The 57,671-nt window shown below is 36.2% G+C and carries 48 protein-coding genes, 3 tRNA genes and 2 pseudogenes (2 of these 53 running past the window's edge); 34 read left to right on the forward strand and 19 right to left on the reverse strand.

Annotated elements, in window-relative coordinates; translation table 11 throughout:
* The 10 genes and pseudogenes from nusA to pckA all read left to right on the forward strand — a co-directional run.
* Positions 1-1,146: the 3' portion of a transcription termination factor NusA gene (gene nusA, locus PFY09_RS14770; protein WP_076391760.1), read on the forward strand. Its footprint begins 90 nt before the window's first position; the window shows 1,146 of its 1,236 coding nt (coding positions 91-1,236); the start codon falls outside the window, past its left edge; it ends in the stop codon at positions 1,144-1,146.
* An 80-nt stretch (positions 1,147-1,226) separates the two neighbouring features.
* The gene (gene infB / locus PFY09_RS14775) at positions 1,227-4,253 is read left to right on the forward strand and encodes a translation initiation factor IF-2 (RefSeq protein WP_271160210.1); all 3,027 of its coding nucleotides are present in this window, start codon (positions 1,227-1,229) and stop codon (positions 4,251-4,253) included.
* A 297-nt stretch (positions 4,254-4,550) separates the two neighbouring features.
* A complete protein-coding gene (locus tag PFY09_RS14780) occupies positions 4,551-7,493 on the forward strand; it encodes a SusC/RagA family TonB-linked outer membrane protein (RefSeq protein WP_271160211.1) in 2,943 nt (980 codons plus the stop codon).
* 77 nt (positions 7,494-7,570) lie between these two features.
* Entirely contained in the window at positions 7,571-9,112 is a 1,542-nt protein-coding gene (locus PFY09_RS14785; RefSeq protein ID WP_271160212.1) for a RagB/SusD family nutrient uptake outer membrane protein, read from the forward strand.
* 82 nt (positions 9,113-9,194) lie between these two features.
* Positions 9,195-11,129, forward strand: a complete 1,935-nt coding sequence (locus PFY09_RS14790; RefSeq protein ID WP_271160213.1) for a putative porin — start codon at positions 9,195-9,197, stop codon at positions 11,127-11,129.
* Between the two features lie 12 nt (positions 11,130-11,141).
* A complete protein-coding gene (bshC, locus tag PFY09_RS14795; protein WP_271160214.1) occupies positions 11,142-12,728 on the forward strand; it encodes a bacillithiol biosynthesis cysteine-adding enzyme BshC in 1,587 nt (528 codons plus the stop codon).
* 272 nt (positions 12,729-13,000) lie between these two features.
* Positions 13,001-14,944 (forward strand): LysM peptidoglycan-binding domain-containing protein, encoded by a 1,944-nt coding sequence (locus tag PFY09_RS14800; RefSeq protein ID WP_271160215.1) that lies wholly within the window; start codon positions 13,001-13,003, stop codon positions 14,942-14,944.
* 70 nt (positions 14,945-15,014) lie between these two features.
* A pseudogene (gene fabD, locus PFY09_RS14805) lies at positions 15,015-15,890 on the forward strand (ACP S-malonyltransferase).
* Between the two features lie 13 nt (positions 15,891-15,903).
* Positions 15,904-16,806: a GYDIA family GHMP kinase gene (locus PFY09_RS14810; protein ID WP_271160216.1), complete on the forward strand. Its 903-nt coding sequence runs from the start codon at positions 15,904-15,906 to the stop codon at positions 16,804-16,806.
* A 130-nt stretch (positions 16,807-16,936) separates the two neighbouring features.
* On the forward strand, positions 16,937-18,556 hold the full coding sequence (pckA, locus tag PFY09_RS14815; RefSeq protein WP_271160217.1) for a phosphoenolpyruvate carboxykinase (ATP): 1,620 nt from the start codon (positions 16,937-16,939) through the stop codon (positions 18,554-18,556).
* Between the two features lie 64 nt (positions 18,557-18,620).
* Here the strand turns inward: pckA and PFY09_RS14820 are convergent, their stop codons facing one another.
* Both PFY09_RS14820 and PFY09_RS14825 read right to left on the reverse strand, forming a co-directional pair.
* Positions 18,621-19,028, reverse strand: coding sequence for a type II 3-dehydroquinate dehydratase (locus PFY09_RS14820; RefSeq protein WP_256039551.1), 408 nt, complete (start codon positions 19,026-19,028; stop codon positions 18,621-18,623).
* Between the two features lie 42 nt (positions 19,029-19,070).
* Positions 19,071-20,054, reverse strand: coding sequence for a helix-turn-helix domain-containing protein (locus PFY09_RS14825; protein ID WP_268052542.1), 984 nt, complete (start codon positions 20,052-20,054; stop codon positions 19,071-19,073).
* Positions 20,055-20,523: 469 nt separating this feature from the next.
* On the opposite strand from PFY09_RS14825, the gene PFY09_RS14830 reads away from it, so the two are divergent.
* The 12 genes and pseudogenes from PFY09_RS14830 (at position 20,524) to PFY09_RS14885 (ending at position 32,892) form a co-directional block, all read left to right on the forward strand.
* Entirely contained in the window at positions 20,524-21,816 is a 1,293-nt protein-coding gene (locus tag PFY09_RS14830; RefSeq protein WP_271160218.1) for a hypothetical protein, read from the forward strand.
* Positions 21,817-21,972: 156 nt separating this feature from the next.
* Entirely contained in the window at positions 21,973-22,392 is a 420-nt protein-coding gene (locus tag PFY09_RS14835; protein ID WP_087706550.1) for a Fur family transcriptional regulator, read from the forward strand.
* 44 nt (positions 22,393-22,436) lie between these two features.
* On the forward strand, positions 22,437-24,389 hold the full coding sequence (locus PFY09_RS14840; RefSeq protein ID WP_271160219.1) for a heavy metal translocating P-type ATPase: 1,953 nt from the start codon (positions 22,437-22,439) through the stop codon (positions 24,387-24,389).
* Between the two features lie 678 nt (positions 24,390-25,067).
* Complete coding sequence (locus PFY09_RS14845; RefSeq protein ID WP_271160220.1) at positions 25,068-25,430, forward strand: hypothetical protein; 363 nt, start codon at positions 25,068-25,070, stop codon at positions 25,428-25,430.
* A gap of 383 nt (positions 25,431-25,813) precedes the next feature.
* Complete coding sequence (locus PFY09_RS14850) at positions 25,814-26,089, forward strand: YHS domain-containing protein (protein ID WP_271160221.1); 276 nt, start codon at positions 25,814-25,816, stop codon at positions 26,087-26,089.
* The gene (locus PFY09_RS14855) at positions 26,076-26,756 is read left to right on the forward strand and encodes an SCO family protein (protein WP_271160222.1); all 681 of its coding nucleotides are present in this window, start codon (positions 26,076-26,078) and stop codon (positions 26,754-26,756) included. Before PFY09_RS14850 ends, PFY09_RS14855 begins: the two co-directional genes overlap by 14 nt.
* A 111-nt stretch (positions 26,757-26,867) precedes the next feature.
* A pseudogene (locus PFY09_RS14860) lies at positions 26,868-27,530 on the forward strand (superoxide dismutase); the annotation flags it as partial.
* Between the two features lie 441 nt (positions 27,531-27,971).
* Entirely contained in the window at positions 27,972-28,337 is a 366-nt protein-coding gene (locus PFY09_RS14865) for a hypothetical protein (protein WP_076391792.1), read from the forward strand.
* 429 nt (positions 28,338-28,766) lie between these two features.
* The gene (locus tag PFY09_RS14870; protein ID WP_271160223.1) at positions 28,767-30,005 is read left to right on the forward strand and encodes a T9SS type A sorting domain-containing protein; all 1,239 of its coding nucleotides are present in this window, start codon (positions 28,767-28,769) and stop codon (positions 30,003-30,005) included.
* Between the two features lie 41 nt (positions 30,006-30,046).
* Positions 30,047-30,874 carry an MbnP family protein gene (locus PFY09_RS14875; RefSeq protein ID WP_271160224.1) on the forward strand — a complete coding sequence of 276 codons (828 nt, stop codon included), beginning with the start codon at positions 30,047-30,049 and terminating at the stop codon, positions 30,872-30,874.
* Positions 30,867-31,943, forward strand: coding sequence for a cytochrome-c peroxidase (locus PFY09_RS14880; protein ID WP_271160225.1), 1,077 nt, complete (start codon positions 30,867-30,869; stop codon positions 31,941-31,943). Before PFY09_RS14875 ends, PFY09_RS14880 begins: the two co-directional genes overlap by 8 nt.
* Before the next feature lie 7 nt (positions 31,944-31,950).
* The gene (locus PFY09_RS14885; protein ID WP_271160226.1) at positions 31,951-32,892 is read left to right on the forward strand and encodes a transporter; all 942 of its coding nucleotides are present in this window, start codon (positions 31,951-31,953) and stop codon (positions 32,890-32,892) included.
* A 145-nt stretch (positions 32,893-33,037) separates the two neighbouring features.
* Here PFY09_RS14885 and PFY09_RS14890 read toward each other — a convergent pair.
* From PFY09_RS14890 to PFY09_RS14915, 6 genes are all read right to left on the reverse strand, one after another.
* Positions 33,038-33,109 (reverse strand) — tRNA-Glu (locus PFY09_RS14890).
* 95 nt (positions 33,110-33,204) lie between these two features.
* Positions 33,205-33,276 (reverse strand) — tRNA-Glu (locus tag PFY09_RS14895).
* Positions 33,277-33,287: 11 nt separating this feature from the next.
* Entirely contained in the window at positions 33,288-33,542 is a 255-nt protein-coding gene (rpsT, locus tag PFY09_RS14900) for a 30S ribosomal protein S20 (protein ID WP_076391798.1), read from the reverse strand.
* 67 nt (positions 33,543-33,609) lie between these two features.
* On the reverse strand, positions 33,610-33,930 hold the full coding sequence (locus PFY09_RS14905) for a hypothetical protein (protein ID WP_076391800.1): 321 nt from the start codon (positions 33,928-33,930) through the stop codon (positions 33,610-33,612).
* A gap of 10 nt (positions 33,931-33,940) precedes the next feature.
* Positions 33,941-34,015 (reverse strand) — tRNA-Glu (locus PFY09_RS14910).
* Between the two features lie 57 nt (positions 34,016-34,072).
* Entirely contained in the window at positions 34,073-35,359 is a 1,287-nt protein-coding gene (locus PFY09_RS14915) for an N-acetylmuramoyl-L-alanine amidase family protein (protein ID WP_165796587.1), read from the reverse strand.
* Positions 35,360-35,424: 65 nt separating this feature from the next.
* Between PFY09_RS14915 and PFY09_RS14920 the strand changes: the two genes are divergently transcribed.
* Genes PFY09_RS14920 through PFY09_RS14930 form a run of 3 tightly spaced genes read left to right on the forward strand, consistent with a single transcriptional unit; the run spans position 35,425 to position 38,902 of the window.
* Positions 35,425-38,013, forward strand: coding sequence for a putative LPS assembly protein LptD (locus PFY09_RS14920; protein WP_271160227.1), 2,589 nt, complete (start codon positions 35,425-35,427; stop codon positions 38,011-38,013).
* 56 nt (positions 38,014-38,069) lie between these two features.
* A complete protein-coding gene (locus PFY09_RS14925) occupies positions 38,070-38,450 on the forward strand; it encodes a RidA family protein (protein WP_076391804.1) in 381 nt (126 codons plus the stop codon).
* A complete protein-coding gene (locus tag PFY09_RS14930) occupies positions 38,450-38,902 on the forward strand; it encodes a hypothetical protein (RefSeq protein ID WP_108409502.1) in 453 nt (150 codons plus the stop codon). The genes PFY09_RS14925 and PFY09_RS14930 overlap by 1 nt, the downstream gene beginning before the upstream one ends.
* A 307-nt stretch (positions 38,903-39,209) precedes the next feature.
* On the opposite strand, the gene PFY09_RS14935 is transcribed toward PFY09_RS14930, so the two are convergent.
* Complete coding sequence (locus PFY09_RS14935; protein WP_108409510.1) at positions 39,210-40,733, reverse strand: trypsin-like peptidase domain-containing protein; 1,524 nt, start codon at positions 40,731-40,733, stop codon at positions 39,210-39,212.
* 358 nt (positions 40,734-41,091) lie between these two features.
* On the opposite strand from PFY09_RS14935, the gene trhO reads away from it, so the two are divergent.
* Positions 41,092-42,459: an oxygen-dependent tRNA uridine(34) hydroxylase TrhO gene (trhO, locus tag PFY09_RS14940; RefSeq protein ID WP_271160228.1), complete on the forward strand. Its 1,368-nt coding sequence runs from the start codon at positions 41,092-41,094 to the stop codon at positions 42,457-42,459.
* Positions 42,460-42,464: 5 nt separating this feature from the next.
* Positions 42,465-43,040: a 5-formyltetrahydrofolate cyclo-ligase gene (locus PFY09_RS14945; protein ID WP_271160229.1), complete on the forward strand. Its 576-nt coding sequence runs from the start codon at positions 42,465-42,467 to the stop codon at positions 43,038-43,040.
* Here PFY09_RS14945 and PFY09_RS14950 read toward each other — a convergent pair.
* Both PFY09_RS14950 and PFY09_RS14955 read right to left on the reverse strand, forming a co-directional pair.
* On the reverse strand, positions 42,989-43,570 hold the full coding sequence (locus PFY09_RS14950; RefSeq protein WP_271160230.1) for a hypothetical protein: 582 nt from the start codon (positions 43,568-43,570) through the stop codon (positions 42,989-42,991). The two genes, PFY09_RS14945 and PFY09_RS14950, sit on opposite strands and share 52 nt — an antisense overlap.
* Entirely contained in the window at positions 43,554-44,732 is a 1,179-nt protein-coding gene (locus PFY09_RS14955) for a hypothetical protein (protein WP_256038249.1), read from the reverse strand. The genes PFY09_RS14950 and PFY09_RS14955 overlap by 17 nt, the downstream gene beginning before the upstream one ends.
* A 183-nt stretch (positions 44,733-44,915) precedes the next feature.
* On the opposite strand from PFY09_RS14955, the gene PFY09_RS14960 reads away from it, so the two are divergent.
* Positions 44,916-45,188, forward strand: a complete 273-nt coding sequence (locus PFY09_RS14960; protein ID WP_271160231.1) for a hypothetical protein — start codon at positions 44,916-44,918, stop codon at positions 45,186-45,188.
* A gap of 127 nt (positions 45,189-45,315) precedes the next feature.
* Here PFY09_RS14960 and PFY09_RS14965 read toward each other — a convergent pair whose 3' ends face one another.
* From PFY09_RS14965 to PFY09_RS14975, 3 genes are all read right to left on the reverse strand, one after another.
* The gene (locus tag PFY09_RS14965; RefSeq protein WP_271160232.1) at positions 45,316-46,083 is read right to left on the reverse strand and encodes a TrmH family RNA methyltransferase; all 768 of its coding nucleotides are present in this window, start codon (positions 46,081-46,083) and stop codon (positions 45,316-45,318) included.
* A 66-nt stretch (positions 46,084-46,149) separates the two neighbouring features.
* Positions 46,150-47,658 (reverse strand): DNA recombination protein RmuC, encoded by a 1,509-nt coding sequence (gene rmuC / locus PFY09_RS14970; protein ID WP_394665599.1) that lies wholly within the window; start codon positions 47,656-47,658, stop codon positions 46,150-46,152.
* A 3-nt stretch (positions 47,659-47,661) separates the two neighbouring features.
* A complete protein-coding gene (locus PFY09_RS14975) occupies positions 47,662-48,552 on the reverse strand; it encodes a DUF4062 domain-containing protein (RefSeq protein ID WP_256038246.1) in 891 nt (296 codons plus the stop codon).
* A 276-nt stretch (positions 48,553-48,828) separates the two neighbouring features.
* Here PFY09_RS14975 and PFY09_RS14980 point away from each other — a divergent pair, with 276 nt between their 5' ends.
* Complete coding sequence (locus PFY09_RS14980) at positions 48,829-49,488, forward strand: SGNH/GDSL hydrolase family protein (RefSeq protein ID WP_271160233.1); 660 nt, start codon at positions 48,829-48,831, stop codon at positions 49,486-49,488.
* A 49-nt stretch (positions 49,489-49,537) separates the two neighbouring features.
* Here PFY09_RS14980 and PFY09_RS14985 read toward each other — a convergent pair whose 3' ends face one another.
* Positions 49,538-50,293 (reverse strand): DUF5995 family protein, encoded by a 756-nt coding sequence (locus PFY09_RS14985; RefSeq protein ID WP_271160234.1) that lies wholly within the window; start codon positions 50,291-50,293, stop codon positions 49,538-49,540.
* A gap of 142 nt (positions 50,294-50,435) precedes the next feature.
* Here PFY09_RS14985 and PFY09_RS14990 point away from each other — a divergent pair, with 142 nt between their 5' ends.
* Positions 50,436-50,609: a bacteriocin-like protein gene (locus PFY09_RS14990; RefSeq protein WP_157967225.1), complete on the forward strand. Its 174-nt coding sequence runs from the start codon at positions 50,436-50,438 to the stop codon at positions 50,607-50,609.
* A gap of 35 nt (positions 50,610-50,644) precedes the next feature.
* On the opposite strand, the gene PFY09_RS14995 is transcribed toward PFY09_RS14990, so the two are convergent.
* The 4 genes from PFY09_RS14995 to PFY09_RS15010 form a co-directional block, all read right to left on the reverse strand.
* Positions 50,645-51,379, reverse strand: a complete 735-nt coding sequence (locus PFY09_RS14995; protein WP_271160235.1) for a hypothetical protein — start codon at positions 51,377-51,379, stop codon at positions 50,645-50,647.
* Between the two features lie 12 nt (positions 51,380-51,391).
* On the reverse strand, positions 51,392-51,856 hold the full coding sequence (locus PFY09_RS15000; protein WP_271160236.1) for a YciI family protein: 465 nt from the start codon (positions 51,854-51,856) through the stop codon (positions 51,392-51,394).
* 10 nt (positions 51,857-51,866) lie between these two features.
* Positions 51,867-53,045 (reverse strand): nicotinate phosphoribosyltransferase, encoded by a 1,179-nt coding sequence (gene pncB / locus PFY09_RS15005; RefSeq protein ID WP_268052563.1) that lies wholly within the window; start codon positions 53,043-53,045, stop codon positions 51,867-51,869.
* A 95-nt stretch (positions 53,046-53,140) separates the two neighbouring features.
* Positions 53,141-53,617, reverse strand: coding sequence for a Dps family protein (locus PFY09_RS15010; RefSeq protein ID WP_076391832.1), 477 nt, complete (start codon positions 53,615-53,617; stop codon positions 53,141-53,143).
* Positions 53,618-53,848: 231 nt separating this feature from the next.
* Between PFY09_RS15010 and PFY09_RS15015 the strand changes: the two genes are divergently transcribed.
* From PFY09_RS15015 to fusA, 4 genes are all read left to right on the forward strand, one after another.
* A complete protein-coding gene (locus tag PFY09_RS15015) occupies positions 53,849-55,318 on the forward strand; it encodes a hypothetical protein (protein WP_271160237.1) in 1,470 nt (489 codons plus the stop codon).
* A 110-nt stretch (positions 55,319-55,428) separates the two neighbouring features.
* A complete protein-coding gene (gene rpsL, locus PFY09_RS15020) occupies positions 55,429-55,842 on the forward strand; it encodes a 30S ribosomal protein S12 (RefSeq protein ID WP_027381287.1) in 414 nt (137 codons plus the stop codon).
* A gap of 23 nt (positions 55,843-55,865) precedes the next feature.
* Positions 55,866-56,342, forward strand: a complete 477-nt coding sequence (gene rpsG, locus PFY09_RS15025; protein WP_050020592.1) for a 30S ribosomal protein S7 — start codon at positions 55,866-55,868, stop codon at positions 56,340-56,342.
* 6 nt (positions 56,343-56,348) lie between these two features.
* Positions 56,349-57,671, forward strand: partial view of an elongation factor G gene (gene fusA / locus PFY09_RS15030; RefSeq protein WP_076391836.1) — the 5' portion only. Its footprint extends 795 nt past the window's final position; only the first 1,323 of its 2,118 coding nucleotides appear in the window; it begins with the start codon at positions 56,349-56,351; the stop codon falls past the right edge of the window.

Consider the following 57,671-nt stretch of genomic DNA (forward strand, 5'->3'; position numbering starts at 1 on the left):
TCTCTGAAGACACTTTTGAGAAAAAGATATGATTCGGATGATCATTTTGATGTGATTGTAAACCCTGATAAAGGAGATTTTCAGATATTTTTAAATAAAACGATCGTGGAGGACGAAATGTCTGAAGATGATGATTTGGAAATCGAGATCTCTGAAGCTAAGAAAATTGACCCTACTTTTGAAGTGGGAGAAGATTTTACGATGGAAATTCCTGTTGCACAGTTGGGAAGAAGAAATATTCTTACCTTAAAGCAGATCTTGGCTACAAAATTGCAGGAGCACAACAATGCGATGTTGTACGAGCAGTTTAAAGACAGAATCGGGGAGATTGTAGTAGGAGAGATCCACCATATCCGTCATAAGCACGTGATTTTGCTGGATGATGAGGGGAACGAATTCATTTTGCCTAAAGAAAATCAGATTCCATCCGATTTCTTTAAAAAGGGTGAGAATATCAGAGCTATTGTTGAAACAGTAGATTTCAAAGGTTCAAAACCGCAGATTATTATTTCCAGAACTGCACCTAAATTCTTAGAAAAACTATTAGAGCTGGAAATCCCTGAAATTCAGGACGGAACTATTATGCTTAAGAAAGTAGTAAGAATTCCTGGAGAAAAGGCGAAGATTGCAGTAGATGCTTACGACGACAGAATAGATCCGGTAGGAGCTTGTGTAGGGGTAAAAGGATCCAGAATTCATGGAGTGGTAAGAGAGTTGAGAAATGAGAACATCGATGTTATTCAGTGGTCCAAAAACCCTGAGATTTTGGTGAAGAGAGCTTTAGGAAATGTTACCATCAATAAAATTGACATCAACGAGGAGCAAGAATATGCTTTAGTATACACTCCGGTTGAAGAGATTTCTAAGGTAATTGGAAAACAGGGTCAGAATATCAGACTTGCTTCTTGGTTGACAGGTTATGAGATTGATGTGCATAGAGAATCCAGCGAAGATGATGATGTTGAGCTTACAGAGTTCAATGATGATATCGAGCAGTGGATTTTGGATGAATTTAAGAAAGTAGGTCTTACTACTGCAAAATCAGTTTTAGACAAGGAAACTGTAAGCTTACTGAATATGGTTGACCTTGAAGAGGAAACGATTGAAGAAGTAAAACGTATTCTGAGAGAAGAATTCGAAGATTAAGATTTGTAAATAAATTTTAATAAACAGTAAAAAAGAAATACTTTAATTTTAAGAATTAAAAAAAATAGTAAATAATATAGATGCCAAAAATTAGATTAAATAAAGCGGTTAAGGAATTCAATATTTCGATGTCCAGATTAGTAGAATTTTTACAGTCAAAGGGCATTGAGGTTGAAAGCAATCCTAACGCTCAATTAGAAGAAGCGGCATATTCTGCATTGGAGGCTGAGTTTGCCAAGGACGGCGAGCAACGTAAAGCTTCCCATGAGGTGGTGATCACGAAAGTTCCGGAAGAAAAACTGGAAATTGAAGAAAAGAAAACCCCTGAAGTAATAAGAGCTAAAGCTAACAAACCGGAAACTAAAATTTTAGGTAAAATAGATCTAGAGTCTAAAAAGCCTGAAGCTGAAGAAGTTCCGGCTCAGAAACCGCAACCTGTGGTGGAAGAGAAAAAAGAAGAAGTTGCGCCTGCTCCTGAAGTAAAAGCAACTCCTGAAAAACAGGAATTTAAAGTTTTGGATAAAATAGATCTTTCCCAGATCGAATCCAGAAACAGACCTGTGAAAAAAGATAAACTAAAAGCGGAAGAGAAAAAAGAAGAAGAAAAACCTGTGGCTAAACCTGCAGAACCTGTAAAAGAAACTCCGCAACCTGTTGTTGCTGAAAAACCTGTTGCAAAACCCGTTGAAGAAAAAACGGCTGAACCTGCAAAAGCAGAAGAGGAATCTCAGGAACCACAAAAAATTGAAACGGTTTATCAAAAACTTGATGGTCCTAAAATTGTTGGAGAAAAAATCGATTTAACTCAGTTTGCGCCTAAACAGGGAGCGGGAGCTAAAAAGAAAAGAAAAAGAATTGAGAAGCCGGGCGGAGGAAATCAGCAGGGTGGAAACAATAACCAACAGGGAGGAAATAATCAAGGACAAGGAAACCGTCCACAAGGACAGGGAGGTCAAGGTGGAAACCGTTTTGGAAATAACCAGGGCGCACAAGGAAATCGTCCTCAAGGTCAGGGTGGACAAGGAAACCGTCCTCAAGGACAAGGAGGTCAAGGTGGAAACCGTTTTGGAAATAACCAGGGCGGACAAGGAAACCGTCCTCAAGGTCAGGGTGGACAAGGTGGAAACAGAGGTGGATTCAACAGAGGCGGACAAGGAGGTAACAGACCGGGTCAAAGAACAATGCCTGTTGAATTAACGGATGAACAAGTTAAAAACCAGATCAAGGAAACCCTTGAAAAATTAACCAATAAAGGAGGTAAATCTAAATCTGCTAAGCACAGAAAAGATAAGAGAAACTTCCGTAGAGAACAGGACGAGCGTCAGCAGGAAATTGATGCAGCAGACAGAACATTAAAAGTAACCGAATTCATCACGGTTGGTGAATTGGCGAGTTTAATGAACGTGTCTCCTACAGAAGTAATTTCTGCTTGTTTCTCATTGGGAGTAATGGTTACCATGAACCAAAGGCTGGAAGCGGATACCTTATTATTGGTAGCAGATGAATTTGGATATAAAATAGAATTCTCTGATGCAGATCTTGGAGAATCTGAAGCAGAAGAGGAAATCGATTCTGAAGAAGATTTATTGCCAAGAGCTCCGATTGTAACAGTAATGGGACACGTAGACCACGGTAAGACATCATTGCTTGACTACGTTAGAAAAACAAACGTAATCGCCGGTGAATCCGGAGGAATTACGCAGCATATTGGAGCATATAATGTAAAATTGGAAAACGGACAAAGAATTACATTCTTAGATACCCCGGGTCACGAAGCCTTTACGGCGATGAGAGCAAGAGGTGCGCAGGTTACCGATATTGCCATTATCGTAATTGCTGCCGATGATGATGTGATGCCACAGACGAAGGAAGCAATTTCTCACGCGCAGGCAGCGGGAGTTCCAATGATTATTGCCATCAATAAAGTAGATAAACCAAATGCGAATCCTGATAATATCCGTCAGCAGCTTTCCGGTCTTAATCCATCAGTTTTGGTAGAAGAATGGGGAGGAAATGTACAGGCTCAGGAAATTTCAGCGAAATTTGGTAATAATGTAGATGCGTTACTTGAAAAGGTATTGCTTCAGGCAGAAATGCTTGAGTTAAAAGCAAACCCAGAACGTTCCGCTAACGGAGTTGTTATCGAAGCATCTTTGGATAAAGGTAGAGGGTATGTTGCAACAATGCTTGTACAGACCGGAACTTTAAAAGTTGGTGATTATGTAGTGGCTGGTAAAAACCATGGTAAAGTAAAGGCTTTGCTTGATGAGAGAGGGAAAAACCTTACAGAAGCAGGTCCTTCAATTCCGGCTACCATTTTAGGTCTTGATGGAGCGCCTACAGCGGGAGATAAATTCCGTGTTTACGCTGATGAAAGTGAAGGTAAAGCAATTGCCAACAAGAGAGAACAGCTTCAGAGAGAACTTTCCATCAGAACTAAAAAGCATACGACACTTGAAGAATTGGGTAGACGTATTGCTTTAGGAGAATTCAAAGAGTTGAATATTATCCTTAAAGGTGACGTGGATGGTTCGGTAGAAGCGCTTTCTGATCAGTTACAAAGATTATCAACAGAAGAGATCAGCGTGAAAATCCTTCACTCTGGTGTCGGACAGATCACTGAATCTGATATCAACTTAGCGGCAGCATCTGATGCTATTATTATTGGATTTAATGTAAGAGCCGGAGCAAATGCTAAAGATCTTGCAGACCGTGAAGAAATTGAAATCAGAACTTATTCTGTAATCTATAAAGCGATTGATGAGGTAAAAGAAGCGATGGAAGGAATGCTTTCTCCTGAAATTCAGGAGCAGGTTATCGGTAATGTTGAGATTCGTGAAGTATTCAAAATTTCTAAAGTGGGAACCATTGCAGGTTGTATGGTTCTTACCGGAAAAGTTACAAGACAGTCTAAAGTGCGCTTGCTTAGAGATGGCATCGTGAAATTCGATGGTGAACTTGAAAGTTTAAAACGTTTCAAAGATGACGTAAAAGAGGTAACCAAAGGTTACGAATGCGGATTGAACCTGAAAGGATACAACGATATCGAACAGGGCGACATTCTTGAAGTTTATGAAGAGGTTGCGGTGAAGAAGAAGTTGAAGTAATCATATAATTATTTAAAAAGAAAATAATCCAGTTCAAATTGAGCTGGATTATTTTTATTTATAATTAGTCTAAATTATCTAAAGGACAACCTGTTTTTAAATGTTAAAACATTATTTAATAAAAAAATAATTATAATAATAAACAAAATATAAATTAAATATTCAAAACAGTTATGCTAAGCATTTTTTTTTAATAAGATTTGTTTAGATTACATAAAATATAAAAAGTTAAAAATTTGTTAATGTTAAAATTTATTAACATATTTGCTTTTGTTAAAATATTAAAAAACTGTTAATATGAATGTGAAATTAAAAGTACTAACTATTGGAGCTTTTTTCTTTTTAGGAGAAATAGCATCGGCTCAGCAAAAGAGAAAGGATACTATATCTACAAAAGAGATAGAAGAAGTTGTAGTTGTTGCTTATGGAAAGCAAAAAAAAGAAACTGTTATTGGCTCAAATGTACAAATTGGAAGTGATAGTTTCAAAGATAGACCAGTAACGAATGTTGCGAATGCAATAGATGGTGCTGCTCCAGGAATTCAGGTTTCCGCAGGCTCTGGGCAACCAGGATCATTACCGGCAATTAGAATCAGAGGATTTTCCTCAATAAGCGCAGGTAACAATCCACTATATGTAGTTGATGGAGTAATTTATAACGGCTCGGTTTCCGCAATAAATTCATTAGACGTTGAATCTATTAATGTATTAAAAGATGCGGCGTCTACATCTTTATATGGATCTTCTGCTGCAAATGGAGTTATATTAATCACTACAAAGAAGGGAAGAAAGGGAAGAGATGTAGTTAACTTTTCTTTACAGACTGGTATTTCTCAAAGAGGAGTTCCTGAGTATGATAGAGTTGGGATTGCAGATTATTATCTACTAAATTGGGAAGCTCTTAGAAATGGACGTTTAACTACTGGAGCTAGTGCTACAACTGCTTTAGCGAATACTTGGGCGAGTGACAATTTAATTGCAAATCTTGGTGTAAATGTTTATAAAAATGTTGCAAACAATGCAGTAGTTGTAAATGGTGTTGTAACTGGTGATCAAACTCTTAAATATAATGATTTTGACTGGTCTAAACCGTTATTCAAAACAGGACTTAGACAAAGTTATGATTTAAGTTACGCAGGGGGAGGTGAAAAAACTACATATTTTGCTTCTTTAGGATACTTAAATGATCAAGGATATTTAGTTAAATCTGGACTTGAAAGATTTACAGCAAGATTAAATGTTGAATCACAACTTAAACCTTGGGTAAAAGTTGGAATTAATTTAGCTGCTACTAATACAAAAACTGAAAATAGTTACAATGGAGCTGATAATAATTCAGCAATTATTAATCCATATCGTTTTTCTAGGTCAATTGGACCTATCTATAGCCCTTATTCTCATAATGCAGATGGGAGTAATATTTTTGATTCCAATGGTGACAAAGTATATGAATGGCTAGGAGCAAGAGGAGCTAATGCAAGTCCAGGAAGAAATGCTATATATGAAAGAATTTTAAATAGTGATATTACAAGGGCTAACAATATCACGTCCAGAGTTTTTGCCGATTTTAAATTGTTAAAAGATCTTAAATTATCTATCATTGGAGGTTATGATCTTAGAAATGCTTACAATAGAGAATACCAAAATAATATTTTAGGAGATGCAGCTCCCGCTGGTGCAGCTTCAAGAACAAGCGAGAATACATACTCTGTGAATTTCATTCAATTGTTGAATTATACTAAAAAGTTTGGTTCTCACAATATTGATGTATTATTAGGCCATGAGAATAATAAATATACTTTTGAGTCTTTCTATGGCTATAAACAAGGACAAGTTGGAGCTAATAATGATGATTTAGTAAATTTCATTACTCCTACTTCATTAACTTCATATACGGATACTTACAATAAAGAAGCTTTTTTTGCTAGAGCTAATTATGACTTTAATGAAAAATATCTTTTATCAGGATCTATTAGAAGAGATGCTTCTTCAAGGTTTGCACCAGATAAAAGATGGAATACTTTTTGGTCAGCAGGAGCTGGTTGGAGAGTAAACAAAGAGTCTTTTATGGATAATCTTAAATTTATTGATGAATTTAAATTAAGATCTTCATATGGAGAAGTTGGAAATGATCAAGGAATTGGGTTCTATGCATACCAGACTTTATTTGAATATAATAATAACGCAGGTTTACCAGGAGTCGTCTTTGGAACACAAGCGGATCCAAATATCACTTGGGAAAGTAATAACCAATTTGATGTAGGTTTAGATTTTGCCTTTTTAAATAGAAGAATAAAAGGATCTGTAGAATGGTATAAGCGAGAAACTGATGGATTGTTATTTAATGTTCCTGTTCCAATGAGTGCGGGTGTTCCAAGTAATAATGTTTTTAGAAACGTTGGAGCGATGTATAATAAAGGGATTGAAGCTTCCCTTACTGTAGGGATTATAAATGGTGAAAAAGGAGGATGGGATATTACAATTAATGCTTCGACTCTGAAAAATCAGATTTCAAAAATGCCAAATGGTCAACCAGAAATTATATCAGGTTCAAAAAAATTAACAGAAGGAAGATCCATCTATGATTATTGGTTAAGACAGTGGTATGGAGTAGATCCATCTAATGGTGATGGATTATTCTTATTAGACCCAACTTTGGCTTCTGCTCCAATTGCAGGTCAGGATAAACAAATAAACGGGGTATGGGTTACCAACAGGGCAGCTAGAGCAAAATATGATTTTGCTGATTCTGCTATTCCTGACGTTTTTGGAAGTATAAATAATGAATTTAGATATAAAAACTTTACTTTAACTGCATTAGTTACTTATCAGATAGGAGGCAAGATCAACGATTCTAATTATGCCTTACTTATGACTGGATATCCACAAGGTAGAGCTTTACATGCTGATGCTCTTAATCGTTGGCAAAATCCAGGTGATGTTACTGATGTTCCAAGATTTGATAGTTCTTTATCTGCACAATATGATGTAGCTTCTACTAGATGGTTAGTTGATGCTTCATTTATTAATCTTAGAAATGTTACATTAGGATATAAGTTTGGTGAAGATGTTACTAAAACACTAGGTTTTAGTAGATTAGATATGTTTATAAGTGGTGAAAACTTGTATATTAAAACTAAGAGAAAGGGATTAGAGCCGCAAGAAAACTTCTCAGGAGAGACTACAAACAGATTTACTCCTGCTAGGATATTCAGTTTTGGTGTAAACGCATCTTTCTAAAATAAAATATAAATGATCACTTTATTATCCAAATTTGTGATTCATTTTAAATTGAAACTTAAATAAAATTAAAAAAGATGAAACAGATATTTAAAAAAATTAAATTCAAATATGCAGCATTGCTTTTGTTATTTGTTGCCGTTAGTTGTCAGTCTGATTATTTAGAAACAACGCCTACTGATCGATTGGGTTATTCAGATGTTGTTGAAAAACCACAAGGACTTATGAATATTATCAATGGTATTCACCGAGATATGTACGTTAGAACTCCATATGGGCAGGGCTATAATGGTCAAACAGGAGCTATTGTTATGTTTGATTCTATGGCAGATGATTTAGTGCATACTGGAACTGGTGCAAACTGGCATATTGCAGATCTTAGATGGCTTTCGGCAGATATAGACACAAGTACTGGGACAAACTATCCTTGGAGATTTTACTATAAAATAATAGGAAATGCAAACATAGTAATAGATAATGCTCCTAAGGTTTTCATTGAGCCTTCTAATCAGGTTGTTGAAACTGCTCTTAGAGATAAAGCATTGGGTGAGGCTTATGCATACAGAGCTTGGGCATTTTTTCAGTTAGTTCAAATTTACTCTAAAAGATATGATAAGACTTTAGCTAATAATGATGCTGATGGAGGTGTAATTCTTCGACTTACAAACTCTCTTGATCCGATGAAACGAAGCACTGTAAAAGAAACGTATGATCAAATTCACTTGGATTTGGATAAGGCAATTGCTTTATTAGCAGGTAAGACAAGAGATCATAAATCTCAATTCAATGTAAGCATAGCTAAAGGGATAAAAGCAAGAGTTTATTTAACTCAGCAAGAATGGGCTTTAGCAGCACAATTGGCGAATGAAGCTAGAGGTACTCTTCCTTTGATGACAAATGCAGAGTATGTTTTAGGATTTAATAAGATTTCTAATAATGAGTGGATGTGGGCAAGCGAAATACTACCAGATAATACAGATTATTTTGGGAATTTTGGAGCTTATATGTCTAGAAACTACAATTCAACTACAATCAGAACTGCACCAAAAGCGATTTATAGACCATTGTATGATGCATTTCCGTCTACAGATATCAGAAAGGCAAATTTTGATCCTACTGGAAATCATACAAGTTTAGGATTGCCTTCCAACTATACAAAAAGACCATACACTTCTCAAAAGTTTTTATCAGTTTCAGTATCTGATAGTAGATGTGATGTTCCTTATATGAGAGTGGCTGAAATGATACTTATTGAGGCTGAAGCATTAGCAAGAAACGGACAGGAAGCAGCATCCAAAACAGTATTTGAAATTTTGGCAAAAAATAGAAATCCTAGTTACACTTCTACAAATACAGGAGCAGCATATATTACTGAAATTATGAATAGTAGAAGATTAGAATTATGGGGAGAAGGATTCAGATGGTTTGACTTAAAAAGATTAAACCTTCCTGTAGAAAGAAATAGAATGAATGGCGTAACGGTTCCTACAGCTAATGTTAATCATGTCGCTTCTGTAATTAATAGTACTTATATTATTGCAAATACAGATCCTAGATGGCAGTTTAAGATACCAAGACAAGAGATAGACTCAAACCCATTGTGTAAACAGAATCAATAATTAAATACATTATCAACCCCGCAATTCAAGCGGGGTTTTTTATTCCCTATTATTTCTTATTTTTGCTTTACAATAAAAATAAATGAAATACCTATTTTCCATCATATTTTTCCTGAGTGTAGCAGCTCAAGCCCAGGTCGTCAACAAAACAGACTTCAATAAGCTTCCCAAAGATAAAGACACGCTCGTTATCGATTCCGGGAAAAAAGACTCTTTAAAAATATTTAAACCGACTATTAATGATTATCTCTATCAGAAGCAGTTTTCTGAAAAGAAAGTCTTTGATACGGTAATGACTTTCGATAAAACGTATATTTTTTCTCAGTATAACAATAAAGATAACTTTGGAAGAGCGCAGGTCGCAAACATAGGTGCAGGATTTAATCCGCTTACGTACGAAGTGAATGCTGAACAAAATTTATCACTATTACCAACCAACAAATCATATTGGATTTTAGGCGTTAATGATATCAATTACTATGACGTAAAAACACCGACCGCAACCTTCATTTATCATAATGCAATGAAAAACGGAGCGGCTTTAAGATCTTCTTACACACAGAACATTGGGAAAAGATTTAATTTTTCTTTGGAATACAGCGGATTACGTTCTCAGGGAATGTACAGAAATTCATTGGCATCCAATAACAATACTTTGTTTACAGGACATTACGTCTCAAAAAGCGGAAATTATGAATTGTTTGCGCATTATCTCCATCAGAATGTAAATAATCAGGAAAATGGTGGAATTGCAGTAGACAGTTTATTTCAAAACGGCGACAGCAATTCAAGAAACAGACAGAATATGCAGGTGAATCTTACATCTTCAAGCTCACAGTATTCCTACAGAAGATATTATTTAACCCATCAGTTTGCCCCGTTTAAATCAGAAAAAATTCCTTTTAAAATAAGACATACCATTTCTCATCAGGGAAACAAATATTACTATGCCCAAAGTTCCGCTGAAACTTACTGGTACGATGCTCCGGATGAACTGGTGACAGGAGCTCCGCTTACTTCAAAAAAATATTCAGACAACTTCAGCAATACAGTAAGTCTGGTTTGGGATAATGAAAAATTTAAACTTGATGCCGGTCTCCGTTACCAGATGCTGAAATTTGGCTCCAATGAAATTACCCTTCCGATTTTAGTGATTCCTACAGAAATTAAAGAAAGCCGAATCGGGGCAGTAGGAAATTTACAGATTAAACTTTTTGATAAAATCCAGTTAAATTCATTTTTGGAATTTTCTAACGGAAGCCAGTTTGGAACTTATTTAAAAACAACAAACAATCTGAAATTTGAGCCGGTAAAAGATTACTTTGTGAATGCAAAAGTAAACTTTCAAAGCGCTTATCCGTCCTTCAATTATTTGTTGAATACTTCAGTGTATAATAATTACAACTATTATTTTCAGAACGCCCAGAACCAAACCATCTCAGAAATCGGAGGAAGCGTCGGACTGAAGTGGTTCAAAACAGAATTGTTCGCGAACTATTTCAGAATAGATAATTATACATACTTTGATGCAATTGCAATGCCTCAGCAAAGCGGAAGTCCCGTTAATATTTCGCAGATCGGAGGTGATGCTACTTTTAGCTATGGTAAATTTCATTTAAATACAAGACTGCACTTCCAGAATGTTTTAACCAACAAAGATTTGCTTCCGTTACCAAGTTTTATAGGTCGTGCCAATTTCTTCTTCCAGTCCAAAGCCTTTAAAAATGCGGCGGAAATTCAGACCGGAATTAAAGTATATTATTTTTCGAAATTTGCATCACGGGAATTTTTTCCAATTCTTAACGAATACATCTTACCGGGTTCCAATTCATTTTCTATCGGAGGACAGCCGATTGCCGATGTTTATTTCAATCTGAAAGTTAAAAAAATGTTCTTTTTTATTGAAGGACAACAGGTCGGAACTTTCCTTTCTAACAACAAAGCGTATGCATTTCCAAGTTATCCGGTCTACGATTTCAGACTGAATCTGGGAATTGTATGGTATTTGTTCAACTAAAATATAGACAAGTTGAAAACTATCAATAAAATATCTTTTCAGGATATCCAAAGCATTCCTCAGTTAATCAAAGATTTTTTAAATCATGATATCGAGGGATTTGAAGAAAAAACATTTTCTTTAGATCATTTTAAGAAACAGATCGCGCAGAAACAAAATTCTTTCACGGCGGATCGGAGAAATATTTTAGCAAGCAATTTAGAAAGACAGCTTGCCCATCTTGAACTTTCTTCAAGGCAGAATGAAAATATAGATCATTTAAGACTTCCCAATACCTTTACCATCACCACCGGTCATCAGTTAAATCTCTTTTCAGGACCTGTATTTTTTGTATACAAGATTTTACAGACTATTAAAACCTGTACTTATTTAAAAGAAAATTTTCCTGAATTTAATTTTGTTCCTGTATATTGGATGGCTTCCGAAGATCACGACTTTGCGGAAATCAACCATTTTAAAACCGAGAACAATTTCTACGAAATCAACGAAAAATCAGGCGGTCCGGTTGGAAGAATAGAAATTAACGATACATTTTTCATATCTGAATTTGAAAGAGAATTCAAAGACTATGTTTTTGGGACGGAACTGATTTTAATGCTGAAAGAAGCTTATAAAACCGGACATACATTAACTCAGGCAATCCGGATTTTAGTCAACAGACTGTTTTCAGATTTTGGCTTACTGATTTTGGATGGTGATTCCAAAGCTCTTAAAAATCAGATCAAAGAAACGTTCAAAGATGAACTACTGAATTTCAGCTTATATAAAAATTCAAAAGAAAAAGTAGATTTCTTAACTTGTAAATACGGAAAAGTTCAGGTAAATCCGCGCGAAATTAATTTATTCTACCTTTCGGACACGAGAGACAGAATAGATTTTGACGGTCAGAAATACTTTGTGGTAGATAAAAATATTCAGTTTACCAAAGAAGAAATTTTAAATGAACTTGAAAATTCTCCGGAAAAATTTAGTCCGAATGCACTGATGCGTCCAGTTTATCAGGAAACTATTCTTCCCAACCTTGCTTACATTGGAGGAAATGCAGAAATCATGTACTGGCTGGAACTCAAAGATTACTTTTCAAACATAAATGTTCCTTTTCCGATCCTGATTCCCCGAAATTCAATGCTGTTTTTAAAAGAAAAAACATTGGGGAAAATAAAAAAACTGAATCTGAAAGTAGAAGACTTCTTCCAGAACTTTACGACGGTCATCAACAATAAAATGCTGGAAGATAATTCCATTCTGGAAATGTTGGAGCAAAAGGAAAATACACTCATCAGTCAGTTTGCCGAACTTAAAAAGATTGCCGAAACCACCGAAAAATCTTTCGGAAATATGGTGAAAGCAGAAGAAGTAAGACAGTTAAAATCTTTTAAAAGAATGAAAAAACGTCTTCTTCATGCAGAAAAGATTAAAAAAAGCGAATTGATGGAAAGACTGGAAAATCTGTTTTTAGATGTAAATCCTTCTAAGAATTGGCAGGAAAGGGTTTATAATTTTAGCGCATTTTTTGCAGATCATGGATATCAGTGGTTAGATTTTTGTTTAGAAAAAATAGAAATAAGAGAGTCGGAATTTATAGTTATTGCTTATTAAGGATAAAGAATCTATTATTGCGTTTTAAAAATGAACGTAATGATGTAAAATTCTTATATCTCTCCTACAAAAGAGATGTACTGAAATTCTCAGGATAATAATTTTTAGCTCGAAAGCATGGTATATAATACTGCATATTATTTAGAGCATAACTAAAAAAGTCAAATTCTGATCCGGAGCACACTCCGAATTTTAGTTGAAATTTTTTTCAAAACTAATAATTATTGCCATTTAATTTTAAAGAAGTATTTTTGCATTTATAATCACCGAATATGATAAAGAGGTTTTTTATTCTGTCCAGTTTATGTATGGTTTTGGGTATGTCTGCCCAGAAATCGCATACCGTTGTAAAAGGAGATACTCCTTACAACATTGCTAAAAAATACGGACTTACTGTAGAAGAATTGCTAAAACTAAATCCGAAAGTGAAAGACGGTAAATTGGCGCTTGGAGATGTTCTTACAGTAAAAAATGATAAGGCAGCTTCTGCTTCATCAAAAACACCTGTTGCTTCAAAACCTGTAAATAATTCTCAGCTTGGAAAAATTATTCTTCAGCCGAAACAAACCATCTACGGAATCACAAAACAATACAGAATATCCGAAACAGATCTCAGAAAACTGAATCCTGAACTGGATGCTCACATGAAAATAGGTGATGAAATTACCCTGCCTCTTGAAAGCATTAAGAAATATGGAGGAGAGCAAAATGTTGCGGTACATACTTCTCCGGTAGAAAAACCTGTTGAAACTGTTGCCGAAACTCACACTACAAAAGCTTCAGAAGACGAATATATTGTACAGCAGAAAGATAATTACTACAGAATTTCAAGACAGTTCAATATTACAAAAGAAGAATTGTTTGCCCTGAATCCCGGATTGGAAGAAAAAGGATTAAAGCCGGGGGAAACGATTAAAATAAAAAAAGCAGGAACGAAAAACTCAGGAGCTGATGTTTTTGAAGAAAATTCAAATCCGAAAACCAAAGTAGATTCAGGAAACGAAAGATCTACAAACGGAACAAATACCGTTGCTGATGATGATTATGTAACGTATACCGTTCAGCAGGGAGATACCGTTTTCTCGATTGTGAATAAATTCGGAATCACGATTGATGAATTAACCGCTTTGAATCCTGAACTTTCCAAAGGGCTTAAAACAGGAATGGTTCTGAAAATTAAAAAACTGGATCCTGCCTACGTAAAGAAAAACGGAGATGCATTAAGCGTTGTAATGATGCTTCCTTTTGGCTACAGCACAGGAGAAACACAATATCGTACAATGGCTTTGGATTTTCTTACGGGGGCAAAACTTGCCATTGAAAGAAATGCCAGAAACGGACAAAAATTAGATATAAAAATTGTGGATTCCGGAAACGAAGCTTCGTTCCGAAATTCATTAACCCAGATAAATCCGGATAATACAGACTTGATTATCGGTCCGTTCTTCAAGTCGAATGTTGTAGATGTTCTGGATTTCACAAAAAACCAGAAAATCCCGATTGTTGCGCCATTTGCAAACTCTCCGGAATTGTACAACTACAGCAACCTGATTATTGTGGAAACCAATGATCAGACCTATGCCGATAAAATTGTAGAAGAAGTAAAATCTGCATTCTCGGATCAGAAAATTTATGTGGTTGCAGATTCTAAAAAAGAAAATGCCAATTATATTAAAGCAGGTCTTGAGAAAACACTCAGAAATCCAAATATCACCATCGTAAACTCTTCGGCGGATATTCAGCTTGATAAAAATATGATGACGGGACAGTCTGCTCCGGTGATCGCGATTTTAGCAAGTGATAGTGATACGGCAGGTGAAGCTTTTGCCAACAGAGTAATCGCTTTATCCAAAGAAGTTCAGGGAGTAAAAGCTTTCAGTATGCATTACGCTCCGGTTTTCGAGAAAAAAGTAGATGATCTTAGTCAGGCAAATCTTGTCTATTTAATGGACAGAAAGATCAATACAGACGGAAGCTTCGAAAAAGAAATTCTTGCCGCTTATAAAAATAAATACTGTAAAACACCTCCAAAGTTTGCCATAGTAGGTTTTGATATCGTGAATGATATGCTGACCAGAGAAAACAAAAAAGGAGAAATCTTCAAACAGATGAATAAGGTACAGACTCAGCTTGCCACAAAATTTGAGTTTGTAAAATCCAAAGCAAACGGAGCCTATGTAAACACAGGGTACCGCGTTATCAGATTGGTTCCTTAATCATTTGATTGTGTTTTAAAGAATATTGTTAACATTATAATTATATTTGCATAATATTTTAAATTAATACATGAAAGCACTTGTATTTCCAGGGCAGGGTTCTCAGTTCGTAGGAATGGGAAAAGAATTGTACGATTCTAGAAAAGACATCAAAGATCTGATGGAATCTGCCAACGAAATTTTAGGGTTTGATATCCTTTCGATGATGTTCAGAGGAACGGATGAAGATCTTAAAAAAACGGAGGTTACCCAGCCTTCAATTTTTATCCACTCGGTTGCTGCCCTGAAAGCAGTAAACGGTCTTGGAGCTGAAATGGTTGCAGGACATTCTTTAGGAGAATTTTCAGCATTGGTTGCCAATGGAGTTTTATCTTTTGACGACGGTCTGAAACTGGTTTCCGAAAGAGCAAAAGCAATGCAGGAAGCTTGTGATGCCAATCCAAGTTCTATGGCAGCTATTTTAGGACTGGAAGATGCTAAAGTGGAAGAAATCTGTGCATCAATCAGCGGAGTTGTCGTTCCTGCAAATTATAACTGTCCGGGACAGTTGGTTATTTCCGGCGAAACAGCCTCTGTAGAAGAAGCTTGTGCAAAGCTGAAAGAAGCAGGAGCAAAAAGAGCCTTATTATTACCTGTAAACGGAGCATTCCATTCTCCATTGATGCAGTAAGCGCAGGAAAGATTGGCCGCGGCAATAGAAAAAACAAAATTCAGAAAAGCAACCATTCCGGTATACCAGAATATTACCACCACCGCAGTTTCTGATCCTGAAGAAATTAAGAAAAACCTAATTGCACAGCTTACAGGTCCTGTAAAATGGACGCAGTCTGTTCAGAATATGATTAAAGACGGTGCCAATAACTTCGTGGAAGTAGGACCGGGAAAAACATTACAGGGACTCATCAAAAAAATTGATTCTTCTGTAGATGTAGCTTCTGCAATCTAATTAATAAGAAATCATGGGCGAGATATTTTCACCGGGAAAGCTGATGCTTACTTCAGAATATTTCGCAATGGACGGAGCTCTTGTCTTAGCGGTACCTACCAAGCTGGGACAAGAGTTTTCTTTTAAAGAAATTCACGATGAAAAATCTCTCATTTTCTGGGAAGCCTATCATCAGAACAAATTATGGCTGAAAGCTGTCATCGATTATCAGAACTGGCAGATTTTAGAAACCAATATTCCGGCAAGTGCTGAATTTATTTTAAAGACATTAAAAAATGTTCAGTCACTTTCTGCTATTACATTCAAAAATAATTTTACTTACCATTTAAAGACCAACCTTCAGTTTCCTGCGGATTACGGACTTGGAAGCAGCTCTACTTTAATGACCAATCTTGCCGAATGGGCAGAAATTGATCCGTTTTATTTAAATAAGATAAGTCTGGGCGGAAGCGGATACGATATTGCTGTGGCAAAAGAGAAATCGGCAGTGCTGTATCAAGGTGTTCCTGAAATTAAATATGAAAAGGTAAATTTTAATCCTTCCTTTAAAGATGAATTGATTTTTATTCACTTAAATCAAAAACAGGACAGCCGTGAAGGAATCAGTTTTTACAAGTCTAAAGCCAAGTCCCAAAAAAGGGTTGATGAATTTTCGGATATTACAAGAAATATTTTACTATGCAACGAATTGGAAAATTTTTCTCAGCTAATGTTGATTCATGAGCAAAAAATATCGGATTTTCTTGAAATTCCTACAGTTAAGGCTAAATTTTTTCCAGATTGCCCTGTTTTTGTTAAAAGTTTGGGAGCTTGGGGAGGAGATTTTGTAATGAGCTCAAAATTTGACGGCTTTAAGGACTATTTTTGGGGAAAAGGTTTTCACACAATTTTCGAATGGTCTGAAATAATTAATTGATTTTCAATTTTTTACAAGGTTTATTTTTTATTTGTCATTCTGACTTATATCATTATATTTAACCACCTTTAACAATTAATTAATATTTAATTTTGTTATACCCAAAAAAGAAATAGAAAATATAAGTAAAATGAAACACGCTAAAATCATCCAAGATTTAGAAAAATTAGGGATTAAAGGAAATTACGAAGTAGTGTACAATCCGTCTTACGAAGAATTGTATCAGGCTGAAGTTTCTCCTGAAAATCAGGGCTTTGAGAAAGCTGAGCTTACGGAATCTGGTGCAGTATCAGTAAAAACAGGAATTTTCACAGGTCGTTCTCCTAAAGACAGGTACATAGTTCAGGATGATGTTACAAGAGAAACGATTTTCTGGGACGGAAAAGTAAACTTGCCGACTACTCCGGAAATTTTTGCGTCTTGTAAAGATTTAGTGCTGAACCAACTTGCTGCTGCAAAGAAAATTTATGTAGTAGATGCTTTCTGCGGAACCAATGCAGATACGAGACTAAAAGTGAGGTTCATCGTTGAAGTAGCGTGGCAGGCACATTTCGTTACCAATATGTTCATCCGTCCTTCTCATTATGAGCTGGAAAACTTTGGTGAGCCGGATTTTACCGTAATCAATGGTTCTAAAACAACGAATCCAAACTGGGAAGCACAGGAACTGAATTCTGAAAACTTCGTGATGTTCAACCTCACTGAAAAACTTCAGATCATCGGAGGAACATGGTACGGCGGAGAAATGAAAAAAGGAATGTTCGCAATGATGAACTATTACCTTCCGCTAAAAGGAATGGCTTCAATGCACTGTTCTGCAAATGTAGGAGAAGAAGGAGACGTAGCTCTTTTCTTCGGACTTTCAGGAACAGGAAAAACAACTTTGTCGGCAGATCCTAAAAGATATCTGATCGGAGACGACGAACACGGTTGGGATAACAACGGAGTGTTCAACTATGAAGGAGGTTGCTATGCAAAAGTTATCGATCTTTCGGAAGAAAAAGAACCGGATATTTTCAGAGCCATTAAAAGAGATGCGCTTTTGGAAAACGTTGTGGTAAACAATGGTGTTTCAGATTATACAGACGGATCAATCACAGAAAATACAAGAGTTTCTTATCCTATTTATCATATCAATAAAATTGTTCTGCCTTCAAAAGCAGGACACGCAAAAAAGATCGTGTATCTTTCAGCAGATGCTTTCGGAGTATTGCCTCCGGTTTCTATTCTGGATGAAGATCAGGCACAATACCATTTCCTTTGCGGGTATACATCGAAATTAGCGGGAACTGAAAGAGGAATTACCTCTCCGGAACCGTCTTTCTCTCCTGCATTCGGGGAAGCTTTCTTAACATTGCACCCAACAATGTACTCTAAAACATTAATCGGGAAAATGAAAGAACACGGTGCAAAAGCATATCTGGTAAACACAGGATGGAACGGAACAGGAAAGAGAATTTCTCTGAAAGATACAAGAGCTATTATCGATGCCATCATCGACGGATCTATCGAAAATGTTCCGAAAACAAGAATTCCGATTATGAATCTGGAAGTTCCTACAGCATTGCCAAATGTTTCAGAAGGAATTTTAGATCCGAGAAATACTTATAATGATGCTTCTGAATGGGAAGAAAAAGCAAAAGACTTAGCTTCAAGATACATTAAAAACTTTGAGCAGTACTGCAACACCGAAGAAGGTAAAAAATTAATTCCTTCCGGTCCTCAGTTACAGGAGCAGACAACCAACTAAAAATAGAAATCCTCATCGCAAGATGAGGATTTTTTATTTGTATTCCTGAAAATTTCTCGGGAAATTATTTCAGACTTAAAACAGCCAGTCTGTAGCCTTCCATCCCGAAACCGGATAAAACAGCATCCGTATTTGCCGCAGTTACAGATTTCTGGCGGAATTCTTCTCTTTTGTAAATATTGCTGATGTGAACCTCAACTTTTGGTTTTCGGATATTCTTTAAACAGTCGGCAATAGCATAAGAATAATGCGTAAAAGCTCCCGGATTAATAATCAGAGCATCAAATTCATCTTTCTGAAGCTGGTTGATAATTTCACCCTCGATATTAGACTGATAATATTCCAGTTGATGGGAGGGAAAATCGGTTTTTAGACGATCCAGATAATCCTCCATGGAAACTGTTCCGTAAATTTCGGGCTCTCGGGTTCCTAATAAATTCAGATTGGGACCATTCACGATAAGAATTTTCATTGAAAATAATTTATTCAAAGATAGCACATTTTAAAAACACAATTAAATGGTATTTTTAAGATGTTTCTGGAAATATTCCGAAGGCGTTATCCCTTCAATCTGTTTAAAAGCACGGTTAAAAGTCGACTGGTTCGAAAATCCGGCTTCCGTATACACATACATTAACGTTGCTTTCTGAAAATCGATTTCGGTGAATAGTTTTTTCACATAATTTACCCTGCATGTATTCAGATAACTGTTAAAATTAGGATACCCTTTGTAACGGATCGCTTTTGAAATATAAGTGTTGTTAACGTCCAGTGCAACACTTAAAGCAGAAAGATTGAATTTTACATCTTTAAACAACAGTTTTTCGTTCATGGAAGTTTCAATTCTGGAAAAAAGTTTTTCCATACTTTCTATGTTTTCAGCAGTATTTTCTGTAGAAATATCGGCTGTCTTTTTATCCTCTGCAATTATTGTCTTTTCTGTTTTTTCAAATTCCGAAAGAATTTCCAGCTTTCTTATTTTGTCTTTATAATAAATAAGCAGCGTAACCACTAAAATATTGGAAATAATGATGATAATATCGGTAAACAAGACTGTTTTCTGGGTACGTTCAGGAAATTCCAGATTGAAATTTGCGGTAATAAAATAACTGGCTAAAATAATAAGTACAGTATAAAGCGTATAAAGAAAAACCTCTTTTTTTGAAAAGAAAATGTATGCACCCATCGGAATGGGCAGATACCAGCAAAAACTTACCACCGAATAATCCCAAAAAGCCAGAACAATATAAATATTGAAAAGAGGCGCTATTAACAGATGAAGATGAACAATTGTAGATTGTTTAAATCTTCCTCTCATCAGAAAATAAGTGTACCCAAGAAAAAATAATGCTGATCCCAAATACCAGATCAGAAAATTATCATAAGTGTAAAAAGTAAAAATAAAAATAAAAAAAGCTAAAATGATAAGCATGAGAATTACATACCTGTCCATGAGCTCTTGCTTCAGTTTTTCAATTTGTTCATGTTTTGTACCCATCCGTATTTTTACTTCATTTTATAATCTAAGCAGTCATTTACCATAAATGACTTTTTTAAAGAACTGATATGTAGGCAAATATAATCATTATAAATCATTTTCAAGATTATGATTTACACATGTCTTTTTTTGATTTATCAACGAGAATAACTTTGCAAAACAATTTTTAACTATAAAAATGTGTCAAATCAATTCTCCTTAGAATAAGGTTTTTTCGTGATAAGGTGCAAACATCTTTTTATTTATTACAAACAAAAAGAAAGATATTATTCAAAATTAGAAAAAAATAAATTGATAATGAATATTAAATTAAACACATCGTCCGGAATTCTAGAAAAATCAGTCTAAAACGAAGAATACATTATCAGAGAAAAATTAAACAAGATAAATCAGGTTTACAAAACTCTAAAAACAACAAATGAAACACAATTGAAAAAGACCCCTTTCAAAAACTCTTTAAAACATTATTATGAGAAAAATTATTTTATCCATTACTATCGCTTCTTTTAATCTTTTTTATTCCCAAGTGGGGATTAATACCTCTAATCCAAAAGGGGTTTTCCATGTGGACGGATCGAAAGACAATCCGTCAACAGGAAATCCTACGGCTGCACAACAGGCAAATGATTTTGTGGTAACCTCATCCGGTAATGTTGGGATTGGAACCAACTCGCCAAATTCTTCTGCACTGTTGGACGTGAATGTGGACGGACTGGCTTCAGGAAGCAAGAAAGGATTTTTGGGTCCGAAAGCAGCGCTAACTTCACAGACAGACCAGACAACCATCCCTTCTCCGGCAACAGGACTCTTGGTTTACAATTTAGGAACCGGAGGATTAGTCTATAACGGCTATGTTTTTTGGAACGGAACAGAGTGGAGAACCTTTAATAACGGATCTTTAGCGCCCGGAACAGTAGGGGCAATTACCTGTAACGGAATTACCCTCTCTCCGAGTACATACACAACAGGTGTTCCTTACACCGGAACAATGAATGTTCCTTATACCGGAGGAAACGGAGGAATTTATGCTGCACAGACGATAGGTCCTGTAAACGGACTGACTGCAACTTTATCCGCAGGAAATTTTAACTCCGGCTCAGGAACGCTGAGTTATACCGTTTCCGGAACACCTACTGTAACAAGTCCCATTACAACCACATTTTCTTTAAATATCGGAGGCAAAACATGTAATGCCGTAATTGGAGCAGGAGACGGACTGGCTCCCGGAGATCTCGTATTTTACAAAGCCGGATTTTCCGCAAATGTCTCTGGCTGGATGAGTGCTTTTGTTACAGATTTGCCGATTATCGGAGGGAAAATAAGACTTGATGCATGGTTCAACGGAGCTTCCAACGGAGGAAACGGAAGCGTAACGATGTGGCCAAGACTGGTAAATACATCTTCATCTCCGGTGAAACTGTGGTTTAGTGCCTTAACCAACGTAGACCGTTTTAATGCCTCAAATTATCTTTTGGCTCCAAGCACACCTACAGGTTCAGGAGCTACCCTTGCTCCTTCTGCATACATGGAACTCGATAACGGAATTTACTACGGAGTAGGATATAATGATATCTTAGGATCTACAACACCAAGAACAACAGGAAGCGGGGAAGGCGGACATCAGGAAGTACTTACAATGGACCTTTCTTTAGATGATAAATGGTACAGAGTCTATTATTTTCCTACGGTTGATAATATGAATACAACCAGTACAGCAGATAATATGAGGGTGATTTATCTATCCATCCAAAGATTATACTAAAACTTCAATATTTTTGAAGCAGTGTGTTTTTCAAGAGTGGTTTGTAATGAACCGCTCTTTTTTGCTGTTTAGCTTTTTTATTAAAATCGAATGAACATTCACAGAAACAAATTTTAAAACCATTAACTTTGAAATGGATATTTTAAATAGGATCGTATGAAAAAGGACATTGAGAATAAATTAATAAATAAAAACACCAAGCCTACAAGCATGAGGATTTTGGTATACGATTTTTTGAGTTCTCAGGAAGCCGCCCTTTCTCTTTCGGAAATTGAAAATCATTTCGAAAATGCAGACCGGACAACCATTTACCGCACTCTGAAAACATTTGAAGAAAAAGGAATCGTACACAGCATTCAGGAAAATACGACAACAAAATATAAGCTGTGCCACGATGGATGCGATGAACATACCCACAAAGACTGGCATCTTCATTTCTATTGTAAAATCTGCAAACAGACCACCTGTAAAGAAGATATTTCGTTTCCCGAAAACATTCAGACCCAATTCAGGATCGATGAAATAAGGCTTTTTGCAAAAGGAATCTGCGAAAACTGTCTGGAAAGTTTGCAATAGTATTGCACGGGTTTTGTCTGTAATTTTGAATTAAAATTTAACTTATGGAAGAATGCTGCAGCACAAAACCGAAAAAAGAACACCAACATCATCATGAAGGTCACGACCACGACCATTCTCATGATACAGGAGATCAGTCTGTTTTCAGGATGTTTCTTCCTGCAATCATCTCTTTTGGATTGTTATTAGTAGGAATCGCTTTGGATCATTTCATCAAAGCTGAATGGTTTTCCGGCTGGATTCGTCTGGTTTGGTATCTCATCGCCTATATTCCGGTTGGTCTTCCGGTTTTGAAAGAAGCGTTCGAAAGCATAAAAAACGGAGACGTATTCTCTGAATTTTTCCTGATGGGAATCGCTACTGTCGGCGCTTTTGCCATCGGAGAATATCCGGAAGGAGTTGCGGTCATGCTTTTTTATTCCGTTGGCGAGGTTTTTCAGTCAATGGCTGTAACGAGAGCCAAAAGCAATATCAAATCTTTACTCGATCAGCGTCCCGATGAAGTGACGGTTTTAAAAGACGGAAAATCTCAGATTATGAAAGCCGAAAAAGTAAATATCGGAGATGTCATTCAGTTAAAATCCGGAGAAAAATTAGGATTAGACGGAGAATTATTATCTGAAACCGCATCATTTAACACTTCTGCTTTAACCGGAGAAAGTAAACCCGATACCAAAACAAAAGGCGAAACTGTTCTGGCCGGAATGATCAACCTCAATACAGTAAGCGAAGTAAAAGTGACAACCGCTTACAAAGACAGCAAACTGAGCAAAATTTTAGAACTCGTTCAGAATGCGACTGCTCAAAAAGCTCCTACCGAATTATTCATCAGGAAATTTGCTAAAATCTACACTCCGATTGTTGTATTTCTTGCAATCGGAATCACATTTATACCATATCTCTTTGTAGAAGAGTATCACTTCAGAGCCTGGCTGTACAGAGCATTGGTTTTCCTTGTGATCTCCTGTCCGTGTGCTTTGGTTATTTCTATTCCTTTGGGATATTTCGGAGGAATCGGAGCAGGAAGCCGAAACGGAATTTTATTTAAAGGAAGCAATTTCTTAGATATATTGGCGAATGTTCAAAACGTTGTCATGGATAAAACCGGAACCATGACGGAAGGCGTCTTCAAAGTACAGGAAGTTAATTTTAATGATGAATTTAATACGGATGAAATTTTAAAACTCGTCAATGCTCTGGAAAGTAAAAGCTCTCACCCTGTTGCAACGGCTATTCATCAATATGTGGGAGAAATCGATCATTCGATTCTGTTGGAAAATGTTGAAGAAATAGCAGGGTATGGTTTAAAAGCAGTCATCAACGAAAAAGAACTGTTGGTCGGAAACTTTAAACTGATGGATAAATTCAACATCAGATATGATATTCAGACTGAAAATATCGTTTATACTTTAATAGCGATTGCATATGACAACAAATTTGTCGGGTATTTAACAATTGCAGACGCTGTTAAAGCAGATGCACAATTAACCATCAATAAATTAAAATCTTTAGGAGTAAAAACCACAATGCTGAGCGGAGATAAATCCTCTGTCGTGAAACACGTTGCCGATACATTAGGCATTCAGAACGCTTACGGAGATCTGCTTCCCGAAGACAAAGTGAATAAAGTAAAGGAAATAAAAGCAAAAAATCAAACCGTTGCTTTTGTAGGCGACGGAGTGAATGATGCTCCTGTTGTTGCGTTAAGCGATGTCGGAATTGCAATGGGCGGATTGGGAAGTGATGCTACGATTGAAACTGCCGATGTTGTCATTCAGGATGATATGCCGAGTAAAATCCCGATGGCAATCAACATTGGAAAGCAGACAAAGAAAATTGTGTGGCAAAATATCATTCTGGCATTTTCGATCAAAGCCGTTGTTCTAATTCTTGGAGCCGGAGGATTGGCAACCATGTGGGAAGCCGTTTTCGCCGATGTCGGAGTCGCTTTACTCGCTATCCTGAATGCCGTGAGAATTCAAAGGATGAGGTTTTAATAAGCCGGAAGAGGGAAGTAGGATGATAGAAGTTTATTGTATTGCGCATATATTGCCAAATGAGTTTCCTCATCAATAGGAACGGGCTTTAGCCCGTTTGCAAGGATAAATTTTTCAATTCGGCTTTAGCCAAAATTTATTTTTCGCCAATTCTTTTTAGTCATCATAAAGTATTTTATTCATCTATGAAAATCCGTGGTTTTCGCGGTAGAATATTAATCAGCTTTATCTGCAAAATCCGCGGGAGAAAGAAGTTTCCCGCAGATTATACAGATTTCGCAGATTCCTTTAATCATCATAAAGTATTTTTATTCATCTGCGAAAATCGATGGTTTTTGTTGTAAAATAATAATCAGCGTTATCTGCAAAATCCGCGGGAGAAATAAAAAGTTTCTCGCAGATTATGCAGATTTCGCAGATTCCTTTAATCATCATAAAGCATTTTTATTCATCTGTGAAAATCCGTGCAATCCGTGGTTAATAAATTATGAAAACTCCCGCAGATTTCACAGATACCGCAGATTTTTAATGCGTTAAATTATTTATCCAAAGGGGTGTGATCTGGGAAATCTCTACGAAAATAAAGCGTACAATTAAACCATTACCAAAACTGACTTTCATCATAATCTATCTTAAAAACAAAATTTCATTAGTATATTTGTAGAGTAGAATATAGCATTGAAGTTTTTCGTTTCCATATTTATCATTTTTACGATTGCATTACGTCCCGTTTTGCCTTTGATTAATTATGCCGTTAATTATGATTACATCGTAAAAAATCTTTGCGAAAACAGAAACATTCCGCAATCCACCTGCAAAGGAAAATGCTACGTTGCCAAAGAATTGGCAAAAACAGAAAAACAGTCCAATACCAATCAGACGGTAAAGATTTCAGGACTCGATGTATTTATCTCCCATGAAATACTTTCCTTTTCAGATAACAGTCAGTTGAGTGTTTTAAACAAAAACTCAGACTCGCGTTATATCAATTTCCATACTTCAGAATATTTTTCCAGAATATTCCATCCTCCTTTAGTTTAATATTATTTGCAGCTAATTCATTAACTGAATCAATAATGAATAAAGTTTCTAGCTATCACTCGCTAAGTGTTTAGTTTATGCTGAGCTTGTCGAAGTACGTTCACGAACTTAAAAAGAGGTTACTATTCAAAAACTCTTACGAACTCTGCGTTAAAATTAAGCAATACATGACTGTCCGTAATTTGTCATAATTGAAAAGCCTTTGAGTTCTTTGCTGAGTGAAACGCCTTTGCGAACTTAAAAACAGTAGGTATAAAAAAAAAATCTTAGCGATCTTTGCGTTAGAAAGCATTATGATTAATTAAGGATAAGCAAGAAATTCATTAGTAAGTCTAGTTAAAAAATCAATCATTCAAATATTATTAATTTCAATGTAAATAAAAATGAAATCAAAACTTATTTTAACAACATTATTGTCTGTTTCATTAATGGCATGTGCACAGGAAACCCCTAAAGTAAAGCATAAAAAAGCAAAAACAGCCGCAAATTCCGGAACAAAAACAGTGAAATTTGCCAACGCAGTAGATCCCATCTGCAATATGCCCACCGAAGCCGATATGAAAGATACGGCAGTCTATAAAAATAAAACGTACGGTTTTTGCAGTGCTTACTGTAAAGACGAATTCAAAAAGAATCCTGAGAAATATGCCAAAAAATAAAAAGACCAGCAATTCCAAAAGCAAAGTAATCGTTCCGATTGTAATTATTGCTTTGCTTTTTTTGGGGATCGGTGTCGGAATGGGGTATTTCAAAAAAAATCTGTACACCGTAATGAAAGTTCCGGACTTTAAATTAACGGATCAGAACAACAAAACCGTCACCAATAAAGACATGCTCGGAAAAGTCTATCTGGTAGAATTTTTCTTCAGCAAATGCCCGACGATTTGTCCGGTCATGAATACCAACATGAGAGCCATTGAAGAGGAGATTAACAATCCCGGTTTCGGAATCATCTCCATAAGCATCGATCCGGAAAATGATACGCCGCAAACGTTAAAACAACACGCCGACAGAATCGGAGTAAAATCTCCGAACTGGCATTTTCTTACGGGAGACAGAGATTATATCGGGAAACTGGCAGATCAGTTCAATATCTATGTCGGAGATAAAGAAGACGAGAGCGAAAGCCTTAATCACAGCGGAATGATTGCTCTTGTAGATCAGGAAGGAAACATCCGTTGCCGGTACAATAAAGACAATATGCCGATTTTGTATTATTCAGGATTAAATTATGAAGATCAGGAAGGTAAAACGCCGAAGCTTACCGGAAAATACCACCCCGACAGAGAAATATTAATAGAAGATATTAAGAAATTATTGAAATAGAGATTTGGAAGATGGAAGTTAGAGGCTGGAAGTTTTATGGAGTATGTAGAGAACTTCAGGCTTCCATCACCCATCTCCCATCCAAAACAGAACCACAAAAAACAAAACGTTATGAAGATTTTGAAAGTAGCTGCCCTAAGTGCAGTTTTTGCAGCGCAGTTTGCGTTTGCACAGTTTAAGCAGACACCGTTGCCGTATGCTTACAATGCGTTGGAAGGAAATATCGACGCACAGACAATGGAAATTCATTATTCCAAACACGCAGCAGCCTATGTTGCGAACCTGAATAAAGCAATCGCAGGAACGCCGCAGGAAAAACAGACCTTATTTGAGATCATGTCGAATGCTTCAAAATTACCGGCTGCCGTAAGAAATAACGCAGGAGGACATTACAACCACGAGTTGTTCTGGACCGTTTTAACCCCGGAAAAAAGTACACAGCCTTCTGCAAAACTGACAAAAGCAATCAACGAAACATTCGGAAGCATGGATGCTTTTAAAGCAAAGATGGCAAAAGCAGGAGCCGACCGTTTCGGATCAGGATGGGCATGGCTTTCTGTGGATAAGAACGGAAAATTATTTGTTTCCTCAACACCCAATCAGGATAACCCATTAATGGATGTTGTAGAAGAAAAAGGAACCCCTATTTTCGGGATCGATGTTTGGGAACACGCGTATTATCTGAAATATCAGAACAAAAGAGCAGATTATTTAACCGCGATCTGGAACGTAACCAACTGGAAAGAAATCAGCAGAAGATACGAAGAAGCGACGAAAGCAAAAAAAGGGAAATTCGATGATTGGCAGGCTATGAAAGATTTTCATACCGTGATGTCTCAGACTTTCCATCCTGCGGAAGAAGGCAATCTTCAGCCTATCAAAACAAGAGCAGCAGAAATGGCGGCAAAAGCAAAAGCATTGCAAACTTCGGCTGTTCCTGCTGAATTTAACAAAAAAGGCGTGAAGGAATCCATTGCAAAACTTTCTAAGGACAGTCAGGATCTTGAAAAACAAATCAAGAAAAAAGATTCTGATGCAAATATTACAAAATCTCTTACTGCTCTGCACGATACTTTCCATACAATTGTAGGATTGTGTTCTGCTGAGGATGAACATTAATTGATTGATATAAAAGGCAGCTTATTAACTTTTGTAAGTTGCCTTTTTATGTTTAATATCATATAACAAAACAAAAAGTATTATTAAATTTGCTCCGTGAAATATATCATTTCTATTTTCATGATTATTCAGATGACAATACGTCCGATATTGCCATTTATAGATTATACAGTTAATTACGACTATATAACTAAAGAACTTTGTGAAAACAGAATGAAACCAGAGTTAATGTGTAACGGTAAATGTTACCTTTCAAAAGAACTCTCAAAAACTCAGGAGCAGGGAAACAAAAGCAGTCAGAAAATAAGTCTGAATTCCATAGATATCTTTATCGTAAATGAAAGTTTAAACGACAGCTTCATCCTCAAATCAAATATTCTGAAAAATACTGTCGGTACATTCAGTGCCGATTCTTATCATCATTTACACTATTTTCAGGTTTTTCATCCTCCATTAGTGTAGCATAATCTCTTCTGTTTCTGAAAATGCAGAAGAATAATTTTCCGGACAATCTATAAAGGTTTTTCTGACATTGTTTTACAATGTCAATTTTCAGCAATTGCATAAAATTAAACGTTTAGCTGTAATGCTACGGCTGTAATCGTTTGGCTTTGTTCTTCTTATATTTCAGAGGATACAAAATGCTGAAAATAAAAACTGTGTTTTTTATAAAAATCCTGTAAAATAGTGTTCAGAAAATTCCTCAAAAACATCAACAAAACTTTTTTCTTCAAGAGAATCGGGATCTGCTCATAAGAATGGGTTTAAGAAATCGTTTCGTTTCCATAATTGATTTTTACAGATCAGTTTATTAGAGCATTTTGCCGATTCTCTTATTTGTTTAATATATATCCGGAGCAAAAATATCCCGGATCAAAATTTCATAAAGATATGTTTCAAAAAATATTATCTGTAATAGTTTTCTCTTTTTTCAATCTTATTTTTTCCCAGCAATATTCGTGGAATACTCAGGGGATTACCGTTGCCGGAGGAAACGGAGCGGGCGGTGCAAATAACCAGCTTAATTTTCCTTACTCTGTTTTTATTGATAGCAGCAGCAATCTATACATTACAGACACCCAAAATCATAGAATTGTAAAATGGGATTCGGCATTAAATCAGGGAGTTACTGTTGCCGGAGGAAATGGTTCGGGAGGTAATTCCAATCAGCTTAATACTCCTACTTGTGTTTGGGTAGACGATAATAAGAATATCTATGTTCTGGATTCGTTTAATGCAAGAATTCAAAAGTGGGAACCCAATGCCGTAACAGGAATTACTGTTGCCGGAGGAAATGGAGAAGGAGCAGCACTTAATCAACTAAACAAGCCCGGTGGATTTTATCTCAGAGGAAACACCTTCTATATTGTTGATGCAGGAAACAGCAGAATTGTGAAATGGGCAATAGGAGATTCTTCCGGAACTTTGGCTGCTGCGGGTACTTATGGCGCAAATGCAGATCAGTTAGCCAATCCTTCTGTTAACGGAACCATCTATGTAGACAACAATGAGAATCTTTATGTAACAGATTATATTAACAACAGGGTACAGAAATTTTCTTCAGGCAGTACAAATGCAGTAACAGTTGCGGGAGGCAATGGCTCCGGAACCGCTAATAATCAAATGAAAGCACCCAACGGTATTTTTATGATGAACGACGGAACAATGATTATTGCTGAATACACAGGAAGAAGAATCCTTTCCTGGAAAGAAGGACAGACCAGTGGAAATGTGATTGCAGGAGGAAACGGCAATGGAAGTGGAGCAGATCAGTTCAAAAGTCCAAGAGGAGTTTTTGTGGCGCCAAACGGAGATATTTATGTTACAGACATGGGAAACCACCGCATCCAGAAATTTATCTTCAACGGAACACTTTCTACTCAGGATGAGATTAAGCATACCGTTTCCAGTTCCATATATCCTAATCCGGCAGATGAGGTCATTCATATAACTGCGAAATATCAGATTGAAAGCATCAAAATTTTTGATGGTTCAGGGAGAGATGTTACAGGAAACAATTCCGTTCAAAACAATTCTGTACTTACCGTTCAGAGTTTAGAACCGGGAGTATACTTCCTTCAGCTTTTTGGGAAAAAAGAACATGAAACTTTAAAATTTATCAAAAAATAAACACTAAACAATAATAATTTTTACAATTAAATTTAATCAAAATGAAAATTTACAAATTCTTATCATTACTCTTCGTAGCAATTACATTACTTACCGTTTCATCTTGCAGCAATAATGACGATGAAGAAGTTCTGGACACGACTCCGGGAAATTTACAGCTAAAATTCGAAAATGGATTCAATAATTTGGGAGACATTGTGCTGAACCAGACCACACAAACTTCCGTTAACGGACAAAAACACCAGTTTTCAACCCTGAAATATGTCATCAGCAACGTCACTTTAATCGATGAAAACGGAGGAGAATTCAAATACCATTACAACGATCCCGACAACGGAGCGTTTATCATAGATCAGGCAGAAGCTGTTGCCGGAATTAATTACATCAACCTGAAAGAAATTCCTAAAAATAATTACAAAAAAGTAAGAATCGGTTTAGGCATCAGTCAGTCAGCTTATCTTTTGGGGCAAAGCGGACAGGGCGTTTTCTGGCAGAAAGCAAAAACTGCGGGAATGGCTTGGTCTTGGGCTGCAGGATACATCTTCACAAAACTTGAAGGCAAATACGGAACCTCTTCACCGAATACAGAATTCATGAACCACTGCGGAAACATGGGCAATACTTCAGCCAACAATACACCCGATCTTTACCGTGAAATCATCCTTGACTTTCCTACAACAGCGAGAGTTTCAAAAGAAATTACCCCTTCCGTTCATATTCTGGCAGATCTTAATCAATATTTAAGCGGACAAACTGCTTTAACATTGGACAGTTCCAACGATATGGCAATGGGATCGAACCAGCATCTGGTGAATGTGACGAACAATGTTTCAAAAATGTTTAAAGTAGATCACGTTCACAATGATTAATTGTTTTCAGCAATCCAAAAGAGGGCAATCCGGCTCTCTTTGGATTTTCCTGTTTTTTCTGGCTTTTACATTAACTTCCTGCACAGGCGATGAGGTTATTGAACCTTTGCCAAAAGATGAAGCCTATCGTCTTGACAAACCATCCGGATTTTCGGAAATCACTTTCGATATTACAGGAAATCCGGTCACGGTGAATGGAGTAGCGCTTGGGAAAAAACTTTTTTATGAAGGAAAATTATCCAGAAATAATACCATCTCATGCGGATTCTGCCATATTCAGGAATATGCTTTCACCCACCACGGTCATACCGTAAGTCATGGAATCGATGACAGATTAGGCATCCGAAATGCGCCGCCGATACAGAATATGGCTTTTCTGAAAAACTATACATGGGACGGAGTCGGTCACAATCTGGACGAAAGATCTTTGGTTCCCATCACCACAGATTTTGAGATGGACAGCTCTCTTCCTGAAGCCGTAGCAAAATTAAATGCCGATGCGAATTACCAGAAAATGTTTAAAGCAGCATTCGGGGATGAAAATATTACCGGGGAAAGAATTCTCAAAGCCATTTCCCAGTTTATGGCAACCATGATTTCCGCCGATTCAAAATACGATCGGATGAAAAAAGGAAACGCCGTTTTCACTGCTGAAGAAAATCAGGGGATGGCTTTGTTTCAGAATAAATGTGCGGCTTGTCATTCAGGAGATTTATTTACCGATGAAAGTTATAGGAATACAGGAATGTATTATAATCCGCAGTTTGACGACAGAGGAAGATACCGTGTAACGCTGGACTGGAATGATAATATGAAATTTCGGGTTCCGAGTCTCAGAAATGTAGAATTTACAGCACCTTATATGCACGACGGAAGATTTTACAGTTTAGAAGCAGTCATGAATTTTTATTCTGAAAATGTAGAAAACCAGCCCAATCTGGATCCGTTGCTGAAACAAAACGGACACATCGGAATTCCGATGACAGCTTCTGAAAAACAGAACATCATCACATTTCTGAAAACGTTAAGTGATAAAAATTTTATAACCAATCCAAAATTTGCAGAATAATAAGATCATGAAGAAGATATTTTTAACATTGGGTTTAGCCGGATGTTTTTTTAGTCAGGCAAAAGAAATCCATGACAGTTTATTTATTCGTAAAGAATTTAGTCCGATGGTCTTTGATGATTGCGACGCTTGTGGCTGCGCCGCAGGAAACGGTTCTTCCGGCTTTGAATCTTTGCTGAATCCTCAGTTTATCGGCGTTAAATATTTTGCACAGCATTACAGAGCGAAAGAAAATTTATTCGTCAATGATCTGACGCAGGATCAGTATTTCAATACGGTTCAGCTTTGGGGAAAAATTCCGGTTGCTAAAAATGTAAGTGTGTATGCAAGTATTCCGTTTCAGTTTCACACCAAAAAAACGTTACAGGGAGATATAAAAATTGAAGGAATCGGGGATGCGAATGTGATGGGAATTTACCAGATCATCGATTCCAAAGACTCTTCTCATCAACTGAACGGAGGTTTCGGCGTGAAAATTCCGATCGGAAGATTCGATGAAAAAGGAATCACCGGAGTAAATCCCAGTTTTCAGCTCGGAACAGGGAGCTGGGATTATCAGATGGTTCTGAATTACAAATTTCAGAAAGATAAACTGGCGGTATTGCTGAACACCGATTATACTTTAAAAACAGAAAATAAAAAACATTACCGTTTCGGAAACCAGTGGAATTATGCGGCAACAGGATTTTACAGACTCTGGAAAAATGAAAACAGCATTCTTTCGGGAAAATTTGGGATGCAGGGGGAAGTCTACGACTGGAACAGACAGTTTGGAGAAGTAATGCCTAAAACCGCCGGAAGCGCTTTGTACGGAAAGCTGGGTTTTGAAGCCTCCTACAAAAAATTCAGTTTGGGAAGTGAAGTAATGCTTCCTGCTTACACAAATCTTGCCGGAGGAGACATTGAAGCGAAATCCCGGTTCAGCGTTTTCGTGAATTTTGGAATTTAGATTTAAGATATTCATTATTCTTAAAAACCTTCATTGTATAGTGGAGGTTTTTGTTTTTTCAAATTTAGAATACCGTAATGAAGGATGAGGTGAATTAAATAGTATGAATAAACAAAAAAAGAGATCCAATAATGAATCTCTTTTGTAGCCCGTAGGGGAATCGAACCCCTCTTACCAGAATGAAAATCTGAGGTCCTAACCGATAGACGAACGGGCCATCTAATTTCTACGAATAATCGCAGGGTTAGTTTTTTTGTTTTTATAAGTTTCAACTCTTATTAATTACCAGGTTAGAGTAGTAATTAAGTTTTGTAGCCCGTAGGGGAATCGAACCCCTCTTACCAGAATGAAAATCTGAGGTCCTAACCGATAGACGAACGGGCCAACTATACTTATTAAGCTAGTTTATTAACGTGCTTAGTTAATTTGCTTTTTAAGTTAGCTGCTTTGTTCTTGTGGATAATATTTTTCTTAGCTAATTTATCCAACAAAGAGATAACTTTTGGCAATTGCTCTGCAGCAGCAGCCTTATCTTCTTCATTTCTTAACACTTTCATTGCTGTTCTAGCAGTCTTGTGGTAGTATCTGTTACGAAGTTTTCTTACTTCGTTTTGTCTGATTCTTTTTAATGCTGATTTATGATTTGCCATATCGTTCAAATGTGAGTGCAAAAGTAAAAACTTTTTTTTTATCCTCCAAATTTATTTTTAAAAATTTTTAATTTTCTTCAGATAAATATTTTTTGAGTTTATCTATTGCCTGTTCTATTTTAATATTCTCTTCTTCTCTTTCTAATTTTTTGATGGTGCTCTTCAGCATTACCATCGCATTGTTCCATTCTCCAGTGGTATTGGTGAAGGTAAGTCCGTCAATCGTTACTTCAAAAGTGACCCTTTCTCCAGTCCTGTCAAGTCTGAAACTTATTTTATCATCACTGCCTGTTATCCCGTCTTCATTGATTTTTAAATCATAACTTTTTGGGTTAGAGTGGATTTTCTTAAAAAGCAATTTAGCTTCTTGTATTTTTAAATCCGGCATGATATAAATTTGGTAGCCTATAGGAGAATCGAACTCCTGTTGCAAGGATGAAAACCTTGAGTCCTAACCACTAGACGAATAGGCCAAATTTTGAGGTTGCAAAAGTAATAATTAACTTTTTAACTTCAAAATTATTTTTTTATTATTTGAAAACTTTTTGAATTACGGTATTCTTAATTCCTTTAGCCTCAAGATCTTTCTGCAATTTCACCGCATCCTCCAAAGTATACACTTTTCCGTAGGTATAATAGAAAACGCCGCTTTCTTTGTTTCTTTCCACATCTTTAAGTGTCTGAAGAATGAAAGAATTTCCATTCAGTTTTTCGCCAACATAGACTTCAATGGTATAGTATCCGGTGCTTAATTTCTGGTTCGGCATGAATCCTACCGCATATGCATTACGGAATCCGGCGTCTTTTGCCGTTTTAATGTTGATATCTCTTACAGAAGCAAGGTTGGTAACCCCGTAATAATATTTGTACTGTCCGTTCTCTTTAATAGGCAGAATGTAATTTAACCCTTTTAAAGCAGGATCGCCGTCGTTGTGTTTTTCCGGAGAACTCAACAGTAAGATTCGGAAATCATTTTTCAGCGCTACTTCCGCCAGTTTATCCGGTTCAGGTTTTTTCACCACTGCGGAAACACCCGATTTTCTGTCGATCGCTTTTTTGTAATCAATAATTGCCTGATAAATACTTTCGGAAATTTCATCCTGTCCTTTTTCAGAAGCCAGATAATGACTTTCTTCGGGATGATTGATGAATCCGGTTTCAATTAATACGGAAGGCATTGCATTCATACGCAGAACGTGCAGGTTTTTCTGGAACACACCGCGGGAACTTCTTTTGTCCTTATTCACAAAATTATTTTCTACCAATCCGCCCAGAAGAAGGCTGGATTCCAGATATTTGCTTTGCTGAAGTTTCAGGGCAATTAAAGATTCCGGAGAGCTTGCATCATAAGAACCGAAAGTCTGCTTATCTTTTTCATCCAGAAAGATCACATCATTTTCTCTTTTTGCCACTTCCAGATTGGTATCATTCTGATCCGGTCCCTGTACATAAGTTTCGGTTCCGTACGCGGTTGGTCTTTTGGAAGAATTACAGTGGATGGAAACAAAAAGATCCGCTTTGCTTCTGTTCGCAAGATTGGTTCTGTCCGATAAAGAAGGATATTCGTCGATCTTTCGTGTATAGATTACCTTAAAATCTTTATTTTTTTCAAGCATTGCCCCCACTTTAAGCGTAATGGCAAGCGTTACATCCTTTTCGGAGATCCTTCCGATATCGGTGTAGGTTCTGTTAGCTCCGTAATCACTTCCTCCGTGTCCGGCGTCCAAAACAATGGTAAATTTCTTTTGCGAAAAAATAAAGTTGGTAAACAGGATGAAGAGAAATGATAAAATTATTTTAAAATTTACTTTGTGCATCTTACAGTTTTAAAATTTATATTAATTTTGAGCCTTAATTGTATACATATAAATATAACAAAAAATTGGTCAAAACCGTCTCCAAAAATATATTACAAATTTTAATTATCCTAATTTTTAACAATTTTTTAGCACAGCAAACGTCCAAAAAATTGCCTGAAAATGCGGTTAATGATACTATTTCCAAAAAAGATACCATTGTTCTGAAAAAGGAACCACTGGATGCCGTTCTGCAGACAAAAGCAGACTACCAGAGAAGAGATTTCCAGAAAAAGATGGTGTATCTTAACAAAAATGCGCAGGTGAAATACCAGGATATGCAGATTGATGCAGACTATATTTCGATTGATGAGCAGAAACATCTCATGTACGCACGCGGAAAACAGGACTCTTTGGGAAGAATTATCGAGCCTGTTATTACAACGCAGGCAGGGAAAAAATACGAAACCACAGAATTTCAGTATAATACCTTAACAAGACAGGCAATTGCGTTTAATGCCAGAACCGAAGAAAACGAAGGGGTAATTACAGCAAACAAAACCAAAAAGTACAACGACAGTATCTTTGCGATGAGCCGGGCAGATTATACCACCGACGATTATTACATCAAGAAAAAAGATACCGCGGCAGATTATTTTTTAAGAGCAAGATACCTGAAGCTTGTAAAAACAAAGAATAAATCTTCCATTGTTTCGGGGCCTATCCAGATGTATATAGAGCAGGTTCCCACTCCGCTCATCATGCCTTTTGCTATTCTTCCTTTTTCAAGCAAAAGATCTGCGGGGATTCTGATCCCGAGTTTCGGGGAAAGACAGGATGTCGGTTTCTTCCTTAATGGTTTAGGTTATTATCAGCCGATCGGGGAACATTTTGACCTTAAAATCCTTTCGGATATTTACACCAAAGGAAGCTGGAACCTGCGCCCTGAAATGAATTATATTAAAAAATACCGCTATTCCGGAAACTTTTCTGCGGACATCGGAACCATGGTTCGCGGGATCAAAGGTTTGGACGATTACGGTAAAACAGGAACATACAGAATTGCGTGGAGACATACACAGGATTCAAAAGCCAATCCTTTCCTTACGTTTTCTGCATCGGTGGATATTGTAAGTACAAAATTCTATAACAACACGCTGAACAATAATTATATTTTAAATCAGAATGTTTTAAATACCCAGCAAAACTCTACGGTTACGATTACCAAAAGATTTTTGAAGCTTCCGGTTACGATTACGGGAACCGCTTCCTATTCTCAGAATTTTGCCACCGGTTTATCAGATCTTCGTCTGCCGCAGATGAACGTGGCGATCAACCAGTTTTATTTATTCAAATCCAAAACAGGAGTGCGTTCCGGTCTGCTTGAAAATTTAACGGTAAACACAGGGATTAACTTATCGAACTTTGTTCAGACCAACGAAGGCGAGCTGTTTAAAGCGGCAATGTGGGATAAACTGCAGACCGGAGTGAAAAATAACATTGCTCTGGGAACCAATACAACCGTAGCAAAATATTTCACATTCAGTTTGGGAGCAAATATTGATAATGCGTTAACCACAAAAACCATCAATAAATTCTACGATCCTATTCAGAATAAAGTAATTACGGAAACCAATAAAGGAATTTCAGGATATTCTACGTTTTCAACAACAGCAAGTATTCAGACCACTTTGTATGGACAGGCAAACTTTAAGAAAGGTTCTGCGATTGAAGCCATCAGACACATGATGACACCAAGTATCGGGTTTACCTATTCTCCGGATTTCGGAGGTTCCGGATATGGATATTTTAAAAATTATTATGATGCGAACGGAGCTTTAACCCCGTATTCTATTTTTGAAGGCGGAATTATCGGAAGTCCGACGACGGGATTAGTAGGAGCTTTAGGTTTTAACATCGGGAATAATTTAGAGATGAAGGTAAAATCGAAAAGCGATTCTACAGGAGTGAAGAAAATAAAGATTTTTGAATCTCTTAACCTTTCCGGAAATTATAATTTTGCAGCGAAAGATCATCCTTTTTCCATTATTACGATTACGGGACAGTCTTCTTTCTTTAATAATAAACTCAGCCTGAATACAAGTTTATCTTTGGACCCATACAGAATTATCTATCTTCCGGGACAGGATGCCGGAATAAGGACAGAAGAGTTCGGCTACTTCAGTGTTCAGGGATTCAACGTTCAGATGTCTTATCCTCTGAGCAGCGAAATTTTTGGAGAGAAAACAGATTATGCCAAGAAGTATAAAACGAAAGGGGAGGTAAGGAATGAAAATTATTATTTTGATGATGATAATTACGCGCATTTCGATCAGGCATGGACGTTAAATGTAAATGCAAACTATGCCTACACAAAAAGTTCAGCTTCCAGAACGCCAACGAGACTGGCTTCTGTGGGACTGGACGGAAGTCTTAAGCTAACGCCTTACTGGAACATCAACGGAAGTACCCACTACGATATGGTGACGCAGAAACTGGCATATACCAGAATCGGTTTTGCAAGAGATCAGCGAAGTTTTACCATTAATTTCAACTGGGTTCCTTTCGGGCAGTATAAAGTATATGACTTCTTTATCGGGATCAAAGCCAATATCTTAAGTGATGCGCTGAAGTATAAAGACAGAAGTTTTACACAGCCAAATGCACCTTTCTAATATTTGATTATAGAAATAGAATATAAATTTTATATTTGCACCCAAAATAAATTTTCATGAAAAAAGTAATCAACACCGTAAATGCTCCTGCAGCGATCGGACCATATTCACAAGCCAATATGGCAAACGGAATATTGTATATTTCCGGACAGATCCCTGTAGATCCTGCAACCGGTAAACTGGTAGAAGGAATTGAAAAAGAAACCCATCAGGTAATGAAAAACCTTGAAGCAATTCTTACAGAAGCAGGAATGACTTTTAAGAATGTGGTAAAAGCAACCATTTTCCTTAAAAGCATGGATGATTTTGCGGTAATGAATGATATTTACGCTTCCTATCTGGACGCGGAAAGCTTTCCTGCGCGTGAAACGGTACAGGTTTCCTGTCTGCCGAAAAATGTGGATATCGAAATTTCTATGATCGCACATCAGGATTAATGAATTTTATAAGAAATACAATTGCGGTTATCGTAGGTCTTGGGATTGCAGGACTCATCATTACTCTTGGGATAAGAGCATTTCCGCAATGGGTAAATTTCGATGCTTTTGCTCCGTTCGAGCATTGGCAGAGATTTCTTCAGAGCAAGCAGAATGACGGTGCGTTTTTCGGTTTCCTGCTGTTTATTTCCGGACTGGGAACTACAGTGGGAGGGGTGGCAACTGCCATTATCGTAAAATATGCTAAGGTGGCTTATGCTATTCTTATCGGTTTCATTATGCTTTTTATAGCCATGCTGGATGTTATTGTTTTTCCTTATCATCCTACCTTCTATAAAATCTCTATTTTTCTTACGTTCTTCCCGTTTTCGTGGATCGGAGGTAAGATTGTAGAAGTCATTTATGAACGAAAGAAGAAAAGAAGAATCGCTGAAAAAATGAATAAATCATAGTTATAAAAACGTTGCAGGTTGCAGCGTTTTTTGTTTTTATATCAATTTCCGGAAAGTTTCTTACTAGGGTGTGGGAAGGTTTCCCGCTTTCCGGAAAGTTTGCTGCAGGGGTGAAACATCCTTTCCCGGTTCCCTGAAAAGCTGTTGCAGGGGTGCAGGAAGCTTTCCGGAAGGATGGTTTGCTGATTTCAGTTGCAGGATTTCTTTTTCAATTAAATAAAATGTTTCTGAATATTAAACTAAAAAACTCGGCTGCCTCATTTGAGGCAGCCGGTTTTTTGATATGAAGTGAAGTTTAGCTCTTTTATTAAGGCATTTTAAAGCCTCTCTGATACCCTCTTCCGTAGTCATCCATGTATTTGATCTGGGCAGTTCCGGTGAACTTATTCAGAATGTTTTCTACGTCTTTCTGTGAGTTTACTGGTTTTCCGTTGATCTCTGTGATGATATATCCGTCTACGATTCCTGCTTTAGCCATTTCACCGCCTTCAATTACATTTTTGGCGATAACTCCGCTGTTAAGACCATAGTATGCTTTTGTTTTGTCATCAATACTCTGGAAATCGGCTCCGATTTTTTCCGTTACGCTCAGATCCGCTTTGGTTCTTGTAGAAGTTCCTCCTTTCTGATCTCTTAACGTAACGGTTGTTGTGGAAGGTTTTCCGTTTCTCTGGTAAGTTACCGTCACTTTATCTCCCGGACGTTTGCTTCCGATGGCAATGGAAAGATCTGCAAAATCTGTAATTGGCGTTGTATCAATCTGGGTAATGATATCACCCACTTTTAATCCTGCATCTTCTGCACCGCTGCTTTCTCCGAATCCTGTTACCAGAACTCCCGAACCGGATTTATAATTGGTCTTTTTATCTTTATTGTAAGCGGCAACAAGCTGATCGTCTGAAAGATCTAAAGAAGTTACTCCTAAGAATCCTCTCTGTACGATACCGAATTTTTTGATGTCTTCAACAATCTTTCTCGCTAAGTTTGCCGGAACTGCAAATCCGTACCCTTGGTAATAACCTGTTGTAGACTGAATCGCTGAGTTAATCCCGATCAGATCTCCGTTTGTATTTACCAAAGCTCCTCCGGAGTTCCCCGGATTAATAGCTGCATCGGTCTGAATAAAACTTTCAATCGGATTAGCTGCTTTCCCTTGTGAACTTAAGATTCCGATTCCTCTGCCTTTTGCTGAAACAATTCCCGCTGTAACGGTAGAATTCAATCCAAGCGGATTTCCTACGGCAAGTACCCATTGTCCTACTTCAATATTATCGGAATTTGCAAAATTTAAATAAGGCAATCCTTTTTCTTCAATTTTAAGAAGGGAAATATCTGTATTCGGGTCTGTTCCTACTAAAGTGGCGATATAAGATTTTTTGTTGCTTAAAACCACTTCTAACTTATTGGCTCCTGCAACAACGTGGTTGTTCGAAATGATGTATCCGTCCGGCGAAATAATTACCCCCGATCCCATTCCTGAAGGCATATTATCCGGAACCTGCTGCTTTTGTCTCTGCTGTCCTCTTCCTCCGAACGGATCTCCGAAGAAGAAATCGAACATATCCTGCTCCGAAGCCCTGCTTGAAGTTCTAGACTGATAATTTTTGATGGTTACCACTGCCGGAACTGTCGTTTTGGCAGCTTTTACAAAATCGTCTCCCACTGCGGCAGAATTCATCCCAGCAAAGGAAACATTAGAGGATTTTGTAAAATATGATTGATCTGCGCTGTTGGAATCGTGATTAAGATATTGTAATCCTCCAACGGTAGTAGCACCGGAAATTACTCCCACTACTGCAAATGGTAATAGTTTTTTTAAAGTACTCTTCATTGTATATCTTTCTTTGTTATTTATTGATGTTAACTTTTTCATTTTACTGTAAACAAATTTAATGCTAAATAGGTATGCAATTGGTACGGAATGTTTCATTTTTAACTAAAATTTAACAGCAATTGCAATAATTTATACATTATCCCATAAATTTTAAAATCTCAATTAACGAACCTTAAAAAAATCTTAATGACATTATGGCATATTGATGTTTGTATTGTCATAAAGTTAAATCAGACTGATGATGATTAAGCCAAAAGAGTACCAATCTGAATGTATACCTGATAAATCTTATATTTTTCATTAATCTGAAAATAATTATCTTTGCAAAAATTTTCTCACTTAAAACGTTTATAGCATGCAACTGTACAACACCTTAAGCGCAGAAGAAAGAGCTCGACTAATTGATGAGGCCGGAAAAGAGCGCCTTACCCTATCTTTCTATGCGTATGCCAAAATTGAAGATCCCAAAAAATTTCGCGACGATTTATTTATAGCCTGGAATGCACTGGATGCGCTTGGCCGTATCTATGTGGCGCATGAAGGAATTAATGCTCAGATGAGCGTTCCTGCCGACAACTTTGAGGCATTTCGCGAGACACTTGAAGCATACGATTTCATGAAAGGCATTCGTCTGAATGTAGCAGTGGAGCAGGACAATCATTCATTTTTAAAATTAACCATCAAAGTCAGAAACAAAATCGTAGCAGATGGTCTGAACGATGAGACTTTTGATGTTACCAATAAAGGCGTTCATTTAAGAGCAAAAGAATTTAACAGTTTGCTTGAAGATCCGAACACCATTGTCGTAGATTTCAGAAATCACTACGAAAGTGAAGTCGGGCATTTTGAAGGAGCAATTACTCCGGATGTGGAAAACTTCAGAGAAAGTCTGCCGATTATTAACGAGCAGCTACAGGATTTCAAAGAAGATAAAAATCTTTTGATGTACTGTACCGGAGGAATCCGCTGCGAAAAGGCAAGTGCTTATTTCAAACATCAGGGTTTCAAAAATGTATTTCAATTGGAAGGCGGAATTATCGAATACACCCGTCAGATAAAAGAAGAAGGAATAGAAAGCAAGTTTATCGGTAAAAACTTTGTATTCGACCACAGATTAGGCGAAAGAATTACCGACGACATTATTGCGCAATGCCACCAGTGCGGAAAACCGTGTGACAATCATACGAACTGTGCGAACGATGCGTGTCATTTATTGTTTATCCAGTGTGATGAATGTAAAGCGGCGATGGAAAACTGCTGTTCGACAGAATGTCAGGAAACCATTCATTTGCCTTGGGAAGAGCAGGTTGCTAAAAGAAAGGGTCTTCAGGTAGGAAATAAAGTATTCAGAAAAGGAAAATCTGAAGCTTTGAAATTCAAAAAATCAGGAGATTTACCGGACAAGCCTTTAGCAAAAGCTGAAACAAAAGATATACGCCAGAAAATAAAAGTTAAAAAGACCTTGATCGGAAAGGCGGAACATTATTATTCAAAATCTAAGATTGCTCAGTTTTTAATTGAAAACAATGAACTTGCAGTAGGAGATAAAGTATTAATTTCCGGACCCACAACAGGAGATCAGGAAATAACGATCTCTCAGATTTTTGTGAACGGAGCTTTCAGCGATGCAGCAAAAGCAGGAGATCAGATTACTTTCGAACTGCCTTTCAGAGTTCGTCTGTCTGATAAATTGTACAAAATCCTTGATTCTGAAAACGCATAATCGATATGTTAAAAGCAGAATTAAGAAAAAAATATATGCAAAAAAGAAAAGCCTTGTCGATTGATGAGGCTTTCTTGTTATCTGAAAAGATTTTTAAAAATTTCATTGAATATTTTAAACCTTCTCAAAACCAGAAAATCCATATTTTTATTCCGATTGAGAAGTTTAGGGAAGTAAATACCCAGATTTTCGTCAGCTACTTTTTAAGCGGAAAGATTTGTGTTTTTGTTCCTAAAATTGTCGATACAAGACTGCTTTCGGTAGAAATTTTTGCAGATTCTAAATTTGAGTTGAATAACTGGGGAATTTCCGAACCTGTTTCTGATGAAGATTCTGGTATTCTGGATTTTGATTTTGTAATTACGCCTCTTTTATACTGCGACAGACAAGGAAATAGAGTAGGTTACGGAAAAGGTTTCTACGATGGTTTTTTTGAAAAAGTATCGGAAGAGACAAAAAAAATCGGAGTTAATTATTTTAACCCCGAAGAAAATATCGATGATGTCTGGGAAAATGATATTCCGCTCGACTATTTGGTGACACCCGATGCGGTACTGTCTTTTTCAGGAGCATCAGAGTAAAATTTCACAAAGTAAAATTTAAATTCCTTGCTTTTCTGAGAAGGTTTTGATACCAAAGTGTATTGTGCATTTCGCTCAAAATTTCCCAAAGATTTATTTTTATCCCCAAAATATTCCACATTGAATTTGGCAAAATTCAGCGTGTCTTTTTCCTTAATTTTCTGGAAAACATTCAGATTGCTGACGCGTACTTTTTTTACATTCAGGCTTTCAAGTTCTTTAAAAAGATCCTTAAAGGTAGTAGAATCAGACTTCTGGAAATACTTTTCTATTTTAGAGTAAATTGCCGTATCAATTTCCGTATTTCTCTGTCCGGAAAGATATAACGTAGACAAATCCAGCACATCCTGTACTTTTTGCGAAGTAATGGAATTGATAGCCTGAGTACTGTCCATTTTTACCGTTTTGTTGTTCGTGTTTCTTAGCTTTTCCAGATCACTCTGTCCTCCGTTGTCTTCTTTTTTAATGCACGAAGTCATGGTGAATCCTATTAATATGATAAAAAACAAAAAGTTATTTATTGTTTTCATTGGCTGAGATTTTAAATTTAATAGATACGATTTTCCCTTTGTTATCCGTCTTCATCTCGATAACATTAAGGTTTTTAAGTGATGTTGTAGGTGTGGTGACTAAAGTGATGTAATCTTCCTTATCCAAGGTTTCAAGTCCGTAAATATCACTGTCGTAAACCTGAGTGATCACGGCGTTATTGCTGATTCGGTTTTCCAGTTGTCTTCTTTTTTGGGTGATGAGATCATTCTGTTCCTGCGAATTTTCTCCCTTTACATCTTTTGTTGAAAAATAATAAAGCGCCATCTTATAATCATCGGGTTTCAGCTCGATGGTTTCCTCTTCAGGGGCATTTTCTAAGTTTCGGTTCACTTCCAGATATTCATAAAACGGAGAACTGATCTGCATTTTAAGATTTTTGTCCTTTGTGGCATATCTGAAACATTCTCCTGGTTTTATCCTGTAAAGAATGGGAGATTCGTTTTCCTTGATCACTTTGATTTCTATTTCACGCTGAATACTTAAATTTCTGTCGGCATCCGTAAAACAGTACACATAAGTTTTTTGAAAGATCGCATCTTTAAATCCTAAAAGTCCTGTAAGAATTACTAAAATAGTGGTAACAATTGCCCAAACATTCTTTTTGAAGAAATTTTTCTTGGGTTTTTCAGCTTCTGCTAAGGAAATTTTTTCAGTCTCTGAATTTTTATTAATTAATTGATTTTCAAGTATTGATTTTTGTAAATCGGAGTTTTCAGGGGTTTTAAATTCCTGTTTTTTAGGTAAATCGTCATCTTTTGGCAAATCGAGTGATGCAGAAACTGTTTTTTCCAGTTCTTTAAGTTCATTGTCTTTCAAATCTTCATCATCCTGCAGCAATTCACCTGCAAAAAGATGCTGTTTTTTGAATTCATACCATGAGTCGTAACCTGCATAAATACTGAGTAAATTCAGCATATCAATTCTTGGCAGTTTGGTAACCGGCGAATTCTTAAAATAGGTATAGAAAGATTTTTCGCTGATGTTCCCTTTTGCCTTTTTTCTGAGATCTTCCTGAAAATAAATGATGTCGATACCCTTCCATTTCGAAATATCGTCATAGGAAGGAGTGTATTCTTTCAGATATTGAGCCTGGACATCCTTTTTTAGTTGCTCAAAATGTAATAGATCTAAGTCCGTCAATTTATTTTAAAATAATTAAATTATTGATTATCAGTAATGTTTTTTTGTAAAACTATTTTACAAAGGTATTACAATTATTTTTCCTAAACAAATTTTCTATCTGCTATACCTTTGTCTTGTTCAAATAACAGAACAGAAAAAGATTTTATAAAACAATATTAACAAAATTAAATTTAATTTATTATGAAAAAGTCATTATTCGTAGCTGCTATCGCTGCAATCTCTCTAGTTGCTTGTAAAAAAACTGAAGCTAATACTACTGAAGCTACTGCTGATTCTGCTACTACAGCTATCGATTCTACAGCTAAAGCTGCTGATTCTACAGTAACTGCTACTGCTGATTCAGTAAAAGTTGTTGCTGATTCTGCTGCTGCTAAAGTAGAAGGAGCTGCTAAAGAAGCTAAAGCTGAAGTAAAAGATGCTGCTAAAGCTGCTAAAGAAGAAGTTAAGAAATAATTCTAGCTCAAAAATAAAAGAACCGTTTCACTCAGTGGAACGGTTTTTTTATGCTTATATTGTAATGATTGTCAGTTGATCTGATCACGATCAACGATAAACAATCAAGTAATCTCCAACAGCCAAATTATCCCTTCTTCTGCTTCAGTGTTTCGTAGCACGTAATCGCAACAGCATTGCTCAGGTTTAAAGAATCAATGCTTCCTGCCATCGGAATCAGTGTATTTTTTCCTTTCCCGATCCAGAAATTACTTAATCCCGAATGTTCTGTCCCGAATAAAACGGCAGATTTCTGTTTAAAATCTCTTTTGTAAAGATCTTCGGCAGTTTCATCCATGATCGTTGTGTAAATATTGAAATTATTTTTCTGAAGAAATTCAAACGTTTCCTGATTTTCTGCCTGAAAAACTTCCATTCCGAATAAGCAGCCTACACTTGAGCGGATCACATTCGGGTTATAAAAATCGGTTTTTCCGTCTGAAACAATTAATGCATCAATACCGAAAGCTTCACAACTTCGCAAAATAGCCCCCAGATTTCCCGGTTTTTCAACACCTTCTACAATAATGACCGTAGAATCTTCCTTTGGTTTAAACGCAGATAGATCGGCTTCTTTTGTTTTGTAAATCCCGATAATTCCTTCCGAAGTTCCGCGATAGGCGATTTTTTCGTACACTTTTTCGCTAACGAGATGAATTTTTCCTCTGGGAAGTTCTTTCTGAAAAATAGTTTCGCAGATAAAAAATTCCACGGGTTCAAAATGATATTTCTGGGCGCGGTCATTTTCCTGCTGTCCTTCCACCACAAAAACATCCGATTTCTTACGGAATCTATTATCAGTAAGAAGTTTGATGACGTATTTTACTTTTTCGTTCTGAAAGCTTTCTATTAACATCCTGCAAAATTAGTTAAAATTTACAGTTAAATAAAAAACCTCAGAGCCGATCTGAGGTTGTAAATTTTATTCTTCTAAATTTTCCAGTGCGGTCTGAGAGTTTTCTACCAGACTCTGCGGAAGGTCTTTCTTATTTTTTATCCCCAAAGATTTCAGCTTTTGGGTTTGGATCACCAAATTGTCATTTCCTGTTGAAAGCTGTTTGTAAGCATCATTATAAACATTTTTCGCCTGATCCAGATTTTTTCCTACTTTTTCCAGATTTTCGATAAAACCTACGAATTTATCATACAGTTTTGCCCCTCTTTCCGCAATTTCCATAGAATTTCTGTTCTGGTATTCGCGTTTCCAGAGATCGGCAATCAGTTTTAAAGAAGTAATCAGATTGCTTGGATTTAAAAGCAGAACTCTTCTTTCGTAGGCAAAATTCCAAAGATTCTGGTCTGCCTGCATTGCTGCAATATAAGCCGGTTCACTCGGAATAAACATCATCACGAAATCAAGGGATTTTCCGTAATCATCATATGCTTTTTGACTAAGTTGCGTAATGTGATTTTTAATGGAAGATAAATGCTGATTGAGTTTCATCAGATAAACATCCTGATCGGTTTCGTCTACCAGTTCTGTAAAAGCCGTGAGCGAAACTTTAGAATCAATGATTACATTTCTTTCGTCGGGATATTTTATAACGGCATCGGGGCGCATTTTTTTGCCGGAAAATTCTGAGAACAATGCTTTATTGTCTTCATCGCGAAGCTCATGTTCAAGGAAATATTCTCTACCTTTTACCAGTCCGGATTTTTCAAGAATGCTTTCGAGGATCATTTCTCCCCAGTTTCCCTGCGTTTTGCTTTCGCCTTTCAGAGCTCTCGTCAGTTTTTTCGCATCTTCAGAAATCTGCTGATTCAGTTCTGCTAATTCTTTTACTTTTTCGGCAAGAGAAAAACGCTCTTTGTTTTCCTTTTCGTAGGCTTCGTTCACGCGGTTTTTCAATTCCACGATTCTTTCCTGAAATGGTTCAAGGATGGTTTTAAGGTTGTTTTGATTTAAGGTGGTGAATTTTTCTGTCTTTTCTTCAAGGATTTTATTGGCTAAATTTTCGAACTGCAATTTAGATTCTTCCTGAATTTTTGCGATCTCTTCTTTCTGCGTCTGCAAAGATTTCTGTAAGCTTTCGTTAATCGCGGAAAGCTCGGAGTTTTTTGCAAACAAAGTCTGTTTTTCTGTTAAAAGATTTTCGATCTGAAGATTCTGTTTCGCATTAAATTCTTTCTGTTCGGAAAACTGAGTGTTTAAAGAAGCGTGTTCCGCAGAAATTTTGGCAAATTCATTTTTCAGGTCATTAAGAAGGTCGCTCTGCTGTGCATTGATTTCTTTTTCCCTGCTGATATTTTGTGTTAATTCCTGAATTTTCTGATTGGAATTTTCTAAATCGGAACTGTTTTTAATGTGTAAATTATTGAGTTCATCGTAAGAATTCCTCGAAACGGTAGAAGATTTCTGGGCGAAATATAAAATAACCGCACCAAGAATTCCTCCGGCTATAAATCCTATAATTAAATATGTCATCTCCATTTTTTAGTTTTCTTCATCTATAAGCATTCTTAAGTAAAAATTATGACCATCCTCTGAGAAATAAAATTCTCTTTTTATTGTGTCATAATTTACTATTTTAAAATTTTTAAGCTTTCTTAAATTACTTGAAGTTTTTCGATTAGTTGTAATGATTTTTTGTGCTAAAGATTCACCAATATATAATAAATATTCAAAAAGTGTATCGTGTGTGTCAATATATTCATCAATAATTGCCTCTTCACATTTAAGTAAAGATTTTAATTCATTATAAGATAAACCATTAAATAAAATATTTTTATTTAAGTTAGCTTTTCTAAGTTCGTCGTTCTCTTTGGTTAATCTTGCTATTTCTTCAGCTAATAAATTTGAATTTAGAGCATTGTCACCTCTTATCCACCCAGTTAATTCTTTTGAATAGGCAAATTCGGATAATGTTTTAAATATGGCTAATTGAATGTCTTTCTTGTCGTTACAAAATACAATCATTTTAGATTTTACAAAAGATTTAAACTCTTTTAATTCTTTATTATTGTCTAATTCTAAGATAGATTTGCCTTCTTTAGCAAGTTTTTCATCTATAAATTTATCACTTAAAACAACCGCAAAAAGGGCTTTATTCTTTTCGAGAGCATATTCATATTCAAGTTGAGTATAGCTTTTACCACTTTGGGGTTCAATACTTCCATATCTTCCTCCAAGAATTAACAAGTAGACATCACTTTCATCAATCCATCTTTTAATAACAGTCATTTGGCTTTCATCACCTGCTGAGAATAGTTCCATTCCTGCAGGAATATTTCCTGAGGATAGAATTGCTTCAACGGCTGCTTGACGTTCTGCAATCAAATCAGTAAAAGTTGAAGATACAAAAACCTGCAATTTCTTTTCTTTCATGTTTTCAAAATTACAAAAAGGAAAATTGATTTCTTTTATGGAAAACCGTAAGTTTTTATATTAGAAATTATTTTTTTTAGCCGCAAAACCTGCAAAAGATCATTATAATACGTTGATTACGATATTCAAATCTTTCGGTATAATAAAAAATTAAAAATCTTTTGTGACTTTGTGGTTAAAAATTAATCAACTAAAAGTTTTGGTTTTTCGGGAAAGATATTTGCAGGATCAATTTGTTTTCCGTTATTTCATCTTTTCAAATCAAAAATAAGTTTCATGAAATTCTTAAGCATTGCAGCCGTTATGTTTTCATCCATTTTTTCAGCGCAGGATTTTGCCAATTATGCTAAATATGAAAAGAAAAATCAGGAAGTTGTAGCGAAAAAAATGGCTCCAAATTCTGTTTTTATGGGAGATTCTATTACGGAAGGCTGGTTTTCTACAGATCCTTCATTTTTTACAAAAAATAATTTTGTCGGAAGAGGAATCAGCGGACAGGTAACTTCGCAGATGCTTTTAAGGTTTCGTGAAGATGTCATTAATTTAAAACCGAAAAGAGTCATTATTCTTGCCGGAACGAATGATATTGCCGAAAATCAGGGGCCGATTTCTCTGGATAAAGTTTTCGGAAATATTGTTTCGATGGTGGAGCTCGCAAAAGCGAATAATATTAAAGTGGTGCTTTGTTCGGTGCTTCCTGCTTACGATTTTGGCTGGAGAAAAGATATGCATCCGGCTGAAAAAGTAATTGCCCTGAATACAATGATTGAAGCGTACGCAAAAAAGAACAATATTCCATACGTAGATTATCATTCGGAAATGAAAGATTCCCGAAACGGACTGGATAAAATCTATACCGAAGACGAAATCCATCCTACGGCAAAAGGCTACGAAAAGATGGAAGCTATTCTTATGAAAAAGCTTGGTAAAAACTAAGAGTCTTATTTGGGTCGGATTAAATTAATTGTAAGGTTACATAAGAAACTTAAACATTTTTGGTGGAAGAAAGAATTTCAATGTTTTTTACCACGTCATTGCTTTCGCATTTTTTCAATTCCTTTAATAAAGAAGGAGTGAGGATTTTAGGATTCAAAATTTGGGTGGCAACTTTTGCTGCGGCATAATCAACAATTCCGATCACGTTCTCGCGTAGGAAATTTGGCGTATTTGACGCGATAACGGCAGTTGCCCATGAAGTATCTCTTGCTTTTGAAATAGCAAAATCCAGAACGACGTTGTCTTTTCCGTTCGAAAGCTTATCAATCAATTCTACAGGATAGCATATTTTATTTAGAGAATCCTGAACTTTTTGATTAATGGAGGCAATAACATTGTTGATGTTTTCAAAATCTTTTTTCAGCGGATTGATTTTTCGGTAAGGCATAATGGAAGCAGCGGAAATTCCTAAATCGAGATTGATGTGTGCATTCATGCCTAAGAAAATGTGCTGTAAGATGAGCAGATTTTTGTTTTTTGCGGCTTCAAAAGCTAAAAACCATGAGTTGGTGCATTTTTGTCCTTTCGAATAAGCTTCCCACGCTTCAAGATAACGTGTGGCAAAAGCAATATCCAGTACAATCATTCTCGGATTGTCTTCAAATTTTTTCTGCTGAATTCCTTTCAGAACCTGTGCTGTCATAATTCTGTAGGTGCAGGCAAAATATCCGACCGGACTTTGGTTCTCTTTCGCCCAGATAATGATTTCGTCTAATTTTTTCAGAATTTCTTCTATGGTTTTCATAAGGTTTTGTTTTTTATAAAGATAAGAAAACCTTGCGTAAATTTTTGTGTAAAAATATTTTGTATATTTAAATCTCCGTAAAAGGAATTATTATAGAGATGTCCGAAAATCTTAAGAGTAGGAGCAAATTAAACAAAATACTATGAAAAATTTAAAGTCTTTAAACAGAAAAGAGCTGAAAGCAATTGCAGGTGGCGCTTATGAAAACTGCCAAGTTCCTTTAGAATACGGAGTCTGTAATCCGGGTTATACCTTCTGCAGTAATCCTTATTGTTGTGTACTTGCGCGTAAACCTTACATTTGCATTGATTATTAGAAAAAAACAGGCTGTCAAAATTCTGACAGCCTGTTTTATTTTTCATAGTAAGTTAATTGAATCTTATTGTCTCTTATTTCCAAAATTCCTTTTTGGGGATGTTGGAAATATAATTTGAGATGGTTATCTGCTTTTTTAACAATAATGGGTTCTGAATAAAAAATCTTTTCGGGAAGTTCAGAAACTGTTTCAAACCGGTTGTTTTTTAATTCTGAAATGGTTGTTTTTTTTCCGTCAATACCTGAAATTATTGAATACAGCTTTTTATTATAAACGAAACTTGATATAATGAGAACTCTGGTTGAATCAAGAATTTTTTTTGTTCCTAACGTTGATTCTGATTCATATTCCCGAGTTATAATATCAGGATGATAAACCGGAATTTTCTTTGTAGTTTCCATTTTTTCAGGATCTGCAATTTCAAGAATCTTTGAAAATCCCCGCATATGGGCTAAAGAATTCGAAACGTAATATTTTCCGTTTATTTTATTTACAGAAACGGGACAGGTTGCTACTGCATAATGAACGATTTCATTTTGCAGGTTTTTAAAGTAAACAGTTCCTCCCCATTCACCAGAGCAGCTTTTCCACACTTCGTATTTTTCATCCTTATAAAGTAATCCGGAAAAGTTGGTGTCCTCTTCTTTTAAATGCTTAAGTTCATCAATAATATTTTTTGAAACATAATTTATTTTTACTTCAAATACGGAAGATTTATTCTTGCAGTTGATTAATGATAGTAACAATAAAACATAAGATAGTTTTCTCATTGACCTGAGTAATTAAGGATTTTCTTTCGCAATTTCCTCATGGTGCTTCAGGTACAATGGCAAAGCTGCCGATCCATACCATGGCAAGATTTCATATCCGAAGACTCCTGCTTTTACAGCGGGATCTGTTTTTACCCATGATTCTGCTTCTTCTTTGGATTTTGTATTGAAGATGAACATTCCTTCAAAATTTTGTTTGTTATCTGAGGTAAACGGACCTGCCACTACAACTTTTCCTTCTTTAGCAAGTTTTCCGATATTGGCTAAATGTTCTTTCATTAACTCAGCCATTTTTGTCTTGTCTTCAATTTTTGTAGTTCCTGTTGTCAGCATTACGATTACGTACGGCTTCATTCCGTATTTATCGGCTCCCAGTTCTGTAGCCAATTTTTCGTTGAACTCCAGTTTTTCTATTTTTTTCTGAGCAAATGAAAATGCTGTTGCAAAAATAGAAGCTGATAAGATAATTTTTTTCATCATTTCTGTTTTACTCTTTTATTCTTAAAAATTCTTTAGCCAGTTCAATCATTTTAGGATCTCCGGTATATTTTCCGTGTTCATCGGATAATTTTACAGTTGGAATCCATTCTTTGTTCGGAGCCTGAACACCTATAAGTTTCATGACGATATTCATCGGTTTTAAGCCGACATCATTGGTAAGATTGGTTCCTATTCCGAAAGAAACTCCGATCTTTCCTTTGCAGTAATTGGTGATTTCTTCTACTTTCTCAAGATTTAAACCATCTGAAAAAATAATATATTTGAATAACGGATTAATGCCGTGTCTTTCATAATGAGCAATGGTTTTATCTGCAAATTCCAGAGGATCGCCGCTGTCGTGACGAACACCGTCGAAAAGTTTCGCAAACTTTTTATCAAACTGCTGAAAGAAAACATCTGTTGTGTAGGTATCTGAAAGAGCAACTCCCAAATCTCCGCGGTAAACATCCACCCAATGTTCCAGAGCCAGTTCGTTTGCCATTTTGAAACCATATTCCGCAGCATGGAACATAAACCATTCGTGAGCGTGGGTTCCGATAGGTTTTACACCATACTTCATCGCGAAATGCACATTGGAAGAACCGATGAATGTAGAGTCTTTCTTTTGTGTTAAAGCTTCCATAACCAGATTCTGAACTTTATGAGAGTGTCTTCTTCGGGTTCCGAATTCCGCGAAATTAACGCCCAGTTTCGCCAGTGTTTCAGCTTTTTCCAGTGTTTTGTTCATCACCACTTCATTGGAGTCTCTTTCCAAGTGGTTCATTTCGTAGTGAAGCTCGCTGATAAGAGCTAATAATGGGACTTCCCAAAGAATTGTTCGGTACCAGAGTCCTTCAACAGTTACGGAAAGATCGTTTCCTTCCTGATGAATTTTAACTTCGGAAGGGTCGTAATGATAACCTTCCAGAAAATCTAAATAAGGAAGATCAATATAAGGGCAGGTTCTTGCCATGAACTTTTTTTCGTCTTTCGTCAGCTTCAGTTCTGCCATTTTATTAACCGCTTCTCTTAAGGCAACATCAAAACCTTCAGGAAACTGATGTTTTCCACGGTTAATGAATTCATATTTTACCACAGAACTTGGGAATAATTTTACTACCGCATTCTGCATCGTTATTTTATAAAAGTCGTTATCTAAAATGGAGTTTAATCGTACGTTGTGCATAATTGTGTAATTTATACGCAAATATAGTTATTAAAAATAAAAATCACCTAAATGTAAGGTGATTTTTTTAAATTTTCCGGATATTTTTTCTTTCTTTACTTTCCAAGATAAGAGTTGTACATCCATACTTCTTTTTCCTGTTCTGTAATGTAGTCGCTCATTTGCGAGTTTGTTCCTTCGTCTCCGGCTGCATCTGTAATGTCTAAAAGTTCTCTCTGAAGATCAATTACCACTTTGAATGAATTTAAAATGTTTTCAACGCTTTTGGTAGCATCGCTTACTTCCACGCTTTCTTTTATGGTTGATACTTTCAGGTAATCTGAATAATTGTGAGCCGGTGTAGCCCCCAATGTTAAAATTCTTTCTGCAATTTCATCAATCTTTAGAACAAGACTGTTGTATAGTTCCTCGAATTTAGGGTGAAGCGTAAAAAACTGATCTCCTTTAATGTTCCAATGAGAACCTCTTGTATTCTGATAAAATACGGAATAGTTAGCTAAAAGAATATTTAATTTTTCTGAGATCTTTTTGCAGTCGGTTTCTTTAAGACCGATAATGTTGGCGTTTTTCATATCTATATTGTAGTTTATTTTTCTGAAACAAAATTAAGTAAATATTGTGCCGAAAATGCGGTTTCGTGATTGATGATACTTATCTTTGATATTTTTAGAATGAATTTAAATATGCAAGCTTCGTCAAAGATTAATTTGAAAAGTTTTATCATCTCTCTTCTGTTTTTTGCTGCTGTATGTATAGGTTATTTTTTGATATCCTTATCGAAGACTGACGGACATTATATATATATGATAGACGATGCATATATCCATTTGGCAATGGCTAAAAATTTGGCATTATATGATGTATGGGGTGTTACGAAATATAAATTTTCCTCTACGTCTTCTTCTCCTTTATTTACCTATGTTTTAAGTATTCTAATAAAAGTTTCCGGAAATAACGATCTACTTTCGCTTTGGGTAAATATTTTTTTTGGAGTCGGAACGGTTTATTTTCTCAATAGGTATTTTTCGGGCGTTTTCAATATGGCAAAAAATATCGTGTTTTCAGTGCTTTTTACCCTTTTCTTTTCTGTATTGCATGTACAGATTTTATCTGGAATGGAGCATGTTTTTCATGTTTTTTTATTTGTAGTAAATATTTTATGTCTTTCAAATCTTAAAAGCAGATATTCTGTTTTTGGATTTTACCTCACCTTATTATTGATGGGGTTGGTGCGTTTTGAAAGCATGTTTTATTTTGTGATTCTTGCTTTTCTGTTTCTTTTAATTAAAAAATGGAAGGATGCTTTTGGGATTTTGCTAATAGGTTTTATCCCGATTGTAGTGTTTTGTTATTTTAATTATCAGCATGATGGCTATTTATTCCCGAATTCAGTAATTGTAAAAGGAACGAGGTTTACTTTTGACTCTCATTTTCCACATCAGCTGAAAACTGTTTTTTTGGATAATTTTTTACTGAATATCAGCTTTTATAAAATTGGATTCTTTCCGATTATGATGTGTTTGATTTTCATTATCAGAGATTTTAGAACAAAGAATTTTCAGCTGATAATTAATGATCATTTTTTACTGATTGTTATTTCTTTACTTATGGTCTGTCATTCCATGTTTGCGGATCTTAAAGGGATGTTCAGGTATGAAGCTTATATTCTTACGGGATTTTCTATGGCTTTGATTCCTAAACTGAAAGGCTTGTTTGAGCATTTCAGAACCTACATTAAAAAGGAATTGATAATTTCAGGATTGGTCTTGGCAAATATTTTTTTATTGGTATATAAATTTTCCTTCGCACATAAAATGCTGATTGACGGCGGTAAAAATATTTATGAACAGCAAATTCAGTCTGCAAGATTTCTTCACTCTTATTATAATGAGTCAAAAATTGTCGCTAACGACATTGGAGCAGTTACTTATTTTACAAATATTCATTTGTTGGATATGGCAGGTTTAGGATCAAAAGAAACAATCGTTTTTAATGAAAATAAAAGATGGGCAGATAAACAGTTTCAGGGCTTTCTTACTCAATATACAATTACTAACGATTACGATATTGCCATAATTTATGAAGCCTGGCTGCAGAATCACATCCCTGAAAACTGGAAAAAAGTAGCGGAACTGAAAATAAATAATCCCATTACGGTAGCAAGAGATAAAGTATCGATCTATTCCATTAATAAAAATAATATTGATAAACTTAAACAGCATGTAAGGAATTTTAAGTGGAACCGAAACGTACAAGTCACAATCGTGGATTAAACCGTAAGTATCTGTTAATTAATTTTTAAATAAAAATATTATTTCTGTATAACTGCTTGTTAATTAAAAAAATATTATTATTTTTGCACCCTAAAATAAAAAGCAATTAAATGCCTACTATTCAACAATTAGTAAGAAAAGGAAGAGCCACGCTTGCCAAGAAGAGCAAATCGGCTGCCCTTGATTCTTGTCCACAAAGACGTGGTGTATGTACGAGAGTATATACTACTACACCGAAGAAACCGAACTCTGCACTAAGAAAAGTTGCAAGGGTAAGACTTTCTAACGGTAAAGAAGTTAACGCCTACATCCCGGGCGAAGGACATAATCTTCAAGAGCACTCGATAGTATTGGTAAGAGGCGGAAGGGTGAAAGACCTACCGGGAGTACGTTACCACATCGTAAGAGGTGCATTAGACACTGCAGGTGTAAATGGAAGAACACAGAGAAGATCGAAGTATGGAGCTAAGAGACCTAAACCAGGACAAGCACCAGCTGCACCAGCAAAAGGAAAGAAAAAGTAATCATTAAATAAGGTACAGAAACAATGAGAAAGACAAAAGCAAAAAAAAGACCGTTGTTACCAGATCCGAAGTTTAATGATCAATTGGTAACGAGATTCGTTAATAACTTAATGCTTGACGGTAAAAAGTCAATCGCATTCAAAATTTTCTATGATGCGTTGGATATCGTAGAAACTAAAAAAGGAGATTCTGAAAAAACAGCTCTTGAAATCTGGAAAGATGCATTAACGAACGTTATGCCTCACGTAGAAGTACGTTCCAGAAGAGTAGGTGGAGCTAACTTCCAGATCCCAATGCCAATCAGAGCGGATAGAAAAATTTCTATGGCAATGAAATGGTTAATCAAATATTCTAAAGCTAGAAATGATAAGTCTATGGCTTTGAAATTAGCTAACGAAGTTGTAGCTGCTTCAAGAGAAGAAGGTGCAGCTTTCAAAAAGAAAACTGATACTCACAAAATGGCGGAAGCAAACAAAGCTTTCTCACACTTCAAATTCTAATCTGAAATGGGAAGAGATCTTAAATTTACAAGAAATATTGGTATTGCTGCTCACATTGATGCAGGTAAGACTACCACTACAGAAAGGATTTTATTCTATACAGGTGTAAACCACAAAATTGGAGAAGTTCACGATGGTGCTTCTACAATGGACTGGATGGAACAGGAAGCAGAAAGAGGTATTACCATTACTTCTGCTGCAACTACTTGTAACTGGAATTTCCCAACAGATCAAGGTAAGAAATTACCTGAAACAAAACCTTACCACTTCAACATTATCGATACACCGGGACACGTTGACTTCACTGTAGAAGTAAACAGATCTTTGAGAGTATTGGACGGTTTGGTATTCTTATTCTCTGCAGTAGATGGAGTAGAGCCTCAGTCTGAAACAAACTGGAGATTGGCTGACAACTACAAAGTTGCGAGAATGGGATTCGTAAACAAAATGGACAGACAGGGTGCTGACTTCTTGAACGTTGTAAAACAAGTAAAAGAAATGTTAGGATCTAATGCTGTTCCAATCGTTTTACCAATCGGTGCTGAAGAAGATTTCAAAGGGGTTGTAGACTTAATTAAGAACAGAGCGATCATCTGGGATGAAGCAGGACAAGGTGCTACTTATGAAGTAGTTCCAATTCCTGAAGACATGAAGGATGAAGTTCTTGAATATAGAGAGAAATTAGTAGAAGCTGTAGCGGATTATGATGAGACTTTGATGGAGAAATTCTTCGAAGATCCGGATTCAATTTCTGAAGAGGAAATCAACGAAGCATTAAGAAAAGCTACTATCGATCTTTCTATCATTCCAATGACTTGTGGATCTTCTTTCAAAAACAAAGGAGTACAGTTCATGCTTGATGCTGTTTGTAAATATCTTCCTTCTCCATTGGATAAGGACAATATCAAAGGAACAGATCCAAGAACTGACGCTGATATCGAAAGAAAACCATCTGTTGAGGAGCCTTTCGCTGCATTAGCTTTCAAAATTGCTACTGACCCGTTCGTAGGTAGATTAGCATTCTTCAGAGCTTATTCAGGAAGATTGGATGCTGGTTCTTATGTATTAAACACAAGATCTGGTAACAAAGAAAGAATCTCAAGAATCTATCAGATGCACGCGAACAAACAAAATCCGGTTGAGTATATCGAGGCTGGAGATATCGGTGCAGCTGTAGGATTTAAAGATATTAAAACAGGAGATACATTATCTGATGAAAAGAACCCAATCGTTCTTGAATCGATGATCTTCCCGGATCCGGTAATCGGTATCGCTGTTGAGCCTAAAACAAAAGCTGACCAGGATAAAATGGGTAACGCTTTAGCAAAA

The organism is Chryseobacterium gambrini, assembly GCF_027920505.1.
In the GTDB taxonomy this organism is placed as follows: Bacteria; Bacteroidota; Bacteroidia; order Flavobacteriales; family Weeksellaceae; genus Chryseobacterium; species Chryseobacterium gambrini.

What these genes read in the sequence shown, in the direction of transcription:
- infB (WP_271160210.1), top strand. Translation starts at nt 1,227, where the DNA reads ATGCCAAAAATTAGATTAAATAAAGCGGTTAAGGAATTCAATATTTCG.
- PFY09_RS14780 (WP_271160211.1), top strand. Translation starts at nt 4,551, where the DNA reads ATGAATGTGAAATTAAAAGTACTAACTATTGGAGCTTTTTTCTTTTTA.
- PFY09_RS14785 (WP_271160212.1), top strand. Translation starts at nt 7,571, where the DNA reads ATGAAACAGATATTTAAAAAAATTAAATTCAAATATGCAGCATTGCTT.
- PFY09_RS14790 (WP_271160213.1), top strand. Translation starts at nt 9,195, where the DNA reads ATGAAATACCTATTTTCCATCATATTTTTCCTGAGTGTAGCAGCTCAA.
- PFY09_RS14800 (WP_271160215.1), top strand. Translation starts at nt 13,001, where the DNA reads ATGATAAAGAGGTTTTTTATTCTGTCCAGTTTATGTATGGTTTTGGGT.
- PFY09_RS14810 (WP_271160216.1), top strand. Translation starts at nt 15,904, where the DNA reads ATGGGCGAGATATTTTCACCGGGAAAGCTGATGCTTACTTCAGAATAT.
- pckA (WP_271160217.1), top strand. Translation starts at nt 16,937, where the DNA reads ATGAAACACGCTAAAATCATCCAAGATTTAGAAAAATTAGGGATTAAA.
- PFY09_RS14820 (WP_256039551.1), bottom strand. Translation starts at nt 19,028, where the DNA reads ATGAAAATTCTTATCGTGAATGGTCCCAATCTGAATTTATTAGGAACC.
- PFY09_RS14825 (WP_268052542.1), bottom strand. Translation starts at nt 20,054, where the DNA reads ATGGGTACAAAACATGAACAAATTGAAAAACTGAAGCAAGAGCTCATG.
- PFY09_RS14830 (WP_271160218.1), top strand. Translation starts at nt 20,524, where the DNA reads ATGAGAAAAATTATTTTATCCATTACTATCGCTTCTTTTAATCTTTTT.
- PFY09_RS14835 (WP_087706550.1), top strand. Translation starts at nt 21,973, where the DNA reads ATGAAAAAGGACATTGAGAATAAATTAATAAATAAAAACACCAAGCCT.
- PFY09_RS14840 (WP_271160219.1), top strand. Translation starts at nt 22,437, where the DNA reads ATGGAAGAATGCTGCAGCACAAAACCGAAAAAAGAACACCAACATCAT.
- PFY09_RS14850 (WP_271160221.1), top strand. Translation starts at nt 25,814, where the DNA reads ATGAAATCAAAACTTATTTTAACAACATTATTGTCTGTTTCATTAATG.
- PFY09_RS14855 (WP_271160222.1), top strand. Translation starts at nt 26,076, where the DNA reads ATGCCAAAAAATAAAAAGACCAGCAATTCCAAAAGCAAAGTAATCGTT.
- PFY09_RS14870 (WP_271160223.1), top strand. Translation starts at nt 28,767, where the DNA reads ATGTTTCAAAAAATATTATCTGTAATAGTTTTCTCTTTTTTCAATCTT.
- PFY09_RS14875 (WP_271160224.1), top strand. Translation starts at nt 30,047, where the DNA reads ATGAAAATTTACAAATTCTTATCATTACTCTTCGTAGCAATTACATTA.
- PFY09_RS14880 (WP_271160225.1), top strand. Translation starts at nt 30,867, where the DNA reads ATGATTAATTGTTTTCAGCAATCCAAAAGAGGGCAATCCGGCTCTCTT.
- PFY09_RS14885 (WP_271160226.1), top strand. Translation starts at nt 31,951, where the DNA reads ATGAAGAAGATATTTTTAACATTGGGTTTAGCCGGATGTTTTTTTAGT.
- rpsT (WP_076391798.1), bottom strand. Translation starts at nt 33,542, where the DNA reads ATGGCAAATCATAAATCAGCATTAAAAAGAATCAGACAAAACGAAGTA.
- PFY09_RS14905 (WP_076391800.1), bottom strand. Translation starts at nt 33,930, where the DNA reads ATGCCGGATTTAAAAATACAAGAAGCTAAATTGCTTTTTAAGAAAATC.
- PFY09_RS14915 (WP_165796587.1), bottom strand. Translation starts at nt 35,359, where the DNA reads ATGCACAAAGTAAATTTTAAAATAATTTTATCATTTCTCTTCATCCTG.
- PFY09_RS14925 (WP_076391804.1), top strand. Translation starts at nt 38,070, where the DNA reads ATGAAAAAAGTAATCAACACCGTAAATGCTCCTGCAGCGATCGGACCA.
- PFY09_RS14930 (WP_108409502.1), top strand. Translation starts at nt 38,450, where the DNA reads ATGAATTTTATAAGAAATACAATTGCGGTTATCGTAGGTCTTGGGATT.
- PFY09_RS14935 (WP_108409510.1), bottom strand. Translation starts at nt 40,733, where the DNA reads ATGAAGAGTACTTTAAAAAAACTATTACCATTTGCAGTAGTGGGAGTA.
- trhO (WP_271160228.1), top strand. Translation starts at nt 41,092, where the DNA reads ATGCAACTGTACAACACCTTAAGCGCAGAAGAAAGAGCTCGACTAATT.
- PFY09_RS14945 (WP_271160229.1), top strand. Translation starts at nt 42,465, where the DNA reads ATGTTAAAAGCAGAATTAAGAAAAAAATATATGCAAAAAAGAAAAGCC.
- PFY09_RS14950 (WP_271160230.1), bottom strand. Translation starts at nt 43,570, where the DNA reads ATGAAAACAATAAATAACTTTTTGTTTTTTATCATATTAATAGGATTC.
- PFY09_RS14960 (WP_271160231.1), top strand. Translation starts at nt 44,916, where the DNA reads ATGAAAAAGTCATTATTCGTAGCTGCTATCGCTGCAATCTCTCTAGTT.
- PFY09_RS14965 (WP_271160232.1), bottom strand. Translation starts at nt 46,083, where the DNA reads ATGTTAATAGAAAGCTTTCAGAACGAAAAAGTAAAATACGTCATCAAA.
- rmuC (WP_394665599.1), bottom strand. Translation starts at nt 47,658, where the DNA reads ATGGAGATGACATATTTAATTATAGGATTTATAGCCGGAGGAATTCTT.
- PFY09_RS14975 (WP_256038246.1), bottom strand. Translation starts at nt 48,552, where the DNA reads ATGAAAGAAAAGAAATTGCAGGTTTTTGTATCTTCAACTTTTACTGAT.
- PFY09_RS14980 (WP_271160233.1), top strand. Translation starts at nt 48,829, where the DNA reads ATGAAATTCTTAAGCATTGCAGCCGTTATGTTTTCATCCATTTTTTCA.
- PFY09_RS14985 (WP_271160234.1), bottom strand. Translation starts at nt 50,293, where the DNA reads ATGAAAACCATAGAAGAAATTCTGAAAAAATTAGACGAAATCATTATC.
- PFY09_RS14990 (WP_157967225.1), top strand. Translation starts at nt 50,436, where the DNA reads ATGAAAAATTTAAAGTCTTTAAACAGAAAAGAGCTGAAAGCAATTGCA.
- PFY09_RS14995 (WP_271160235.1), bottom strand. Translation starts at nt 51,379, where the DNA reads ATGAGAAAACTATCTTATGTTTTATTGTTACTATCATTAATCAACTGC.
- PFY09_RS15000 (WP_271160236.1), bottom strand. Translation starts at nt 51,856, where the DNA reads ATGAAAAAAATTATCTTATCAGCTTCTATTTTTGCAACAGCATTTTCA.
- pncB (WP_268052563.1), bottom strand. Translation starts at nt 53,045, where the DNA reads ATGCACAACGTACGATTAAACTCCATTTTAGATAACGACTTTTATAAA.
- PFY09_RS15010 (WP_076391832.1), bottom strand. Translation starts at nt 53,617, where the DNA reads ATGAAAAACGCCAACATTATCGGTCTTAAAGAAACCGACTGCAAAAAG.
- PFY09_RS15015 (WP_271160237.1), top strand. Translation starts at nt 53,849, where the DNA reads ATGATAGACGATGCATATATCCATTTGGCAATGGCTAAAAATTTGGCA.
- rpsL (WP_027381287.1), top strand. Translation starts at nt 55,429, where the DNA reads ATGCCTACTATTCAACAATTAGTAAGAAAAGGAAGAGCCACGCTTGCC.
- rpsG (WP_050020592.1), top strand. Translation starts at nt 55,866, where the DNA reads ATGAGAAAGACAAAAGCAAAAAAAAGACCGTTGTTACCAGATCCGAAG.